The organism is Caldanaerobius polysaccharolyticus DSM 13641 (assembly GCF_000427425.1).
GTDB classification, from domain to species: Bacteria; Bacillota; Thermoanaerobacteria; order Thermoanaerobacterales; family Caldanaerobiaceae; genus Caldanaerobius; species Caldanaerobius polysaccharolyticus.
Window position 1 is genome coordinate 649,886 of the sequence record NZ_KE386494.1, and the last position, 57,671, is coordinate 707,556.

55 protein-coding genes, 2 tRNA genes and 2 riboswitches (1 of these 59 cut by a window edge) are annotated in these 57,671 nt (G+C 42.9%); of the genes, 14 read left to right on the forward strand and 43 right to left on the reverse strand.

The genetic code is table 11. The features are described from left to right. Window positions 1-231: IS3 family transposase (locus CALPO_RS15210; protein WP_407638206.1), on the forward strand; the 231-nt coding region annotated here is incomplete at its 5' end. On the opposite strand, the gene CALPO_RS0104125 is transcribed toward CALPO_RS15210, so the two are convergent. The 9 genes from CALPO_RS0104125 to gltX all read right to left on the reverse strand — a co-directional run bounded on the left by CALPO_RS0104125 (window position 153) and on the right by gltX (window position 8,949). Continuing rightward, window positions 153-1,517 (reverse strand): radical SAM protein, encoded by a 1,365-nt coding sequence (locus CALPO_RS0104125; protein ID WP_245589882.1) that lies wholly within the window; start codon window positions 1,515-1,517, stop codon window positions 153-155. The two genes, CALPO_RS15210 and CALPO_RS0104125, sit on opposite strands and share 79 nt — an antisense overlap. A 27-nt stretch (window positions 1,518-1,544) precedes the next feature. Then, window positions 1,545-1,865, reverse strand: a complete 321-nt coding sequence (locus tag CALPO_RS0104130; RefSeq protein WP_026486200.1) for an ArsR/SmtB family transcription factor — start codon at window positions 1,863-1,865, stop codon at window positions 1,545-1,547. A gap of 72 nt (window positions 1,866-1,937) precedes the next feature. Next, the gene (locus CALPO_RS0104135) at window positions 1,938-2,216 is read right to left on the reverse strand and encodes a hypothetical protein (RefSeq protein WP_026486201.1); all 279 of its coding nucleotides are present in this window, start codon (window positions 2,214-2,216) and stop codon (window positions 1,938-1,940) included. Between the two features lie 157 nt (window positions 2,217-2,373). Beyond that, entirely contained in the window at window positions 2,374-2,772 is a 399-nt protein-coding gene (gene dhaM / locus CALPO_RS0104140; protein WP_026486202.1) for a dihydroxyacetone kinase phosphoryl donor subunit DhaM, read from the reverse strand. A gap of 54 nt (window positions 2,773-2,826) precedes the next feature. Continuing rightward, complete coding sequence (locus CALPO_RS0104145; RefSeq protein ID WP_026486203.1) at window positions 2,827-3,180, reverse strand: DUF1667 domain-containing protein; 354 nt, start codon at window positions 3,178-3,180, stop codon at window positions 2,827-2,829. Continuing rightward, complete coding sequence (locus CALPO_RS0104150; RefSeq protein ID WP_026486204.1) at window positions 3,170-4,426, reverse strand: NAD(P)/FAD-dependent oxidoreductase; 1,257 nt, start codon at window positions 4,424-4,426, stop codon at window positions 3,170-3,172. The genes CALPO_RS0104145 and CALPO_RS0104150 overlap by 11 nt, the downstream gene beginning before the upstream one ends. Then, window positions 4,419-5,876 carry an NAD(P)/FAD-dependent oxidoreductase gene (locus tag CALPO_RS0104155; protein WP_026486205.1) on the reverse strand — a complete coding sequence of 486 codons (1,458 nt, stop codon included), beginning with the start codon at window positions 5,874-5,876 and terminating at the stop codon, window positions 4,419-4,421. The genes CALPO_RS0104150 and CALPO_RS0104155 overlap by 8 nt, the downstream gene beginning before the upstream one ends. Before the next feature lie 20 nt (window positions 5,877-5,896). Beyond that, window positions 5,897-7,366, reverse strand: a complete 1,470-nt coding sequence (glpK, locus tag CALPO_RS0104160; RefSeq protein ID WP_026486206.1) for a glycerol kinase GlpK — start codon at window positions 7,364-7,366, stop codon at window positions 5,897-5,899. Between the two features lie 128 nt (window positions 7,367-7,494). After that, window positions 7,495-8,949 carry a glutamate--tRNA ligase gene (gene gltX / locus CALPO_RS0104165; RefSeq protein ID WP_026486207.1) on the reverse strand — a complete coding sequence of 485 codons (1,455 nt, stop codon included), beginning with the start codon at window positions 8,947-8,949 and terminating at the stop codon, window positions 7,495-7,497. A gap of 180 nt (window positions 8,950-9,129) precedes the next feature. On the opposite strand from gltX, the gene CALPO_RS0104170 reads away from it, so the two are divergent. Continuing rightward, window positions 9,130-9,200: transfer RNA gene (locus CALPO_RS0104170), tRNA-Gln, on the forward strand. A gap of 6 nt (window positions 9,201-9,206) precedes the next feature. Next, window positions 9,207-9,279, forward strand: a tRNA-Glu gene (locus CALPO_RS0104175). A gap of 51 nt (window positions 9,280-9,330) precedes the next feature. On the opposite strand, the gene pdaA is transcribed toward CALPO_RS0104175, so the two are convergent. The 6 genes from pdaA to CALPO_RS0104205 form a co-directional block, all read right to left on the reverse strand. Next, the gene (pdaA, locus tag CALPO_RS0104180) at window positions 9,331-10,284 is read right to left on the reverse strand and encodes a delta-lactam-biosynthetic de-N-acetylase (RefSeq protein WP_026486208.1); all 954 of its coding nucleotides are present in this window, start codon (window positions 10,282-10,284) and stop codon (window positions 9,331-9,333) included. An 85-nt stretch (window positions 10,285-10,369) separates the two neighbouring features. Next, window positions 10,370-11,614, reverse strand: a complete 1,245-nt coding sequence (locus CALPO_RS0104185; protein WP_026486209.1) for a serine hydroxymethyltransferase — start codon at window positions 11,612-11,614, stop codon at window positions 10,370-10,372. A gap of 265 nt (window positions 11,615-11,879) precedes the next feature. After that, a complete protein-coding gene (locus tag CALPO_RS0104190) occupies window positions 11,880-12,776 on the reverse strand; it encodes a dipeptidase (protein WP_026486210.1) in 897 nt (298 codons plus the stop codon). Between the two features lie 13 nt (window positions 12,777-12,789). Further along, the gene (folE, locus tag CALPO_RS0104195) at window positions 12,790-13,341 is read right to left on the reverse strand and encodes a GTP cyclohydrolase I FolE (RefSeq protein ID WP_026486211.1); all 552 of its coding nucleotides are present in this window, start codon (window positions 13,339-13,341) and stop codon (window positions 12,790-12,792) included. 11 nt (window positions 13,342-13,352) lie between these two features. Beyond that, entirely contained in the window at window positions 13,353-14,168 is an 816-nt protein-coding gene (locus CALPO_RS0104200) for a lipid II flippase Amj family protein (protein WP_035172152.1), read from the reverse strand. A gap of 77 nt (window positions 14,169-14,245) precedes the next feature. Further along, window positions 14,246-14,977, reverse strand: a complete 732-nt coding sequence (locus CALPO_RS0104205) for a class I SAM-dependent DNA methyltransferase (protein WP_026486213.1) — start codon at window positions 14,975-14,977, stop codon at window positions 14,246-14,248. A gap of 117 nt (window positions 14,978-15,094) precedes the next feature. Here CALPO_RS0104205 and CALPO_RS0104210 point away from each other — a divergent pair, with 117 nt between their 5' ends. Next, entirely contained in the window at window positions 15,095-15,973 is an 879-nt protein-coding gene (locus tag CALPO_RS0104210) for a DUF2156 domain-containing protein (RefSeq protein WP_245589908.1), read from the forward strand. On the opposite strand, the gene CALPO_RS0104215 is transcribed toward CALPO_RS0104210, so the two are convergent. Beyond that, window positions 15,949-16,452, reverse strand: a complete 504-nt coding sequence (locus CALPO_RS0104215) for a hypothetical protein (protein ID WP_026486215.1) — start codon at window positions 16,450-16,452, stop codon at window positions 15,949-15,951. The two genes, CALPO_RS0104210 and CALPO_RS0104215, sit on opposite strands and share 25 nt — an antisense overlap. A 149-nt stretch (window positions 16,453-16,601) precedes the next feature. Next, a riboswitch (SAM riboswitch) is annotated at window positions 16,602-16,700 on the forward strand. A 53-nt stretch (window positions 16,701-16,753) separates the two neighbouring features. Here CALPO_RS0104215 and CALPO_RS0104220 point away from each other — a divergent pair. From CALPO_RS0104220 to CALPO_RS0104240, 5 genes are all read left to right on the forward strand, one after another. Beyond that, window positions 16,754-17,779, forward strand: a complete 1,026-nt coding sequence (locus CALPO_RS0104220) for a methionine ABC transporter ATP-binding protein (RefSeq protein ID WP_026486216.1) — start codon at window positions 16,754-16,756, stop codon at window positions 17,777-17,779. Further along, the gene (locus CALPO_RS0104225; protein ID WP_035172154.1) at window positions 17,760-18,431 is read left to right on the forward strand and encodes a methionine ABC transporter permease; all 672 of its coding nucleotides are present in this window, start codon (window positions 17,760-17,762) and stop codon (window positions 18,429-18,431) included. Before CALPO_RS0104220 ends, CALPO_RS0104225 begins: the two co-directional genes overlap by 20 nt. A gap of 13 nt (window positions 18,432-18,444) precedes the next feature. Beyond that, window positions 18,445-19,293 (forward strand): MetQ/NlpA family ABC transporter substrate-binding protein, encoded by an 849-nt coding sequence (locus tag CALPO_RS0104230; protein ID WP_026486218.1) that lies wholly within the window; start codon window positions 18,445-18,447, stop codon window positions 19,291-19,293. An 88-nt stretch (window positions 19,294-19,381) separates the two neighbouring features. Next, window positions 19,382-19,633 carry a DUF1540 domain-containing protein gene (locus CALPO_RS0104235; protein ID WP_026486219.1) on the forward strand — a complete coding sequence of 84 codons (252 nt, stop codon included), beginning with the start codon at window positions 19,382-19,384 and terminating at the stop codon, window positions 19,631-19,633. A gap of 140 nt (window positions 19,634-19,773) precedes the next feature. Then, window positions 19,774-20,301: a helix-turn-helix domain-containing protein gene (locus CALPO_RS0104240; protein ID WP_026486220.1), complete on the forward strand. Its 528-nt coding sequence runs from the start codon at window positions 19,774-19,776 to the stop codon at window positions 20,299-20,301. Here CALPO_RS0104240 and CALPO_RS14140 read toward each other — a convergent pair. The 21 genes from CALPO_RS14140 to CALPO_RS0104345 form a co-directional block, all read right to left on the reverse strand. After that, window positions 20,272-21,063 (reverse strand): HD-GYP domain-containing protein, encoded by a 792-nt coding sequence (locus CALPO_RS14140; RefSeq protein WP_051585822.1) that lies wholly within the window; start codon window positions 21,061-21,063, stop codon window positions 20,272-20,274. The two genes, CALPO_RS0104240 and CALPO_RS14140, sit on opposite strands and share 30 nt — an antisense overlap. Before the next feature lie 100 nt (window positions 21,064-21,163). Next, entirely contained in the window at window positions 21,164-21,292 is a 129-nt protein-coding gene (locus CALPO_RS14390) for a cyclic lactone autoinducer peptide (RefSeq protein WP_084295158.1), read from the reverse strand. Beyond that, complete coding sequence (locus tag CALPO_RS0104255; RefSeq protein ID WP_026486221.1) at window positions 21,289-22,176, reverse strand: sensor histidine kinase; 888 nt, start codon at window positions 22,174-22,176, stop codon at window positions 21,289-21,291. The genes CALPO_RS14390 and CALPO_RS0104255 overlap by 4 nt, the downstream gene beginning before the upstream one ends. Window positions 22,177-22,179: 3 nt before the next feature. Next, complete coding sequence (locus CALPO_RS0104260) at window positions 22,180-22,650, reverse strand: hypothetical protein (protein ID WP_026486222.1); 471 nt, start codon at window positions 22,648-22,650, stop codon at window positions 22,180-22,182. A 4-nt stretch (window positions 22,651-22,654) separates the two neighbouring features. Further along, window positions 22,655-23,284, reverse strand: coding sequence for an accessory gene regulator ArgB-like protein (locus tag CALPO_RS0104265; protein WP_026486223.1), 630 nt, complete (start codon window positions 23,282-23,284; stop codon window positions 22,655-22,657). A 95-nt stretch (window positions 23,285-23,379) separates the two neighbouring features. Further along, window positions 23,380-24,642: a phosphoribosylamine--glycine ligase gene (gene purD / locus CALPO_RS0104270; protein WP_026486224.1), complete on the reverse strand. Its 1,263-nt coding sequence runs from the start codon at window positions 24,640-24,642 to the stop codon at window positions 23,380-23,382. Window positions 24,643-24,654: 12 nt separating this feature from the next. Next, complete coding sequence (gene purH / locus CALPO_RS0104275) at window positions 24,655-26,193, reverse strand: bifunctional phosphoribosylaminoimidazolecarboxamide formyltransferase/IMP cyclohydrolase (RefSeq protein ID WP_026486225.1); 1,539 nt, start codon at window positions 26,191-26,193, stop codon at window positions 24,655-24,657. Window positions 26,194-26,216: 23 nt separating this feature from the next. After that, the gene (gene purN / locus CALPO_RS0104280) at window positions 26,217-26,834 is read right to left on the reverse strand and encodes a phosphoribosylglycinamide formyltransferase (RefSeq protein WP_026486226.1); all 618 of its coding nucleotides are present in this window, start codon (window positions 26,832-26,834) and stop codon (window positions 26,217-26,219) included. After that, the gene (gene purM / locus CALPO_RS0104285) at window positions 26,831-27,847 is read right to left on the reverse strand and encodes a phosphoribosylformylglycinamidine cyclo-ligase (protein ID WP_026486227.1); all 1,017 of its coding nucleotides are present in this window, start codon (window positions 27,845-27,847) and stop codon (window positions 26,831-26,833) included. The genes purN and purM overlap by 4 nt, the downstream gene beginning before the upstream one ends. Then, the gene (purF, locus tag CALPO_RS0104290; protein WP_026486228.1) at window positions 27,840-29,264 is read right to left on the reverse strand and encodes an amidophosphoribosyltransferase; all 1,425 of its coding nucleotides are present in this window, start codon (window positions 29,262-29,264) and stop codon (window positions 27,840-27,842) included. The genes purM and purF overlap by 8 nt, the downstream gene beginning before the upstream one ends. Then, the gene (gene purL, locus CALPO_RS0104295) at window positions 29,231-31,429 is read right to left on the reverse strand and encodes a phosphoribosylformylglycinamidine synthase subunit PurL (RefSeq protein ID WP_026486229.1); all 2,199 of its coding nucleotides are present in this window, start codon (window positions 31,427-31,429) and stop codon (window positions 29,231-29,233) included. The genes purF and purL overlap by 34 nt, the downstream gene beginning before the upstream one ends. 16 nt (window positions 31,430-31,445) lie before the next feature. After that, window positions 31,446-32,108 (reverse strand): phosphoribosylformylglycinamidine synthase subunit PurQ, encoded by a 663-nt coding sequence (gene purQ / locus CALPO_RS0104300; protein ID WP_026486230.1) that lies wholly within the window; start codon window positions 32,106-32,108, stop codon window positions 31,446-31,448. Between the two features lie 2 nt (window positions 32,109-32,110). Then, a complete protein-coding gene (gene purS, locus CALPO_RS0104305) occupies window positions 32,111-32,356 on the reverse strand; it encodes a phosphoribosylformylglycinamidine synthase subunit PurS (RefSeq protein ID WP_026486231.1) in 246 nt (81 codons plus the stop codon). Window positions 32,357-32,367: 11 nt separating this feature from the next. After that, entirely contained in the window at window positions 32,368-33,075 is a 708-nt protein-coding gene (purC, locus tag CALPO_RS0104310; protein ID WP_026486232.1) for a phosphoribosylaminoimidazolesuccinocarboxamide synthase, read from the reverse strand. Continuing rightward, a complete protein-coding gene (gene purE, locus CALPO_RS0104315; RefSeq protein ID WP_026486233.1) occupies window positions 33,076-33,567 on the reverse strand; it encodes a 5-(carboxyamino)imidazole ribonucleotide mutase in 492 nt (163 codons plus the stop codon). 66 nt (window positions 33,568-33,633) lie between these two features. Next, window positions 33,634-35,133, reverse strand: coding sequence for an NCS2 family permease (locus tag CALPO_RS0104320; RefSeq protein WP_084295160.1), 1,500 nt, complete (start codon window positions 35,131-35,133; stop codon window positions 33,634-33,636). Between the two features lie 24 nt (window positions 35,134-35,157). Further along, a riboswitch (purine riboswitch) is annotated at window positions 35,158-35,259 on the reverse strand. A gap of 90 nt (window positions 35,260-35,349) precedes the next feature. Then, window positions 35,350-36,879 carry a glutamine-hydrolyzing GMP synthase gene (gene guaA, locus CALPO_RS0104325; protein WP_026486235.1) on the reverse strand — a complete coding sequence of 510 codons (1,530 nt, stop codon included), beginning with the start codon at window positions 36,877-36,879 and terminating at the stop codon, window positions 35,350-35,352. Window positions 36,880-36,888: 9 nt separating this feature from the next. Next, window positions 36,889-38,340, reverse strand: coding sequence for an IMP dehydrogenase (gene guaB, locus CALPO_RS0104330; RefSeq protein WP_407638207.1), 1,452 nt, complete (start codon window positions 38,338-38,340; stop codon window positions 36,889-36,891). Window positions 38,341-38,510: 170 nt separating this feature from the next. Continuing rightward, window positions 38,511-39,992, reverse strand: a complete 1,482-nt coding sequence (locus CALPO_RS0104335) for an L-fucose/L-arabinose isomerase family protein (protein ID WP_026486237.1) — start codon at window positions 39,990-39,992, stop codon at window positions 38,511-38,513. 276 nt (window positions 39,993-40,268) lie between these two features. Beyond that, window positions 40,269-42,500: a formate C-acetyltransferase gene (gene pflB, locus CALPO_RS0104340; protein WP_026486238.1), complete on the reverse strand. Its 2,232-nt coding sequence runs from the start codon at window positions 42,498-42,500 to the stop codon at window positions 40,269-40,271. Between the two features lie 135 nt (window positions 42,501-42,635). Further along, on the reverse strand, window positions 42,636-43,304 hold the full coding sequence (locus CALPO_RS0104345; RefSeq protein WP_245589909.1) for an N-acetylmuramoyl-L-alanine amidase: 669 nt from the start codon (window positions 43,302-43,304) through the stop codon (window positions 42,636-42,638). 128 nt (window positions 43,305-43,432) lie between these two features. Here CALPO_RS0104345 and safA point away from each other — a divergent pair, with 128 nt between their 5' ends. After that, entirely contained in the window at window positions 43,433-44,386 is a 954-nt protein-coding gene (gene safA, locus CALPO_RS0104350) for a SafA/ExsA family spore coat assembly protein (RefSeq protein WP_026486240.1), read from the forward strand. A 49-nt stretch (window positions 44,387-44,435) separates the two neighbouring features. Here safA and argH read toward each other — a convergent pair whose 3' ends face one another. Both argH and CALPO_RS0104360 read right to left on the reverse strand, forming a co-directional pair. After that, complete coding sequence (gene argH, locus CALPO_RS0104355) at window positions 44,436-45,812, reverse strand: argininosuccinate lyase (RefSeq protein WP_026486241.1); 1,377 nt, start codon at window positions 45,810-45,812, stop codon at window positions 44,436-44,438. Next, complete coding sequence (locus tag CALPO_RS0104360) at window positions 45,809-47,020, reverse strand: argininosuccinate synthase (protein ID WP_026486242.1); 1,212 nt, start codon at window positions 47,018-47,020, stop codon at window positions 45,809-45,811. The genes argH and CALPO_RS0104360 overlap by 4 nt, the downstream gene beginning before the upstream one ends. Before the next feature lie 162 nt (window positions 47,021-47,182). On the opposite strand from CALPO_RS0104360, the gene CALPO_RS0104365 reads away from it, so the two are divergent. The 4 genes from CALPO_RS0104365 to CALPO_RS0104380 are packed head-to-tail and all read left to right on the forward strand — an operon-like array spanning window position 47,183 to window position 53,149. Further along, window positions 47,183-48,976 carry an HlyD family efflux transporter periplasmic adaptor subunit gene (locus CALPO_RS0104365; RefSeq protein ID WP_026486243.1) on the forward strand — a complete coding sequence of 598 codons (1,794 nt, stop codon included), beginning with the start codon at window positions 47,183-47,185 and terminating at the stop codon, window positions 48,974-48,976. Further along, window positions 48,976-49,671 carry an ABC transporter ATP-binding protein gene (locus CALPO_RS0104370; protein WP_026486244.1) on the forward strand — a complete coding sequence of 232 codons (696 nt, stop codon included), beginning with the start codon at window positions 48,976-48,978 and terminating at the stop codon, window positions 49,669-49,671. The genes CALPO_RS0104365 and CALPO_RS0104370 overlap by 1 nt, the downstream gene beginning before the upstream one ends. Continuing rightward, window positions 49,664-50,842: an ABC transporter permease gene (locus CALPO_RS0104375; RefSeq protein ID WP_026486245.1), complete on the forward strand. Its 1,179-nt coding sequence runs from the start codon at window positions 49,664-49,666 to the stop codon at window positions 50,840-50,842. Before CALPO_RS0104370 ends, CALPO_RS0104375 begins: the two co-directional genes overlap by 8 nt. 12 nt (window positions 50,843-50,854) lie before the next feature. Beyond that, window positions 50,855-53,149: an S-layer homology domain-containing protein gene (locus CALPO_RS0104380; RefSeq protein WP_026486246.1), complete on the forward strand. Its 2,295-nt coding sequence runs from the start codon at window positions 50,855-50,857 to the stop codon at window positions 53,147-53,149. A gap of 50 nt (window positions 53,150-53,199) precedes the next feature. Here the strand turns inward: CALPO_RS0104380 and CALPO_RS0104385 are convergent, their stop codons facing one another. The 4 genes from CALPO_RS0104385 to CALPO_RS0104400 all read right to left on the reverse strand — a co-directional run. Beyond that, window positions 53,200-54,357: a sugar ABC transporter permease gene (locus CALPO_RS0104385; RefSeq protein WP_035172160.1), complete on the reverse strand. Its 1,158-nt coding sequence runs from the start codon at window positions 54,355-54,357 to the stop codon at window positions 53,200-53,202. After that, window positions 54,357-55,880 carry a xylose ABC transporter ATP-binding protein gene (locus CALPO_RS0104390; RefSeq protein WP_026486248.1) on the reverse strand — a complete coding sequence of 508 codons (1,524 nt, stop codon included), beginning with the start codon at window positions 55,878-55,880 and terminating at the stop codon, window positions 54,357-54,359. Before CALPO_RS0104390 ends, CALPO_RS0104385 begins: the two co-directional genes overlap by 1 nt. A 66-nt stretch (window positions 55,881-55,946) precedes the next feature. Next, window positions 55,947-57,047: a D-xylose ABC transporter substrate-binding protein gene (xylF, locus tag CALPO_RS0104395; protein WP_026486249.1), complete on the reverse strand. Its 1,101-nt coding sequence runs from the start codon at window positions 57,045-57,047 to the stop codon at window positions 55,947-55,949. Window positions 57,048-57,311: 264 nt separating this feature from the next. Further along, a protein-coding gene (locus tag CALPO_RS0104400) for a hypothetical protein (protein ID WP_026486250.1) crosses the window boundary here: on the reverse strand, window positions 57,312-57,671 show its 3' portion. 348 nt of this gene lie beyond the right edge of the window; the window shows 360 of its 708 coding nt (coding positions 349-708); its start codon lies beyond the right edge, outside the window — the gene reads right to left on this strand; the stop codon is at window positions 57,312-57,314.

Below are 57,671 nucleotides of genomic sequence, written 5' to 3' on the forward strand. Positions count from 1 at the left end.
TTAGAGGAATACATAGACTATTACAATAATAAGAGGATTAAGTGTAAACTAAAAGGGACTGAGCCCGGTTCAATACCGGATTCAGTCCCAAGGAGTAGCTTAATTAAACTGTCTAACATTTGGGGTTCAGTTCATTACCGGCTCTTTTGTTTTTATCCTGCCATATCGTTTTTGATCTTTTCCTTTTCACTCCATATTTCTCCCGAAACCTCTCCCCACGCCTCAGAGTAATCTTTTAATTTATCTGCCAAAATGCGGATATCCGTATCGTCGTGCTCCTGCGTATTGTGCGCCCCTGATTCGATGACAATATCCCTCAGCATCTCGGGATTATCTATCAAAGGACACGGCCTCAGCAAATTTGTGTTAAAAGGCTGTCTCTTTTGATAAGACCTAAATATAGGTGTTTTTAGAGCTTCTTTTAAACTCATATCCTTTATATTGTCGTTGGCATAATGGATAAAAGCACATGGTTCAATATCGCCCATGGCATTTATATGGAAATACCGCCTTCCACCTGCTATGCAGCCATTGCTGGCCTCGCCGTCATTCCAGAAGTCCACCACAAACAACGGCTTTGTAGCCCTTATCTGGTTTACTCTTTCGTACATGTACTTTCTCTGCTCAGGGGTTGCCATAAATTCCAGGTCAGATTCAGCGCCCACAGGTATATACGTGAAATACCAACCAAATCTCGCTCCTTTTTCTATCATAAGGTCTATGAACTCATCGCTAGCCACCTCTTCTGTATTAAGCCTCGTATATGTAGTAGAAAATCCAAATACAGCGCCTTTTTCTCTCATTATGTCCATGGCCCTCATGACTTTCTGGAAAACCCCTTTTCCACGCCTGTAATCCGTAGACTCCTCAAGGCCATCTATGCTCACTGCTACCGTGACATTGCCCAATTTCACCATCTTATCTGCAAAATCTTCATCAATCAGCGTGCCATTGGTAAACAGATGGAACACCATGTCATTGTGCTTTTCTGCTAATTTGAATATATCATCCTTTCTGACCGTTGGTTCCCCACCTGATAGCACTATGAAGTATATCCCTAGTTCTTTAGCTTCCGTGCATATTCGATCCATGAGATCAAAGCTCAATTGATGAGCTCTAGTATAATCTCCTGCCCAACACCCTTTGCACCTCAAATTACAGGCCTCTGTGGGATCCATCAAAATCGCCCACGGAACACCTACTCCCAGTTCCTTTTCAGCTTCCTGTTGCTTGGGAACCCCGTAAAGCGTAGCATTAACGAAAAAATTTATGCCCATTCGCTTGATCACATTGGGGTGGATGTCTCTAAAAATACCCATAGTAAAATGATGCCAGTTGCTATTCTTGTCTAGCACATATCGCTCCACGCTCTCAGCCAGCTTTTTATGGTTGGGATTTATCGCCAATCGCCGGCCAAAAGCCATAATGTTGGCCAAATTCTTTTCAGGATTCCTTTCCAGGTAACTTATAAGTCCACTTACAGCAGTTTCCTGCAAGTACTGTTTTAAAGGTTTCACGAAGATCCCTCCTCATTAAATTGTACATCATACAGGTTGGGCTTTAGATTTCTTGTATAAACTCTCCATAAAATTAGCTATCACCATATCAGCGCTCTTCAATATATCCAGTATGCGCTTATCATGGATGTAATAGTAAATATTTCTACCTTCTTGCCTGCTCTCAAGGATGCCCCAATCCTTTAGGCACCTTAGGTGCCCGGAGATATTTGACTGAGTACCACCGATTTCTGCCACCAGCTCAGACACGGTCTTTTCACGCTTTTTCAGAGCCTCAATTATTGAAAGCCTCGTGGAATCAGAAAAACCTTTAAATAACCTGACTTTTAATTCCTTAATATCTGGCATATCCTTTCCTCCATTTATCCTCCTAAACCCTTGTCCAAAAAAACAAATCAAGGGGAGGTGTGCAGTTCTGCATCAAGCCTTTGTGGAACTGGTATTTGAAGATGAGTCCTTGGCTATTAAATCCCAAATAAAATTAAATATTACCGAGCCAATAAGTCCAGCAATGACGTTATATGATGCCAACATCCACCCCCAGTTCCCCAACACCAGGTCTCCTACCCATGCGCCTAAAAGGGCAGCAATGAGTATCGACCAATAGCCACCGTATTTAAACGTCTTCCCTTTAAAGAAAATAGGATTAAATACCAAACTTACTATCACACCCACGACTATCAAGACAATCCAATACATTTGACTATCCCCCTTTGAAAATTATTTGTAACTGCTTCCACCTCTCCTTGCATTTATATTATATTGATAAGTATATGAATATATAACTATATAACGATGTATTTTGATATAAAATCAATTTTATGGTAACATAAAAAAAAGAGAATGTCAACATCCTTCATACGATCTTTTCGTAATCCTTAGCCTGTTGCGCAGCACTTAAAACATCGTCAATACTTCCCTTTATCGATGCTTCCATAACAGCCGCCACCGCACCTTCCAAAAACGGGCAATCAGCTATTTTCACCTTTTCTCTCTTTTTTTCATCTTCTATCATATCTATAGCCATTTGAGCGCTTACAATGGCACTTCCTATATCTGTTATAACTACAACACCATCATCGTTATAGACTTCTTGTATAGCACCGTATATTTTTTTTGCATCAGTGCCCAGGGAGTCATCCTCCAATCCTCCCACAGCAACAACTTTCACCGGATTCTTCACCATATCATTCAGCAAATCCAGTAAACCCTCAGCTATTTTTTTACTATGTGACACGAGAACTACATTTACCATGGCTATCCCTCTCTTAAATATGTTGTAATATATTATACCATATTTTTCTCAAGACTAACAAACATCATCCGTAGCAATCACATCCACACCTGTGCCCAATATGTCGCTCAAAACCACATCTCCTAATTTCAAAGGTGGCTTTACTTTCACTTGGGCCAACTGATCCATTGCTTTAAGTATCAATTCCTTTGGAATAGGCCTTTGAGTCCTAACTGGAAGGGGCCTTGTTCTACCCTCCACCAACACTACCGTGGTAAGCATCCTGACCGGATGTACGGCCTCCTGCCTGGCATAGTCAAACCCTCTCTTGCATTTATAGCCTTTTACTTCAAGGTCATCTCCCTCTCCAGTCACCTTAAGCCTGCAGCCCTGAGGGCATCCAATACATATAAAATTTTTACTGCTCATTATTCTCCACCTCCACAACAAGGGAGCCTTTAAGATCTCTTATATCCGACCTCTTTACTTTTAATATCTGCATTTCCCCCGGCGTCAGATAGCTCCTCTTAAAACGCCTTATGACTTTATCCCCGCTTTTTAGCACGATATACCTGTTTTCAAAAATACCTGTAACCCTCATGCTCAGCGTTATATCCCCTTCCCCATCAGCGGATATTTTCTGGGGAACTACATATCTTATCCCACTGCCTACTCGCACATCAACGTAATCATGGGACCTCGCAAGCTTACCCATGGCATAGAGCGCCGCGCTTTTGCCTGCCACCCTGCTCTCTTTTGTCACATTGTCCACCAAATCGTGAACCTGAAGGACATTTCCGCAGGCAAATATGCCATCAACGGATGTATGCATATACTCATCCACCACGGCACCCCCAGTTATCCTATCCAGTCTTACATTGGCTTTTTTTGAAAGCTCATTCTCCGGAATTAAACCTACTGACAAAAGCAAAGTATCACAACTTATAAATCTCTCAGTGCCTACAATAGGTCTTCTGCTTTCGTCGACGCGGGCTATCGTCACACCTTCTACCCTTTTTTTGCCGTGTACTTCAGTGACAGTATGATTTAAAAGCAGGGGTATGTCAAAGTCATTAAGGCATTGCACGATATTCCTTGTAAGCCCTGTGGAATAAGGCATGATTTCAAGGACGCACTTTACCAGCGCCCCTTCCAGCGTCAATCTCCTGGCCATAATGAGCCCGATATCCCCTGATCCCAATATTACCACTTCTCTGCCAGGCATGTATCCTTCTATGTTTATAAATCTCTGGGCAGTTCCTGCCGTGTAAACGCCAGCAGGCCGGGAACCCGGAATGCCTATCGCTCCTCTGGTCCTTTCCCTGCAACCCATAGCCAGGACCACAGATTTAGCCTTTATACCCAATACACCTTCTGCGCTGTTTACCGCATATACATTTTTCTCTGGAGTTATATCCAACACCATCGTATTTAATTTAACGTCAATAGATCTAGCTCTTACTTGTTCAATAAACCTATGGGCGTACTCAGGCCCTGTAAGCTCTTCTCCGAATTCGTGCAGGCCAAATCCATTGTGAATACATTGCCTGAGAATTCCTCCCAGTTCGCTATCCCTTTCCAGTATCAAAACCCTGGCACCTTCATCATGGGCTTGCACAGCTGCACCAAGGCCGGCCGGCCCTCCGCCAACTATCACCACGTCGTATTCAAGCATTCAATTCACTCCTTTGGACTTTCCTTTGCTTTTTTATCCTGCCCACAAGCATAAAAGACCCATCGCCGCTTTTTGTCACCTCATCCATAGGTATGTTAAGTTCCCGCGATAAAATCTCTATAACCCTTGGGGTGCAAAATCCCCCTTGGCATCTTCCCATACCGGCCCTAGTCCTCCTCTTTACAGCATCTATGCTTCTCGCCCCTCTTTTTATAGAATCTACAATTTCCCCTTCCGTCACGGTTTCGCACCTACATATAACTCTCCCATACCTGGGATCCTTTTTTACCAACTCCGCCCGGTCCTCAAGGCTCAACTCCCTAAATCGAACTACAGATCGCCTTTCAACGAAATCCCTTTTAGGCACCAGCCTAAGCCCTGCTTGACCCAAGATCTTTCGAACCTCAACGGCAATAGCAGGAGCAGCAGTAAGACCAGGCGACTCTATCCCTGCAGCATTTACAAAACCACGGACCTTTAAAGACTCTCTTATTATGAAATCTCCAATTAATGGTACCGCCCTTATTCCCGCAAAATTTGTGATTCTTTCCCTCAAATCAAAAACCGGAATACTCTTTCTGGCACCTGACACCACCGCATCCAGTCCTGCCTGCGTGGTTATATCATTTTCTTTATCCGGAATATCTACAGCATTAGGGCCTATTAGCAGGTTTCCATCTACCGTAGGGCTTACCAATATGCCCTTGCCATACCTGGACGGGGTCTGAAAAACCACGTGGTTCACGATATGTCCTTGAGATTTGTCTAATAAAACGTATTCTCCCCTCCTAGGTATAATATTTAACTCCTCTGCACCGGCCAGTCTGCTTATCTCATCAGCATACATACCCGCCGCATTTATTACATAACGGGCTTTAAAGGCACCTGAAGTTGTCTCTACGATAAAGCAATCTTCTTTTGTTATAGATAAGACCTTGCTTTCAAATGAGAATTCTACGCCGTTATCCCTGGCATTTTCGTAAAATGCTATAGTAGCTTCATAAGGGCATATTATTCCCGCTGAAGGAGCATAAAGAGCCGCAACAGCATCTTCACTTACGTTAGGCTCCATTTCTTTTAATTCGTCCCGTTCCACGATCCTCATTCCTATAACACCATTGCGCTCTCCTCGCGCATACAGCTCCTTCAACACTTCCCGATCATGGTAGTCAAAGGCCAATACCAGTGATCCTATTCTCTTAAAAGGTATGTCGAGTTTCTCCGACAAATCACCATACATGGCGTTACCCATTACATTTAGTCTGGCTTTTAAAGAACCCGGCAGCGGATCATAACCTGCGTGCACTATACCGCTATTGGCTTTACTGGCACCACCTGCAGCCACGTCTTCTTCTTTTTCTATCAGCACCACCGATACATCGTACTTTGATAATTCCCGGGCAATAGCACACCCTGTTATACCGCCGCCGATTATAGCAACGTCGTACATAAAAACACCTCTATTCATAGCTAGATTGCCCATTTTCTGGACCTTTCTACAGCTCTTTTCCACCCATTTATCGCCTTAGCCTTATCGAAATTTACATCGGGCTTAAATACCTTATCCACCTGGTCCAACCCTTTTAACGCGCCAAAATCCCAGATGCCAGCTGTTATCCCCGCTACATATGCGGCTCCCCGCGCTGTGGTTTCCTTATCTTTTGACCTCACCACATCAACTCCCAGTATATCCGATTGGAATTGCATAAGAAAATTGTTAGCGCTGGCACCTCCGTCGACCTTAAGAGATTTTATAGCAAAACCAGTATTTTGCTTTACCTCTTCAAATACATCGTACACCTGGTAAGCCATGGATTCAAGAGCTGCCCTGGCGATGTGCGCTTTTGTAGTACCCCTCGTTATCCCAACGATCAATCCTCTGGCGTGCATATCCCAATAGGGAGCACCCAACCCGGCAAAAGCCGGCACTATATAAAGCCCTCCATTATCATGAATTTGCAAGGCCAGCTCCTCTGACTCCTCTGCACTTCGCAAAATACCCATCTGATCCCTCAACCACTGTATTAAAGCACCGCTTACAAACACACTGCCTTCTATAGCATAGGTGACTTTTCCATCTATGCTCCAAGCAATAGTATTTAAAAGCCCTGAAGGGGCCCTCACATAATCTTTCGTGTTAATCAACATAAAACTACCTGTCCCATAGGTGTTTTTAGCTTCCCCTTTTTCAAAACAACAATGCCCAAACAGCGATGCCTGCTGATCCCCTACGATACCGCCTATCAGCACAAACCCACCTAAAACGTCGGTATAGCCCACTCTGGCTGCCGAATCCGTCACCTCAGGAAGCATACAAGGAGGTATTTTAAAGTAATCAAGCAAACCTTTGTCCCATTTCAAATCCCTTATGTTATACAGCATGGTGCGGGACGCATTGGTATGATCAGTTATATGTACCTTGCCTCCTGTGAGCTTCCAAACCAGATAGGAATCAACAGTACCTGCTAACAACTGTCCTTTTGCAGCCCTATCTGTTACCCCCGGAACATTGTCAAGAATCCACTTTATCTTGGTAGCAGAAAAGTAAGCATCGACTTGAAGACCCGTCTTTTCAAAAATTTCCACTGACATGCCATCAGATTTAACCTTTTCACATATATCCGTTGTCCTGCGACACTGCCACACTATAGCATCGTACACCGGAATGCCTGTGCTTTTGTCCCACACCACAACGGTCTCCCTTTGATTGGCAATTCCGATAGCAGCCACATCAGAAGCGGTGAGCGCCGCCTTATCCGCAAGCTCTCTTAAAGCGTTTACCGCCTGTGCGTATATTTCTTCTGCATCTTGCTGTACCCATCCAGGTCTTGGGGTTTTTATCCTTATCGGCCTGGACGCTGATTCCAAGGCTTTCCCATTTCTATCGTACAGGATAGCGCGCACACTGGTAGTTCCTGCATCAAGAGCTATTACGTACATAAAATCTCCCCCTTAAACGATTGTATGATATTTTATCACGCCAAGTCAAGCCTTTTTGCCTCTACATTGTAATCAAAAAGAGGGTAGAGCTTTTTGCTCTACCCTACTTACCTAAGAGGCTAGATTATCTAAACATTTGACAGTTTCTCTATCCCTATTTTAATCCGCCTTAAAGTCTCCTCTTTACCTAAAAGGCTGCTAAGCTCTATGGCGCCTCCCGGAGTAAACTGTTTCCCTGAAACCGCCGTCCTCACAGGCCATAGCACCTGTCCATTTTTAACACCCAGCTCCGCGATTAACTTAAACAAAGCCTCGTGAATGTGTTCATCATCCCATTTATCTACGCCTTGCAAAGCCTCGTATGCTTTCTTCAGGTACTCCAGTGAATTATTAAGGTCTGTGCGCATCTTCTTATTCGCGTACATATTCACATCATAATCAGGCAATTCTTCTATAAAGTCTATATTGTCAGGTATTTCCCCAAGAACCTCTGTCCTAGTTTGAAGTAATCTGCTCAATTTCATATAGTCAATATCCTGTCTCTTAATTGCTTTTTTATAATACGGCATCGCAAGCTCGTTAAACTCCTCTAGGCTCATACTCCTTATATACTCTCCGTTCATCCATCTCAATTTGTTTATGTCAAAAACAGCAGGCGATTTACTCAACCCTTCTATGGAAAATCTCTGCTTAAGCTCCTCAAGGGTGAAAATCTCTTCATCGGTTCCCGGGCTCCAGCCCAAAAGCGCAATATAGTTTATAATCGCCTCTTTAAGATACCCTTTATTATAGAAATCCTCGAAAGAAGCATCCCCTTCCCTTTTGCTTAATTTACCGCCATGGGGTTTCATTATCAGCGGCAGATGTATATAAGTGGGTATTTCCCACCCAAAAGCCTTATAAAGGAGATTGTACTTAGGCGTAGAGGAAAGGTACTCACTGCCTCTTACCACATGGGTTATCTTCATCAGGTGATCATCTACCACATTGGCAAAATTATAAGTGGGCATCCCGTCTGACTTTATCAATATGTTATCGTCCAGAGAGTCATTGGATACCGTTATAGTTCCAAAGACTTCATCGTGAAAACTAGTGGTCCCGGTAGCGGGAATCTTCTGCCTTATCACATACTGCTCTCCTCTTTTTATCCTCTCTTCAGCCTCTTCCCTGCTGATATTTCTGCAATGTCCATCGTATTTAAAAGGAATTCCCTTTCGCTCGCATTCTTGTCGCAGCGCGTCTAACCGCTCTTTTGAGCAAAAGCAATAATAAGCCCCACCTATATCAATTAATTTTTTTGCATATTGGCTGTATATCTCTCTTCTCTGGCTTTGCACATAAGGCCCGTAAGGACCTCCTATATCTGGCCCCTCGTCGTGTTGCAGTCCAACCAGTTTCAATGTATTGTAAATAACGTCAATAGCCCCTTCTACATATCGCTCCTGATCGGTGTCCTCAATGCGGAGTATAAACTTGCCATTGTTCTTTTTGGCAATCAGATAGGCGTAAAGCGCCGTTCTAAGGTTGCCAATGTGCATATACCCCGTTGGACTTGGTGCAAATCTCGTTCTAACCTCCGTCATTTATAATCCTCCCTAACATTTTTACCTTAAATAGATTATACATTATACAAACAATCAAATGCAACTTTTTCAGCCAGTATTCAAAGGTTTAATCAGGTTTAATTTTGCGAAAGGGTATTGCATTCTACCAAAAACCATGCTATAATATCATCTGTCGGCGGATGAGACGCCATGAGATAGTGCGGGATTGTGTAACGGTAGCACGCATGACTCTGGATCATGCTGTCTAGGTTCGAATCCTAGTCCCGCAGCTTTACGGCCCTATCGTCTAGCGGCCTAGGACGCCGCCCTCTCACGGCGGAAACTGGGGTTCGATTCCCCATAGGGCTAAGATATAAAAGACCTCCTGAGTTAGGAGGTCTTTTTATTAGCTTTTTTATCTTATTGTAATTGATCTAGGCTTTTGAAAACATATCCCTGTTGTTTTATGCTCTTTATAATCTTATCTAAGGCTTCAGTGTCGTCCTTGGAAACAGCATGGAGCAGTATAATAGCGCCAGGGTGCATGTATTTCATTACAGTATTGTAGCTCTCTTCAGGACCACCTGGCAACGGTTGCCAATCAGCAAGGGCCAGGCTCCAAAAGACCGTTTTATAGCCCAGTTCACTGGTATAAGCCAGTGTGCGCTCATTGAACTCTCCTTTAGGCGGCCTCATATATATCATTTTGTAATGGGTCAGATTGTATACAGCTTCCTGAACTCCGTCCAGCTCCTGCTTTATTTTCTCATTGCTTATAGTAGGCATACTGGGATGGTTGACCGTGTGATTACCCACAATATGCCCTTCCTTTACCATGCGAATTACCAGTTCGGGGTTAGTCTTTACAAAGTGCCCTGTGACAAAGAAAGCCGCTTTTACGCCGTTGTCCTTAAGTATATCCAAAATGCGACCTGTATTGCCTGCTTCATAGCCTTCATCAAAAGTAAGGTATACCTCCTTTTTAGCGGTATTACCTATATAATAGCCGTTGTACTTTTTGAGCATTTCAACCCAGCTACTAGGGACTTCAGGAGGTTTCTGATCCGTGTTCTGCTTTAAGCCCCAGCCAATTATTTTATTGTCGTATCCCGGCTGAGCTGCTGCCTCGCCGATTTTAACGGGTTTAGTCTCCTCATTAGTCTTTTCATTTGTTTGTTCAGCCGTTTTTTCAGGCACTTTACTTTCATTGGATATACGGTGACTCTCACTTCTCTGAATACTATCATTTGCTGATTCTTGCTGAGTTTTTTCTTTCTGGGGATAAACTTTTGTCACCTTGGGCTTTGTACTAAAACTACACCCTGCAGCGATGAAAATTATTACAGCTATAGCCAGCGACAAAATCTTTTTCAACGCATCACCCCCTCAGTATAAGGTCACAATACTATTGTAACCATTATACTGAAATATAAAGGCCCTTGTTTCACATGGAACATTTTTACAATAACGGCATATCTTTGTAAAGCGGGTACGCATTGCATAGAGATTTTACCATAGACTTAGCTTTTTCCGCATCAAATTCAGGCCTGAGTACTATATCTATGATATCAGCTATAATCCTCATATCATCTTCTTTCATGCCTCTAGTAGTAACTGCCGGCGTTCCCAATCTAAGTCCACTGGTTATATTCGGTTTTTGTGGATCAAAAGGTATAGCATTTTTATTGACGGTTATACCTACTTCATCTAATCTTTTTTCAGCCTCTTTACCAGTTATGCCCCTGTTTCTCAAATCCACCAACATCAAGTGATTGTCAGTTCCCCCTGAGACCAGGTTAAACCCCCTTTCCATAAGGGCTTGAGATAATGCCTTAGCATTTTTGACAATCTGACGTTGATACGCCTTGAATTCATCGGATAAAGCCTCTTTAAAGCATACAGCTTTTGCAGCGATGACATGCATCAACGGTCCCCCTTGCAGGCCAGGAAAAACCGCCTTATTTATAGCCTTAGCAAATTCCTCTTTTGCTAGAATCGCTCCTCCTCTAGGCCCCCTGAGAGTCTTGTGGGTTGTGGTAGTTACAAATTGAGCGTATTCTACCGGATTTGGATGTAGACCTGCGGCAACCAGACCCGCTATATGCGCCATATCTACCATCAAATACGCACCGCATTCATCAGCTATCTCCCTAAACCTCTTAAAATCAATTATTCTGGGATAGGCGCTGGCACCAGCTACGATAAGCCTGGGCCTATATTTAAGAGCTATCTCCCTTACCTCATCGTAATTTATATAACCGTTCTCGTCTACGCCATAAGCAACAAAGTTGTAATATTGCCCAGATATGTTCACAGGACTTCCATGGGTAAGATGTCCTCCATGGGCCAGGCTCATGCCCATGACCGTATCGCCTGGCTTTAACACCGCAAAATACACCGCCTCATTAGCCTGAGCACCCGAATGAGGCTGTACATTGGCATATTCAGCTCCATATAGCTCTTTAAGTCTTTTTATCGCCAGCTCTTCCACGATGTCCACGTATTCACATCCACCATAATACCTTTTGCCTGGATAGCCTTCTGCATACTTATTGGTCAGCGGAGTTCCCATCGCCTCCATGACAGCACGGCTTACGAAATTTTCTGACGCTATTAATTCGATTTTATTTCTCTGCCTGTCCAGCTCTTTTAAAATCGCATCAGCTATTTCAGGATCGGTATCCCTGATTACGGCTATCTCCATAACCTGTCCCCTTTCTCGTTATAACTGGATTGCATCTATTATACCATATATAAAAAGGATATCGCAATTGTAAGTGCCACACATATGCCCCTTCTTATGAAAACGGTATTGTTAATTTTTTGTGAACAATTGTAGAAGAATGTTGATAAACTGCATAAAATGTTGTATATTATAAATCGGTCAATACATTGACTCCCCCTTTAATATAAACAAATCTAATCTATAATAGGGCTCTGTACTCTACAGAGCCCCGATTTTTTGCCTTTTAACCTATCACTTTTTTTATGACTTCTAGCCAGTTTTGGTACATGATTTTACTCACATCCTCATCAGTATAACCTCTTTTTTTGAGCAAAAACGGAATTTCACCCACATCTTCCATGGTCATTCCATAAGGAAAGTCACAGCCATCGTAATCAGACCCCAATGCCACGTGATCTATACCCATAAGATTTACAGCGTAGTCTATGTGGTTCACTACGTCTTCAAGTGAAGCCTTGCCATCGCTTAAAAACACATCAGCGTAGGTTATGCCCATGACGCCACCGCGCTGAGCCAAAGCCTTCATCTGATCATCGTCTAAATTTCGCCTATGGGAACATAAAGCCTTACAGTTAGAATGAGAAGCGATCACAGGAGCCGAAGATACATTGAGAACATCCCAAAAGCCCTTTACGCTGAGATGGGACACATCCACCAACATGCCAAGCCTATTCATCTCCTTTACAACCTCTTGGCCAAAACGGGTTAACCCACCTCCGGCTTCTTCCCCTATACCATCGGCTATCTCGTTTCTCCCATTCCACGTAAGCGTCATGGATCTGACTCCGAGCCTGTAATAAGCCCTGAGAAGCGAAAGACTGCCTTCAAGGGCTTCTCCACCCTCTATAGACAGCATGCACGCAACCTTATTATCTTTTAAAGCTCTTTCAAAGTCTCTATATGAAACAGCAAAGATCAGCCTTTGGTCAAGTTCCACAGCGCGGTAAAGAATATCTATCATCTCCAGCGCCTTAACCGAAAAGTCCTTTCTATAAGACGGATTCATGAATACAGCAAAAACCTGACCTTTTATCCCCCAGCGCACCATATCATCGCTCTTTATCGACTTCTCACCATCTAAAACCTTGGTCAAGGTATCGCAGTGAAAATCTATAATCATCTAACTCCCCCTTTTATTTCACCAACTCAAAAAACCTCTTTCTCATATTCTCATCGGTGTTAAAAATTCCCCTGGTAGCTACTGTCACAGTCGTAGAACCCGGCCTTTTCACACCCCTCATGCTCATGCAAAGGTGCTCCGCTTCCAGCATGACAATAACGCCTTTGGGCTTTAACCGCTGTTCCAGGGAATCAGCTATCATCTTGGTCATGCGCTCTTGCAGCTGCAATCTCTTGCTGACCACATCGACCAGACGTGCTATCTTGCTCAGGCCTATTATTTTTCCATCGGGAAGATAGCCTACGTGAGCTCTGCCAAAAAAAGGCACCATATGGTGTTCACACATAGAATAAAACCTTATATCTTTTACAATGACCAATTCGTTGTGCTCCTCGCGAAAAACAGCTGTCAGTACCTCTTTAGGATCCGCACCTATGCCTGAGAAAATCTCCTTATACATCCTGTATACCCTATCAGGGGTATCCTTTAAACCTTCTCTATCAGGATCCTCGCCTATCTCTTCTAATATTACCCTTATCGCCTCTTTTATCTTTTCCTCATTCAATCCCAACACCTCTAGACAATCAATTTTGCTATGAACACGATAAATTCGGCAGCAGGCACAAATATGATCTGCCCTAAAATCGTGCCAAGAAGTTTGCCGCCCACCAAGTAGATCACCATGGCATTAACATCTCTTAAGGTCCTCTTGCCGTGTAGGGCCTGATCTGTAACCATAGCTGCTACAGGATCAACCATTACAGCCAGTAATATAGTGGCCATGCCGTTAATAATACCCGAAAGCGAACTGGCCGTCAACCTGAACTGAGGCAACAATGCTCCAGCATATATGGCTGATAACATACCTACCGTGTATATAGCAGTTATAGGTATATTGAGTATCAAAAAGCCCTTGGGAATGTTAGCGTTTTTGGTATTTTGTATCATATCTATCCTCGGCCTGACGATATTTTGCGCGAGGTCTTTTATGCGCCTTATAGACATAGAATTAAGTATAAGCCTGGGCACAGAGCCTGAAGCATCCAGCCTGTCTATCGCTTTAGAGAATATCCTCACAAAGGATGGTATAAATGCAATACCTAAAATCGTGGCAACCGTTGCAGTAGCTATTACAAGCCTGAACACTATGGCCAGCGAAGACACTTTATTCTCTTTTATGGCTATATCCACTATACTGCTTAGAAAAGGCGTCTGAACCATATTAGAAAGCCTCGAAATTAACGCCAGTATATTAAAAAGTGATAAAGCGATAGCTATCTTACCTGTTCTCACTCCCGAAGGCCTTATAGAATACGACAATGTATCGATAAATTGGATTATAAATGTGGCACTACATACCAGCACTAATCTGTTTATGTCTACATTAAGCATTTAACCACCCATTCACTTTTTAAACTTCATATAAACCCCTTCAATTATATTTTATAATCAGGTCATTTGCAATAAATTTATGCTCTACAGGATATAAAAGCTCTGTCAAGGCTATCAGGATCAGCGATTTTGAACCGATTATCCATAATAGTCACATTCCTAAAACCTATTTGTACCAGTGAATCCACCACTTTTTCCAAGGGAAAACTGACTTCCATAATGCTCTCTTCGTATCCCTCAAAAAGTCCGTCGTCCTTTTTAACAAAAGCAGTAAAAGTCACACAAGCCATATCGCCAAAGGATATGCTCTTGGATATGGTGTAGTCACCTCTTGGATGTTTCCTGACTTTTATATTGTTCCAGTTTTCTTTCAGGTCTTTTAACGTGTTCATGTCAAAAATAAAAAGGCCGCAATCTCTTAAATGCCTTTTGACACACCTAAACATGGCGGTCCACTCTTCAAAAGTTCTGAGGTGATTTATAGCATCAAAGGTGCATGTAACAAGATCGTACTTTTTATTCAGGTCAAAATCGCACATGTTGCATCGATAGTACTTTACGCTGACGCCCGCTCTTTCAGAATTTTTTTTTGCTTCTTTTAGCATCTCATCGGATATATCCAATCCTTCTGCAATTATGCCGTCTTTTGACGCGTTAATCGTTAAAACACCGGTACCACAGGCCACATCCAGCATGTTATAAGGTTTAAAATTAATAGTATCCATATACTCTTTAATATGCGGCCACAAGTTTCTCGCGTAATCCCCCCAGCCCAGCCTATCATAAAACCTAGCAAACTGTTCGTACATCATATCACCTCGTGCATTTTATAAACTCATTCTACAATATAAATAATTTTGTTGCAACATCATGTTATGCTATAATGATTATCAGTGGTTGGATACTTTGAACATCATTATCATGGGGTGAGATTATTGAAATTATTACACATAGAAGACAAAAATATCCTGGATTTTTTCTTCAAAAAATACCCTCCGCAGATCTCCGAATACACCTTTACAAACCTTTATATGTGGAATCACCGCTACAACCTTCACTACGAAGTAATTCAAGATTGCCTTTGCCTTGTATCTCAAAAAGACGCCATCACCATACTGCCCCCAGTAGGCGATGAATCCAACACCATAAAAGCCCTTGAAAAATTATGGGAACGATACGCCAAAGAAGGATTAAGCGTATTCTTTGAGCGTTTTCCAGAACATATGGCAAAAAAAATAAAAGAACTTTTTAATGTGAACATGGTCCTAGACGAGGACAACAGCGACTACGTGTACAACACCAGTGACCTCATAAACTTATCCGGGCGAAAATACCATTCGAAGAAAAACCACGTAAACCGCTTTAAAAAGCTGTACAATTACACTGTGGAAAACCTAAGCAAAAATCATGTCGCAGAATGTTTGAGCTTTACAGAAAAGTGGCTTGAGGACAAAGACCTCCAGCAAAACCCTGGCCTATTGGAGGAATTTCACTCTATAAAGACCTTTTTTGAAAATTACGAAATATTCGATGTAAAAGGTATTGTAGTAAAAATACAAGGAGAAATACAAGGTTATACCTTTGGCGAATTGCTCAACCCTGATACAGCCGTAGTGCATATAGAAAAGGCCAACCCGGATATACCTGATCTATATGCCTTTATAAACCAATGCTTCGCAGAGACCGCATGGGCTTCCATACCTTATATCAATAGAGAGCAGGATATGGGTATACCCGGGTTGAGGAGAGCTAAACAATCCTATCATCCCGTAAAGATGGTCTACAAGTACAGGGGACAAATGTAACTTCTGCTTTTTTCTCTGACAACAACATCACGGCCGAACATATGGTAAAGAACAGTTTCAGCAGCTTTTAAATGCCTGTACACCGTATCCGCAGAATTGCAAGAATCTATATGTACACCGCTACGCAGGTATATAGTTTGGCCCTTAAGTCTAGCCATATCCACCTGGCAGTAATTTATATATCCTGTCTTTTCACCTATGCCACGTTCCCCGCGCATTTTAAGGGGAACCATTATTATGTCTCTGCTAAAAGGTATGGGTAGGTATAGCTTTTTTCCCGTTATATTGCTACACTCGACTCTCAGAGCACTCAAATCCCTGGCAAAATACCACGCCATGTATTTGAGAACATAAACAACCCTGCAAGGTACCGTATACCCTGTTCCGTTATTGTCTATAATCTTGACGCAAGCCCTTCCTTTACAGGGTTCTGGCACCACCGCGCATATTTCATCGGCTTTTACAGGAAAGTTTAACACTCCTTACCACCTCAGGTATATTATATATCGAACTTGTGTTCGAGTCAATAAAAACACTATTTTTTAAATAAATTTTATGTTGACATATTAAATAATTTTTAATATACTTGTACCATAAATCTATATAAAATCTATCTAAATAGTGAGAACTCTTATCGAGAGTGGTGGAGGGACTGGCCCTATGAAGCCCGGCAACCGGCTTTAAGCACGGTGCCAAATCCTGCAGGGATCTCCCTGAAAGATGAGAGAGTAAAGCCTCTCTCGAAGAGGTTTTTTTGATGCGGAAAGACGGGTGAACGAAATGATAAAAATCCAGAACTTATCTAAAGTATACGACACCGGTGGTCAAAAAGTTGTAGCATTAGACGACATAAGCCTCACTATCAAAGACGGAAGCATATTCGGTATAATAGGTCTAAGCGGCGCCGGCAAATCGTCATTGGTAAGATGTATAAATCGGCTTGAAGAACCTACAAAAGGCCGTATATATATCGACGATATAGACATCACAGCGCTGGATAAAAAACAACTGAGGGAGATGCGCAAAAAAATAGGGATGATTTTTCAGCACTTTAACCTGTTGTCCAACGCTACCGTCTACGAAAACGTGGCCTTCCCCCTTAGGATAGCCAATTACCCTAAGGACAAGATAAAGGACAGGGTACATGAGCTGTTGCGCCTGGTGGACTTAGAAGAAAAAGCTTATAGTTATCCTTCCCAATTAAGTGGCGGACAAAAGCAAAGAGTAGGTATAGCCAGGGCATTGGCCAATCACCCCCGCTTACTTCTAAGCGACGAAGCCACGTCCGCATTGGATCCCATGACGACCAGGTCTATACTCAAGCTGCTGAAGGAGATCAACAAAAAGTTCGGCATAACAATCATAGTCATCACCCACGAAATGGACGTCATAAAGGAAATCTGCGATGAAGTAGCCGTCATCGAGAACGGAAAGATAATAGAGCAAGCAGATGTAGTAGATCTGTTTACCAATCCTTCAACGCAGACCACCAGGGCATTTATTGAAGATATAACCGCTAATCTGCCCGAAGACATAAAGATTTTAGAAAAACCCGGAGAAAAATTTATAAAAATCAGTTTTACGGGTACTGCTACATCAGAAGCGGTAATATCTAACATGATCAGAAAATACGGCGTGGACGTCAACATAATCAGAGGAACTATTGACAACGTCAAGGACATATCCATAGGTAAGCTTCTTGTAAAGGTATCAGGCGATGCTGAGGGGGTCTCCTCTTCCCTCCAATACTTAAAAGAAAAGGGCCTAAAGGTAGAGGTGTTAACCGATGAACAGCATAATAAATGAGTTCGTAAATCTGTACCAAATCATAGCTCCCTCTTTGATCCAAACCGTATACATGGTGTTTTTCTCAACTCTTTTTGCCGTTCTCTTTGGAGCACCACTGGGGATTATCCTGGTAATAACTCGAAAAGGCAACATATGGGAGAAACCTCGCCTCAACAGTGTGCTGGGAGTTATCATCAATACGGCCAGGTCCGTGCCTTTTATTATACTGATGATAGCTATATTTCCTATATCCCGCTTTATTGTGGGCACTACCATAGGTACCACCGCGGCTATCGTGCCCCTGGCTTTATCTGCAACTCCTTTTGTAGCCAGGGTGATAGAGAGTTCTCTACTAGAAGTAAACTGGGGCGTAATAGAAGCATCTCTCTCCATGGGCGCGTCCATCCCCCAGATCATATTCAAAGTACTGCTACCTGAAGCCAGGTCGTCGCTGGTATTAGGCATAACGTTGACCGTAATAAACATCATAGGTTACTCCGCCATGGCAGGAGCCATCGGTGGAGGAGGGCTAGGAGACCTGGCCATAAGGTACGGGTATATGAGATTCCAAACAGATGTATTGGTCGCTACCATAGTGATACTTATAATAATGGTCCAGGTGATTCAATCCACAGGAAATTATATTGCAGCTATACTCAATAAGAAATAAAGGAGGAATTGATGTGAAAAAAATCCTATCGGTTATATTGTCACTAGCAATCGTCATCGTCCTGGCATCAGGATGTGCAAAAAGCGCTAATAATAATAAAACCTCAGCCAAAACCCAAGATGCTAATGCAAAAGCTAAAAAAGAAACAGTGATAAAGGTAGGAGCTTCTCCTGTGCCCCACGCTCAAATACTCAATTTTGTGAAGCCAATACTGGAAAAACAGAGAGTAAAACTGGAAGTAGTGGAAATGACCGATTACGTTACACCTAACGAGGCGGTATATGACAGGCAGTTGGACGCAAACTTCTTCCAGCACCAGCCTTACCTTGACGAGTTTAACAAAGAAAAGGGAACAAATCTGGTCTCTGTAACTAAAGTACACATAGAACCCATGGGTTTGTACTCTAAAAAAATCAAAAAAATCGATGAACTAAAAGATGGAGCCACTATAGCCATTCCCAACGATCCCACCAATTCAGGTAGAGCATTGCTTTTGTTGCAAAAGTACAATGTCATTAAGTTGAGAAAAGACGCTCCCCTTACGGCTACTCAGAAAGACATAGTAGACAATCCCAAACACATAAAATTCCAGGAACTGGATGCAGCTCAACTTCCGCGTGTGCTACAGGATGTAGACGGTGCAGTGATAAACGGCAATTACGCTTTAGATGCCCATTTAAATCCTTTAAAAGACGCTATAATACTGGAAGATAAAGACTCACCTTACGCTAACATACTGGCAACAAGACCTGACAACAAAGACAATCCCGGCATACAAGCACTGGCTAAAGCATTAAACTCTCCTGAAGTAAAGAAATTTATCCAAGACAAGTACAAAGGCGCTATCGTGCCTGCGTTTTAAATAAAATCCCAGATGGCAGTATATTACCTCCATTGTACGACATAATAAAAAGGGAAGGGAATAAAATAAATTTTAAGGAGGTAATACAATGCCACAGCAACACATACATTGCAGCGTAAGCAATTGTCACTACTGGGGTACAGGCAATGTGTGCCAAGCCAGCGAAATACTGGTCACGTCTGATAAAGTTGGCGACGAAAAAAGCGAGGCTTTCGACGCACCACGAAATGCCGCGACCATGTCTACAACACCTGTCAGGACGTGCATGGAGACATGCTGCAAAACCTTCACTGATAAAAACGCTGGTAATTTTAAAGCCGATGGCGTGTATAGACAATAATGTAAAAGAGTTCCTTAAAGGAACTCTTTTTTATGTAAAAAAACGCAATAGCACTTTACAATACGGTAACGTTGATGTATAATTATGGTATACAATACTATTTATGGTACAGTTTTAGCTAACGCAAGGGGGAAGCAACTATGGAAAACACAGAAATTATGATATCTATAGGAGAAATGGCTCAACGATTTAACACCACCATCCAGACAATTCGATGGTATGAAAAAGAACTAGACCTGAAACTACCCCGTAACGAACTAGGCCAAAGGATTTTCGGCAAAGCAGAAATAGAGCTTTTTGAAAAAATATTCTTTTTAAAAGAGCAAGGGCTCAACCTGAAAGCTATAAAAAAGATCCTGGAAAACGACAGCGTTATAGAGCAATCACCACAAACCGACGTAGCTGTAAAAGATAACTCGAGAGAAATAGCTCTGTACAACAACTTTATCGATTACATGGAAACATTTCGATCCCAGCTACTCGACGAAATACGCCATGAAAGCTACCAAAGCAGAATATCCATTATCGATACTATAAACGAAGTAAAGGAAGAGATTGCCGCTACCAGCCAATCCTTTGAAAGGGTAGACAAATTCATAGAAGAATGGAGGCAAAAACAAAAAATATCCCCCAAAAAATCATTTTTGTCCAGGATATTCAGGAAGTAAGCCTATAATATACCATTCATTAATAAATTTATCCAGCAACGCATTAAAGCTCTGTATATAAAGGTAAGGGACATCCCATTCCAGAAGTTGGTTAAGCCACCTTTCTCCACGTTCGATTATCTGCTTTATAGATTCTGCATTTGCTTTTTTGCCATCAAGAAAGCCGTAATAATCGTATACTATTTTAACTATGGAAGGATCAAACTGCGTTCCACTACAGCGATTTATTTCCTGAATGATAGACACAAAGCTCATGGGATTGCGATAAGGCCTGACGCTATACATAGCGTCAAAGGCATCTGCTATAGAAACGATCTTTGCGCCAAGAGGCACTGCTTTTTGATCAACTTTATAGTATCCATTGCCATCATACCTTTCATGATGGTACTTAATAATAGGGATAACGCCTTCTGTCACTCCATAATCTTCACATACAACCCCTACACCGTACAGGGGGTGTTTTTTTATTTCCATCCACTCCAGATCGTTCAGAGGCTCGCTTTTAACCAATATCTCTTTTTTAATTTTTATTTTTCCCACATCGTGGAGCAAAGCTCCTGTAACATACAGTCCTGTCTCCTCCTTATCCAAGTTCAACGCCTCACAAATCAAGAGCACATAAAAAGCAGTAGAATTCATGTGGTCAAACAATGTATCCAGATAATACCTGACCCCTAAATACCTGCTGCTAAACTTGGTGTAAATTATCGGGGGAGATGGTAATAAATACCCCCCCCCCCATTTTACATTCTTTTCCAGCATTCATAGCATCCTCCATTACCTGATTTCAACTTATATATTGCAGCATAAAAAGGTGAAAAGCACCATAAAAACAAACAAAACAACTAAAATACAAACAAAATTACTTCTTCAGCCTTTCAGGAAGCTCCGGTTGATGGTATGTCCACCACGATGCCACACCAACTCCAGTAGTAGCTACCAATGTCACCAGGGAAACAAACAACGACAGCAATACATTGCGCTTTTTCATTTTCCTTCCCCCTCCTTTGGCATTTTATTATGCTGAACCGGATGATGTTTTTCTACATGTATTCTAAATTCTACACCATCATCCAGGTTAACAGCCTCTATTGAACCATTTCTAGCAGCAAGCAACGACTTGGCAGTATATAAACCTATACCACGGCCTTCTCTCCCTTTTGTGCTAAAGCCATAGTCAAATATGTGCTCTATTATATCATCAGGTATAAATGAGCCCTTGTTGTACACACTAAAATGATAATTAATATCGTCCTCGTAAATGCCAATACACACAACCTTTTCCCCACATGTCTCAACAGCCTCTATAGCATTGTCTATTACATTCCCCAATATTTGGGTTATCTCATGGGGCATCAAATCAAGGTATTCCAAAGCTGTTTTAACGTCAAACCTCATATCTATGTTCTTTATCTTGGCTATAGAATACTTAGAATTTAAAAGAGCATTTACCGCAATACTTTTCGTCCTGAATATGTTCTCAAATTTTTTAAGCTCTTTAAACATCTCCTGTATGTATTTAATGGCCTCATCAGGCATGTTGATATTTAAAAGCCCATATATAACCTGTATGTTGTTTAAAAAATCATGCCTTTGTATCCTGAGGCTTTTATTTATTTCTTCAAGGTTCTTGTAATTTATCTCTCTGATCATGTGCTCTTTTTCAATTTCTATCATCTTAAATATGTTCTTTATCATTATAATACCATAAACGGCAAGTAATAGCAACACTATATCCATAGCTATTAAACCGATGAGTCCGTCGCGAAAATCTAAAACACCCAGAAATATGTAATAATAACCGAAATTTATCAACGCAAGCAACAACAGCAAAGACACTATGTAAAAGATGATAGCCATAAACTTGTCTTTCATAACCTATTCCTCTTTCGAATACGTATTCGTCAAAGTCAAATTAAACCTTCGTAGCAAAAAATAAACTAATATCATAAACAAAAACTGCGGAGAAAAAGCCACAAGTTCCAATAACTGATTCTTCATCACCTCATATAAAGACACATGAAGTATGCTTAAAACCAAAGACGTAAAAATCTGTTCAATAAATCCATACACAACCACCGTGATCACCAGCGACACAAAGACCAACTTAAAATCCACTTTTAAAATGTATACCACTAGCAAAATGCACACTAACAACTGTAGCAGCGAATGTAACAAAGTGTAAACATGTATTTGCCTTATAGCATAGGTAGCAAACCCCTGCAATGTACATACCAGCATTAATTTCCCGAAATTAGGACTTAAACCTAAAAGCTGAAGCGCTACGAGGAGAGTTATCAGCGTCTCAGGTATGGTTATGATGAACACGTCTATAAACCTATACGTCATGCATTCACCTCCCTCTTAAACCTGATCTTACTATTTTATTGTATAAAGCATCAAAAGCTTTTGTGATTTTAAAACCCAAAGGGGCAATAAAAAGGGATTGGTAAACCACGGCAGTAACTATACCGACAGCTATTCTCTTATAATCGAACACATAAAAAAGCCCTGCCAGCGCAAAGATCGCTGTAGCCAACGCCATTGAAATGATTTTATACCTCTTTTTTAACCCGTAAGCAATGGGCTTTGCTGCCACCTGCGCTGGGGCGTAAAAGTAACAGACCAGCAATACTGCAGCAAAAGCAATATACATATAATACGGTTTAACCACATTCCACATAATAATATACCTTAAAATAAGTCCTGCTATGGGATACACAATAAGAGAAAAGGCATAACATGATCCAAAGGTATTGCAATGAGCGCCTCCCGATATGAGCTTAAATCCTCCCGCTACAAGCAGCAAAACAAACGTTTCCTTAAAAATACCTATAACATACGCCACGACCAGGATGGTGATTATTTCTACAAAGCTCTCCAAGATGAGCTGCAGGCCGAAATAAACATAATCCTTCTGCTCATCGGTTAAAGGTATTTTGCTGCATATGTAAATCAGCACTCTACGTGATATCTCTTCCATATTCTCTAACCTGCCTTTACTCTACAGTCAATCATGAGTCTATAATTCTACAAAGTTTTACAAAATCCTTCTTCGCATATAAAAAAAAAACCCATTCACTGGGGCTTGATCTTACCGATATCTCTCCTGTACTGCATTCCTTTAAAATCAATTTTATCTATGTTATTATAGACTTTCTCCCTGGCATCCAAGAGCTTATCGCCCAAAGCAGTAACAGACAGAACCCTACCCCCTGATGTAAGCAGCTTTTCCCCTTCCTTTTTCGTACCGGCGTGAAAAACCATCACATCCTCATCTACATCGTCCAGTCCGCTTATCTCAAACCCCAACTGATATTTGCCAGGATAGCCCGCCGATGCTGCTACCACACACATAGCAACCTTATTTTTCCATTTTATTTGCATTTCACTTAATCTCCCATCTACAACCGCTTCCATTATATCCACAAGATCCGCATCCAGAAGAGGAAGTATAACCTGGGCTTCAGGGTCACCAAAACGAGCGTTAAATTCCAGCACCTTTGGGCCGTCTTTTGTCAGCATAAGCCCTGCATACAACACCCCTTTGTATTTTCTGCCCTCCGCATCCATAGCCCTTACAACGGGTTTTAATATATTTTCCACCGTTTCCCTGTGAATGTCCTCAGTGTAATAGGGATTTGGCGCTATATTGCCCATGCCACCTGTATTTGGACCCATGTCCCCATCGTACACCCTCTTATAATCCATGGCGCTCACCATAGGCACCACTGTCTTCCCATCGGTAAAAGCCAGTACAGACAATTCATGTCCTCGCAGGCACTCTTCAATTATAACCGTATCGCCGGATTTTCCAAAAATCCTTTTGCCCATAATATCTTCTATGGCTTTTTGAGCCTCATCTCTATTCTCCGCTATGACTACTCCTTTACCCTGGGCCAATCCATCGGTTTTAATAACCGTGGGGTACTCAACCTCATTTAAGTAATTCACAGCTTCGTCCAGATTATCAAAGGCCTTAAATTTCGCCGTGGGAATATTATACTTCTGCAACAGGAGCTTTGTGAAATACTTACTTCCTTCTATAACCGCTGCATCCCTGGAAGGGCCAAATATCCTCAATCCCCGCCTGTTAAACACATCCGCGATCCCTTTCATGAGGGGTATCTCGGGTCCTACCACAGTAAGCTCTATGTCGTTTTCCTGAGCAAAGTCCGCCAGTTCATCCACAGCGTCTGCTGCTATATCCACGCAATGGGCTATCTTCGCTATACCGCCATTACCCGGGGCGCAGTAAATCTCGTCAACTTTGGGGCTTTGAGCTAATTTCCACACTATAGCGTGCTCCCGCCCCCCGCCTCCCACGACCAATACCTTCACATCTCTCCCTCCTTAATGCTTAAAGTGCCTTATGCCTGTAAATACCATGGCAATGCCGTATTTATTGGCGGCTTGGATAGACTCCTCATCTCTTATGGATCCACCTGGTTGAATTATAGCCGTAATCCCGGCTTTTGCCGCGGCCTCCACCACATCAGGAAATGGAAAAAAGGCATCTGACGCCAACACAGCACCACGTGACCTTTCCCCTGCCTGTCTTATAGCGTTCTCCGCCGCCCATATCCTGTTGACCTGTCCGGGGCCTATGCCCACAGTCTGCCCGCCTTTTGCCAGCACTATGGCATTGGATTTGACATATTTCACCACTTTCCAGCCAAAGAGAAGATCCATCATCTCCTGATCAGTCGGCTTTCTCTGGGTAACTACCTTCAACTGGTGCACATCAACATCCACTGTATCCATATCCTGCACCAGCAATCCGCCGTTTACCTTTTTCACATCAAACTGCGCGGTTTGAGGCATATCCAGCTGGAGCTTTAATACCCTCAAGTTTTTCTTCTTTTTGAGGACAACCAACGCGTCGTCCTCATAATCTGGAGCCACAATTATCTCCAAGAAGAGCTCGTGCATTTTCTCTGCTGTCTTATAGTCTACTCTGCGATTTAATGCCACAATCCCTCCAAATATAGATACAGGATCACACTCATATGCCTTCATATATGCGTCAAAGATGTTGTCAGCAATACCCACGCCACAGGGATTAGCGTGTTTAACCGCCACCACTGCCGGCTCCTCAAACTCCTTAACCAATTCAATGGCCGCATTGGCATCATTTATGTTATTAAACGAAAGCTCTTTTCCGTGAAGCTGAATTGCACTGACCAGATTTGAAGACCTGTTGCCTATTTCCCTGTAAAAAGCCGCTGTCTGATGGGGATTTTCGCCGTATCTGAGATCCTGCACCTTCTCAAAGGTAAGCGTCAGCATATCAGGATATTTCTCATATCCTGCCTGCCTCTTGAGATAATCGGCTATCAGTGTGTCGTACTGGCTGGTGTGTACGAATACCTTTGCTGCGAGTTTGAAGCGAGTCTCATAGCTGACATCGCCATCGGTTTTAAGCTCTTTTAACACCACTTCATAATCTTTGGGATCTACTATAACTATCACGTACTTATAGTTTTTTGCCGCTGCCCTCAACATACTGGGGCCGCCGATATCTATGTTTTCTATAGCCTCGTCCAGTGCAACCCCTTCCTTCAACACAGTCTCTTTAAAGGGATAGAGGTTTACCACAACCATATCAATGGGCTTTATCCCCAGCTTATCAATTTGAGCCATATGATCAGGGTTATCCCTTACTGCCAAAATCCCTCCGTGTATAGCAGGATGCAGCGTTTTAACGCGGCCATCCATTATCTCAGGAAATCCCGTAACATCCGAGATACTTGTCACACTTATTCCATTATCCTTCAACGCCTTTGCTGTTCCCCCTGTGGATATAATCTCCACGCCCATATTCGCCAGTTCCCTGGCAAAATCCACAATTCCCTCTTTGTTTGAAACGCTTATCAGTGCCCTTTTAACCAATTTTCATCCCTCCACCAAAATGATTAATAGGAAATATATACCCTTCTGCCCTGGACTTTAAGTTTACCGTCAAAATAATATTTTATAGCTTTGGGCAATAGCTTGTGCTCATGCTGCAAAATCCTCGCCCCAAGGGTTTCAGGAGTATCGTCATCTTTAACGGGAACCGCTTCCTGAAATATTATAGGGCCTGTATCAGTACCAGCGTCCACGAAGTGCACCGTGCACCCACTTATCTTTACGCCGTATTCTATTGCCGCTTTGTGTACCTTTTCTCCATAGTATCCCTTCCCGCAGAAGGAAGGAATAAGAGAAGGATGTATGTTGATAATCCTGCCTTGAAATCTATCTACAAATTCACTGCTCAGTATGGTCAAAAAACCCGCCAATACCACCAGGTCGGGTTGATAACCCGCTACTGTATCCAAAAGCTCCTTGTTAAATTTTTCTCTTCCCAGCTCTTTTCGGGACAAGCAAAGGGCCTGTATGCCGTTTAAACGGGCTCTCTCCAGCGCATAAGCCTCGGGTCTGTCAGATATTACTGCTGCTATTTCTACGTTAAGGTAACCGGATTTAACGCTGTCAATAATGGCCTGAAGATTAGTTCCTCCCCCAGAAACCAATACCACCACTCTATTCATATCTCTACACCTTTCCTGTCAGTCACGACGCCGATCATATAAGCATCTTCGCCCTTGGATTTTAACGCCTTTATCAAATCGTCAGCTTTGTCAGGGGCTACTGCCAAAACCATCCCAATACCCATGTTAAAAGTCCTGTACATCTCTTCGTAAGGTATATCTCCTAATTTTTTGACAAATTCGAACACAGGGGGCACAGCGTATGAACTTTTAAAAATCTTCACCCCCAGCCCTTCAGGGATCATCCTGGGGATGTTGTCAATAAAGCCTCCCCCTGTTATGTGAGCCATTCCCTTTATTTCATAGTTCATGGATCTGATCATTTTCAGTATCTTCACGTATATCCTGGTAGGCCTTATAAGCTCTTCTCCTAAAGTAGTACCTAGCTCTGGTATATAGTCGTACACAGAATAGCGGTTGAGATTAAAGAGGACGTGCCTTACTAATGTATACCCATTGCTGTGAAGCCCGCTGGAAGGCAATCCTATAAGGGCATCTCCAATTTTTATATTCGCGCCATCGATTATATTATCTCTTTCCACCGCTCCTACGCAAAAGCCCACCAGATCATAATCTCCTTCCGAGTAAATACCTGGAAGTTCTGCCGTTTCGCCTCCTATTAAGGCGCATTCAGCTTGCCTGCACCCTTCAGCGACGCCTTTTACTATCTCAGCTACCAGCTCAGCCTTTAACCTGCCTATGCCTATATAATCCAGGAAAAAAAGGGGTTGTGCTCCTTGGCAAACCACATCATTGGCACACATAGCTACGCAGTCAATGCCTACGGTATCGTGCTTGTCCAGCATCTGAGCTATTTTGAGCTTTGTCCCAACTCCATCAGTACCCGAAACCATGACAGGGTTCTTGTAGCCTTTCAGCGCAAACAGGCCGCCAAATCCACCTATTTCACCTATAACTCCCTCCACCGACGTGGAGCGAACGTAGTCCTTTATGAGCTCCACTGCCCTATTGCCCTCATCTATGTTAACCCCCGCTTCTTTATAATCAGCCATAACAAACCCCCGCTTCAAACTTAAATTTGCTGCCTTCTTCAGGCACTTTTATGGGGTAGTTGCCGTCAAAACAACCTGTGCAAAAACCCACGTGATCAAAACAGCTCAGCAAGCCATCTATACTGAGGTAGCCAAGGCTATCCGCTCCTATCATCTTTCTTATATCCTCTACAGACGCCTTTGATCCTATAAGCTCTTTTCTAGATGGGGTATCGATGCCAAAGTAACATGGAAATTTTACAGGAGGCGCGCTTATCCTTAAATGCACTTCCTTCGCCCCAGCACTTCTCAACATAGAAACAAGCCTTTTGCTGGTAGTTCCCCTTACAATGGAATCATCTACCAGAACAATCCTCTTGCCTCTTATACTTTCAGCCAGGACGTTTAACTTGAGCCTAACAGCGATCTCCCTGTGGGCTTGATCCGGCTGAATAAACGTCCTTCCCACGTACTTATTCTTTACAAGCCCTTCTCCGTAAGGAATGCCCGATACCTCAGAATAACCCGACGCAGCCGGAATACCCGAATCGGGGACAGGAACGATCAGATCGGCATCTACCGGATACTCCATAGCCAATCTCCTGCCCATCTCGCGCCTTACCGCGTACACGCTGATACCTCTTATGACGCTATCAGGTCTGGAGAAGTATATATACTCAAATATGCAGAAAGCCTCCTTTTTTTGCCCTTCCAACGCATACGATTTAATGCCATCCTCACTTACCTCTACTATTTCTCCAGGGCTTACCTCTCTTATCAACCTGGCACCTATCACGTCAAAGGCACAGCTCTCCGACGCAAAGCAATAAGAATCGTCCAACAATCCGATACACAAAGGCCTCAAGCCATTAGGGTCTTTTACAGCGTAAAGAGCCTTTTCCGTCATGATCACCAGAGAATAAGCCCCTTTGATCTTTTGCATGGCCATTTTTACAGCTTCCACCATGCCCTTCGTTATATACCTAGCTATTAGGTGTACGATGATCTCTGTGTCGGTAGACGTCTGAAAAATGCTACCACTTTCCTCCAGCTCTTTTCTCAACTCATCGGCATTGACGAGATTGCCGTTATGTGCCAATGCTAGGTAGCCATTTCTATACCTCACCACAATGGGCTGGGCATTGTAAATCTGGTTTAACCCCGTAGTGGAATAGCGCACGTGGCCTATCGCTACGCGCCCTCTCAACTCAGAGATATTCTTGTCGTTGAAGACCTCTGTCACCAACCCATTGCCCTTGTGGTAGTCTATAATTTTACCATTGGAAATAGCGATGCCTGCGCTCTCCTGTCCTCTGTGTTGCAGAGCATGAAGGGCGTAATACGTAATCCTAGCTGTATCATGGCCATTGATGTCATATATGCCAAATACGCCGCACTCTTCTTTCAGCCCATTATACTGCTGATTTTTCCTCTCCATTGAGACTCAATCTCCTCTACTTTTATATCCACAAGCCCTTTCCCGTTTACACAGATCTTTAAGCTGCAATCACATACCAAGCCGATGCTCTCTACAGGTACATCGTGCTTCATTGCAATAGCTTTTATCATGTCCACATCGCCTTTATCAGCGCTTATCACAACCCTGGACTGGGATTCCCCAAAGAGCAGTGCGTCAGGTCTTATATCTTCTTTTAACTCTATACACGCGCCTTTTTTACCCGATATACAGCTCTCCGCTATGGTTACCGCCAATCCGCCTTCACTCACATCGTGAGCCGACTTTACCAGCCCAAGTTTTATGACCTCTCGCACAAACGCCTGCATCCTCTTTTCAAAGTTTAAATCTATATAAGGTACGCTTCCCTTCTCCAAGCCCCATATTTCTTTGAGGTATTCTGATCCACCCAGTTCGCAGCGATTTTTACCTACCAGCAAAATAATGTCTCCCGAGTCCCTAAAACCTTGAGTGGCAATCCTGCTCAGATCCTCTACAAGCCCCACCATACCTATTACCGGGGTGGGATATATGGCTTTTCCCATAGACTCATTGTAAAAACTCACATTCCCACTTATAACAGGTATCTCCAAAACCTCACAGGCCTCTTTTATACCCAGTATCGCCTCGCGAAACTGCCAGTAAACCTCCTTTTTCTCAGGATTGCCAAAATTCAGGCCATCCGTTATAGCCATGGGAATGGCGCCACTAACCGAAAGATTCCTCGCCGCCTCTGCTACAGCGATCTTCGCTCCTTCCCTGGGATTGAGATAGCAGTACAATCCATTGCAGTCAATAGTAAGGGCAATGCCTTTGCTTTTACCTTCTATCCTCAATACCGCAGCGTCTGAACCCGGCGTTACTACTGTATCCGTCCTCACCATGTAATCGTATTGTTTATAAACCCATTCCTTGCTGCATATATCCAATGCCTCCATAAGTCGCATTAAAACGCTATTGTAATCCACCGGCAGCGGTATGGCATCTACATCCAAGCTGTTTAGCTCATCCTGATACGCAGGTCTTTGGTACTCCCTCTCATACAAAGGCGCTTCTGCCAGGGATTTCGCAGGCACCCTTGCCACGACCTCACCTTTGTCCTTTACAGTAAGCATACCGTCGTCGGTTACCACGCCGATAACCGCAGCGTGGAGCCCCCATTTATTGAATATATCTATTACCTCCGGCTCTCTACCTTTCTTTACAACCACCAGCATCCTCTCCTGAGACTCAGACAACATGATTTCATAAGGCGTCATCCCTGTCTCCCTTTTAGGCACCTTGTCTATATCTATCTCAATGCCCGTCCCAGCTCTCGCGGCCATTTCACAGCTGGAAGAGGTAATGCCAGCAGCTCCCATATCCTGTATGCCCACAACGGCATCGGATTCAAAAAGCTCAAGACACGCTTCCAGCAACAGCTTCTCCATAAAAGGGTCCCCTACCTGCACAGCAGGTCTTTTTTCTTCTGATTTTTCACTTAATTCCTCAGAAGCAAAGCTGGCGCCTCCTATGCCGTCTCTGCCGGTAGCAGACCCCACCAACATAACAGTATTACCTACTCCACTAGCTACTCCTTTTTTTATCCTGTCTTTTTTCATTATGCCTACGCTCATAGCGTTGACCAGCGGATTGTCCTTATAGCAGTCATTAAAGTAAACTTCACCGGCTACTGTAGGTATTCCCATACAATTGCCATAATCAGCTATACCTGCCACCACACCGCTGAACAGGTACTTCACCCTATCATCGTTTAAATCTCCAAAGCGCAAAGAATTCAAAGACGCTATGGGCCTGGCTCCCATAGTAAATATATCCCTCAGTATACCTCCAACTCCCGTGGCAGCCCCTTGATAAGGCTCTACAGCAGAAGGGTGGTTGTGGCTTTCCACCTTCATGACTATCGCGTCTCCGTCGCCGATATCAATAATACCGGCATTTTCACCCGGCCCTTGCAGCACATATGGCCCCTGAGTAGGCAAAAACTTTAACAACGCCCTAGAATTCTTGTAACCGCAGTGTTCTGACCACATGACGCTGTACATGCCCAGCTCTACTATATTGGGTTCTCTGCCCAATATACTCTTTATCATCTCGTATTCCCTATCAGTAAGGCCCAGCTTTATCCATATCTTCTCTTGTCCCATTTTAAGTCCCCCAATCCTAAAGGAGATATTCCACAATCGATTCAAAAATCGCTCTTCCGTCTTCTCCTCCCAGGATGCCCTCAGATACCCTCTCTGGATGGGGCATCATGCCCAACACGTTTTTGCTTTCATTTAGCACCCCTGCGATGCGCTGTACCGAGCCATTTACGTCCTCCACGTATTGAAATGCTATTAAATTTTTATCCTGAAGCATTTTTACAGTGTCATCATCTGCATAATAATTGCCTTCGCCGTGTGCAATGGGAATACTGAGCACCTGACCTGATTGGAGTTTACTCGTAAAAGGGGAGTCGGCATTTACCACTTTCACCTGAACGGTATCACAGATGAATTTAAGGTTTTTGTTGCGCCTCAACACTCCCGGCAACAAACCCGCTTCAGTAAGGATTTGGAAGCCATTGCATATCCCTAATACAGGAACTCCTTTTCTCGCTGCGGCTATAACGCTGTCCATAACAGGGGAAAATCTTGCAATAGCCCCTGCCCTCAGATAATCTCCATAGGAGAATCCACCGGGAAGCACGATAAGATCCAAATCATCTATGTCGGTCTCTTTGTGCCAAACATACCTGGTATCGACAGATAATACGTCTTTTAACACGTGGTAACAATCTATATCGCAGTTGGACCCTGGAAAAACCACCACACCCGCTCTCATGATCACACCTCCGCTATCTCAAAGGTGTAATCCTCAATGACCGGATTTGAAAGCAGCTTATCGCACATCTCCTTAACTTTTTTGCAAGCCACCTGTGCATCGCTTTCTTTGATCACAACCTCAATGTATTTGCCTACCCTCACATCCTCTACGGTAGTAAAACCCAGCGTCTGGAGGGAACCTTTTATAGCCTGCCCCTGAGGGTCAGATATACCTTTTTTCAACGTCACTTTTATCTTCGCTATCATTTTCTCCCTCCTCACTCACCGGTTACCCTTTTTAAGACCTCATAATACGCTTCTTCCACGCCTCCCATGTCCCTTCTGAACCTGTCTTTATCCAGTTTTTCCATGGTATTCGCATCCCAGAACCTGCACGTATCAGGCGAGATTTCATCAGCCAGGACAACTTTATCCTTATATTTTCCAAACTCCAGCTTAAAGTCCGCTAAAATAATGCCCTTTTTTATCAGATACTCCGAAAGCACATTGTTGATTTTAAGCGAATACTCCTTAACAACCCTTATTTCCTCTTCTGTAGCCAATCCCATAGCTCTTATGTGATCTTCGTTTATAAAGGGGTCCCCCAATTCGTCATTTTTGTAGCAGAATTCCACAACGGTACAGGCCAGCTTAGTCCCCTCTTTTATGCCCAATCTCTTAGAAAGGCTACCTGCCGCATAGTTTCTTATCAGCACTTCAATAGGAAGGATTTTTACGGCTTTGACGAGCATTTCCCTTTCAGATAGCAGTTTTTCAAAATGGGTAGGAATACCGTTGTCCTCAAGAATCTTAAAGAAAAACGCCGACATGTTATTGTTTACTATCCCTTTGTTAATTATGGTACCTTTTTTCTGCCCATTAAAGGCCGTAGCGTCGTCTTTGTAATCCACAACATAAAGATCGGGGTTATCAGTCCTATACACCTTTTTCGCCTTTCCCTCATACAGCATATCCAGCTTTTTCATTTAAAACACCTCTTTCTTAATTTCCTCATCCTTTTTTGCCACATCCTGTGCCATCTTGTCCCTGTAAGCCACAACCTTTTTAGATAATTCAGGATACTTTAAGGCCAATATCTGCACAGCTAAAAGCGCCGCATTTTCAGCACCGTCAATAGCCACTGTGGCTACAGGCACCCCTTTGGGCATCTCGACCATAGAAAGCAGTGAATCAAGGCCGTCTAAAGTTGAGGATTTTACAGGAACGCCTATCACAGGCAATGTGGTCATAGCAGCCAGAACACCGGCCAGATGAGCTGCTTTACCCGCTGCAGCGATTATTACCTCATAGCCCTTACCTACAGCGTTTTTAGCAAAATCACTAGCTATATCCGGAGTCCTATGGGCTGATATTATCCTCACGTCAAACTCAACCCCAAATTCTTTTAAGGTGTTTATGCATTTTTTCATCAAAGGCAAATCCGAATCGCTTCCCATGACAACAGCTACCTTAGGCATAAAAAACCCTCCTCATTTAACATTGAAGTCCGATATTTCTATCGGACTTCGTTTATACATTTACAATTATGCTTTTAAAAATGCATACCTCAAAACAAACAGGATGGCGAAGATGTACATCATAGGATGCACTTCTTTAGCTTTTCCCGTAACTATTTTGACAAGAGTATAGAATATAAATCCAGCGGCAATTCCATTGGTTATATTATAAGTAAAAGGCATAAGTACCGCAGTGGCAAAAGCCGGCAGCGCTTCAGAGAAATCCTCGAAATTGATGTTGGTTATAGCACCTAGCATCAAAACGCCCACAATTATTAAAGCAGGAGCAGTGGCTTGAGAAGGTACAATACCCACGATAGGTGCGAAAAACAGTGCTAAAACAAACATCGCAGACGTAATTACAGAAGTTAAACCAGTTCGACCTCCAGCGCTTATACCCGCTGTGCTCTCCACGTAGGTAGTCACATTGCTTGTACCCAGGAGAGCCCCTATAGATGTAGCTATAGCGTCAGCAAACAACGCCCTGTCCATTTTAGTTGGAAATCTACTTCCCTTTTTAATCTCCCCATTGGCATCGTCAAACACATTGGTCCTTCGAGCTGTGCCTATAAACGTGCCGATGGTATCAAAGGTATCAGCCAAGCTAAATGCTACTATTATAGTTATGACACCTAAAAAGCCTACTTCAGGCCTCAGCAGATGGCTGAAATCCAACTGGAGAAAAGTAGGCGCAAGGCTAGGAGGCAAAGAGACCACGGCCTCGGGAATCTTTGAAATGCCCATAGGTATACCTATGACAGTAGTTATCAATATACCCAGAAGAATGGCGCCTCGCACCCTCAAAACCATAAGCAGCGCAGTGATGATAAGACCTATAAGGGTTAAAAGGGTAGTAGGCTTAGAAAAATCACCTAGTTGCACAAGTGTATCCGGGTTCTTTACCACAAGGCCACCTTCCACAAAGCCTATCAGTGATATGAAAAGCCCGATACCTGCTCCTATAGCGTTTTTTAAGGAGTCAGGAATAGCTTTCACGATCATAATGCGCAACTTGGTCACGGTTATTACTATATTGATTATTCCGCACAAAAATACCATGGCCAGCGCAGACTGCCAGGAGTATTTAAGCTGTCCTACTACATAATAAGTAAAAAACGCATTCATGCCCATGCCTGCCGCCAGCGCGAAAGGCACATTGGCAAATAGGCCCATTATCATAGTGGCCACAATAGCCGATAAAATAGTGGCTACAAAAACAGCCCCTTTGTCCATACCTGTAGTGCCCAAAATGTTAGGGTTTACAAAGATGATGTAAGCCATGGTGATAAACGTGGTTATACCTGCTATGACCTCAGTTCTCACCGTTGTCCCATGCTCTTTAAGCTTAAAATACCTGTCCAGAAAACCTCGACTTTCCACTTCAATCCTCCCCTGATACTTATTTTTAAACCTGAAAATAAAAACACCGGACGGATAGATTTCGCGAGTGAAACCTATCCGTCCGGGCTTTTCTCCCACACCGGTGTGGTATTGGCATACCTGTACCGCTTGGACCAAACACCCCATCGTTACCCCCAATGGGGCTGGAACCCTAGGTACACTTTCACTCATAGTCAGGTAGTTTACGGCAACCTGGTAGAGACTCTCGAGCCATATTCCCGAGATTATATGAGCTAATGTTCGTATTCTGTTGTCTCGCAAGATTATAATAGCAAAAAGTTGTGACAAAGTCAATACGTTTTTTATCAAAATCTCCAATCTTACCGGATTAATGTTCGTATTTTACTCCCATTCAATGGTAGCTGGTGGTTTGGAGGTTATATCGTACACCACCCTGTTTACTCCTTTTACTTCATTGACAATACGCCTTGATATAGAGTCCAACAGTTCCCACGGTAACCTCGCCCAATCGGCTGTCATGCCATCTGACGATGTCACAGCCCTCAGCACCACCGTATAGGCATATGTCCTCTCATCGCCCATAACCCCTACTGTTTTGATATCAGGCAATACGGCAAAAGCCTGCCACACCTTGTTGTAATAGCCGGATTCCTTGAGCTCCCTTATAAAGACGTAATCCACCTGCCTGAGAAGATCCAGTTTTTCTTCAGTAACCTCACCCAGCACCCTCACAGCAAGCCCGGGCCCCGGAAAAGGATGCCTGTACAAAATCTCCTCAGGTATCCCCAGCTCTTTGCCCACAAGGCGCACCTCATCCTTGAACAGGCTCTTTAAAGGCTCTAAAAGCTTAAATTTCATATCCTGTGGCAATCCACCTACGTTGTGGTGGCTCTTTATGGTAGAGGCCACTTTATTGCCACTCTCAATGACATCGGGATAAAGGGTGCCCTGAACCAGGTATTCTGCGCCCTTGAGCTTACTGGCTTCCTCTTCAAATACCCTTATAAACTCATGGCCTATGATCTTCCTCTTCTGCTCAGGGTCCACCACTCCTTTTAACTTAGAGAGGAATCGCTTCCTGGCGTCAATCCTTATGAGGTTTATATCAAATTTATCCCTAAATACCCTCTCCACAGCATCCCCTTCGTTTAGCCTCAAAAGGCCGTTATCCACGAAAATACACACGAGCTGATCGCCTATAGCCCTGTGTACTAAAACTGCCGCCACCGTTGAATCCACACCGCCGCTTATAGCGCAGATGGCTTTTTTGTCCCCTACGGTCTTTCTTATGCTCTTTACGGTCTGCTCTACGAAAGAGTCCATGGTCCAGTCTGCGCTCATGTCGCATATCTCAAAGAGAAAATTCCTTATCATCTCTTTTCCCAAGGGCGTATGCTCTACCTCAGGATGAAATTGCACGGCGTACAGCTTGCGCTTTACATCAGCCATGGCAGCTACCGGCGTATTGGGAGTGGAGGCAATGACCTTGAAATCCTCAGGCAATTGATCTATCAAGTCCACGTGGCTCATCCAGCAGACCGTCTCGCGTTCTATGCCCTTAAACAGAGGTGTGTTGTTGTTGACCAGCAAATCGGTTTTGCCGTATTCCGCCACCTCAGCTCTCTGCACCTCTCCGCCCAAAGACAGTGCCATAAGCTGTGCTCCGTAGCATATCCCCAGCACAGGTATACCTAGTTTAAATATTTCTGGATCGCACTTAGGCGCATCTTCAACGTATACGCTAGCAGGCCCCCCTGACAGCACAATTCCCAAGGGCTTATATTCCTTTACTTTATCTACGGATATGTCATAGGGAACTATCTCGCAATACACATTGGCCTCGCGGATCCTCCTGGCTATCAGCTGGGTATACTGCCCTCCAAAATCCAGGATTAAAACAATCTCTCTCATCTTTTCACCTCATGTCACGCTGTAGTTAGGAGCTTCCTTAGTGATTATTATATCATGGGGATGGCTTTCTCTTAAACCCGCAGAGGTGATCTTTACAAACCGGGCATTCCTCTTAAGCTCTTCCAGGTTCTTTGCACCGCAATATCCCATACCTGCCCGCAACCCCCCTATCAGCTGGAATATGGTATCGCTTAGAGGCCCTTTGAAAGGCACTCTTCCCTCAACGCCCTCAGGCACCAGCTTCTTGGCATCCTCCTGAAAATACCTATCTTTGCTGCCTGAAGACATCGCTCCCAGTGAACCCATACCCCTATAGACCTTAAAGCTCCTTCCCTGGTAAATCTCTATCTCCCCGGGGCTCTCTTCCGTTCCCGCAAAGAGGCTTCCTATCATCACTGCACTGGCACCAGCCGCCAGCGCCTTTACTATATCGCCAGAGTACTTGATGCCTCCGTCAGCTATCACAGGAATACCGTACTTATCAGCGGCCTCAGCGCAGTCCATTATCGCCGTAAGCTGCGGCACTCCCACGCCTGCCACCACCCTGGTAGTGCATATAGAGCCAGGGCCTATGCCCACCTTTACGCAATCGGCACCGGCCTTAATCAAGTCTTCCACAGCTTCCCTGGTGGCCACGTTGCCCGCTATCAATTGAAGGTCAGGGTACCTTTCCTTTATCCTTTCTACGGCCTCAATGACACCTCTGGAGTGACCGTGGGCTGTATCCACTACCACCACGTCAACTCCCGCTTCCACCAGTGCCGCAACCCTTTCCATCATGTCTTTTGTTATACCTACAGCAGCCCCTGCCAGTAACCTGCCTCTTAAGTCCTTAGCCGCATTGGGATATTTTATGCTCTTTTCTATATCCTTTATAGTTATAAGCCCTTTTAAATTAAAATCCTCGTCCACCAGCGGCAGTTTTTCAATTTTATGTTTTTTAAGAATCTTCTGTGCCTCCTCCAGGGTAGTTCCCACAGGAGCTGTCACCAGGCCCTCTTTTGTCATGACATCGCTTATCTTTTTGCTCAAATCGTCTTCAAATCGTATGTCCCTGTTGGTAATTATCCCGACAAGTTTTCCGTTGACAGTGATAGGCACGCCAGAAATGTGATACCGTTCCATGAGTTGCAGTGCATCGTTTATGGTGTGATCAGGTGAGAGGTAAAAAGGATCTACTATTACTCCGTGTTCAGATCTCTTTACTTTATCTACTTCTGATGCCTGTTTCTCAATAGACATATTTTTATGGATAATGCCTATTCCGCCTTCCCTGGCAATAGCAATAGCTAGTCTGGCTTCTGTAACTGTATCCATACTGGCACTCATCAGGGGGATATTGAGCTTTATCCGGTTAGTCAACCTGGTAGATACATCTACGTCTTTAGGTAACACTTCTGATTTCGCTGGTACTAATAGTACGTCATCAAAGGTTAGCGCTTCTTTTATCACCTCTGCCAACAACTTCATCTCCTTTCATATAATTTTATCATACGGGCTTTAAATCTCTGACTGCCGCGTGTTTTGTATTACTATAGCAGATATAAAAAAGCGTGTCAAGAGAAGCAATCCACGGGCACCATGTCCGTGACTTTCTTTCTCATGACACGCATACTGCACCATATCAGGTATTACTTAAAAGGATTTTCCCCCTTGTACAGCATTGTCTCCGGCTGATTGAAAGATACATCTTCAACGCCCAACATCTTCATCGCTGCGAACAGCACTTTTCCTGCATGCTTAAAAGCAACTCCTGCGTGATGAGGATACCTTTTTGCTATAAGCACATGCCTGTAAAACCTGGCCATCTGATTAACCGCAAATACGCCAATACCCCCAAAAGAAGCGGGATCCACATCGATTACTTCGCCCTCTGCCACATAACTCATCAAAACACAATCCGCTGTGCTCTGCAACCTAAAAAGCGTAATATCTCCTGGCCTTATAGCTCCCTCCAGGGTTCCCCTTGTTATATCAGGTTCCTTATCAGGCTCTAACAACCTGTGCATTATAAGCTGGTATTTCATCGCAGCATATTTCATATGACATACGGGAGTATTGCCGCAGTGAAATCCCATAAAAAGATCACTTAAGGCATACCCTTTAAACTTTTCCCTGTTTTTCTCGTACATATCTTTGGGCACTGTATTGTTAATATCTAAAAGCGTAGCAGGCATACCGGTGGCACACGTAATAATGTACTCGCTCAAAGCCCCGTAAATATCCGTCTCGCATGCAATAGGTATTCCCCTCGCCGCAAACCTTGAATTGACATAGCAAGGCACAAATCCAAACTGGGTCTGAAATGCCGGCCAGCACTTATTGGCGAATACAGCGTATTCCGAAGCTCCCAGGTTGTGCTCCATCCAATCTTTTAAAGTCAGTTCATACTGGGCAAGCTTTGGCAATATTCCCGGGTAATTATTGCCTTCGCCCAGCTCCTTTTCCATATCCTCCACGACTTCAGGTATCCTCTTATCGTTTTCATGCTTATTAAATGCCTCAAATAAGTCCAGTTCCGAATTTTCCATAATCTCAATACCTAGATCATATAAAGGCTTTATGGGCGCATTGCACGCCAGAAAATCCTGCGGCCTTGGGCCAAAAGTGATAATCTTCAACTTAGAAAGGCCGATTATAACCCTGGCGATGTCGCGAAAATCCGAAATCATATCCGCAATCTCATCGGCCGTACCTACAGGGTATTCAGGAATATACGGGTTTAGCTTTCTAAGCCCTAAATTATAAGAAGCATTGAGCATACCACAATAGGCATCGCCGCGGCCGTCGATGAGATTGTTCTCACTCTCTTCAGCTGCCGCCACGTACATCGCCGGCCCATCAAACCTTTGCGCCAGCATTGTCTCAGGCCCTTCCGGCCCAAAATTGCCCAGATATATTACCAGAGCGTTTACATTGGCTTGCTTTAACTCATCTAAGGCCTTCAGTACGTCTTTTTCATTCTCTACTGTTGTCTTGGCCTCAAATATGTCTATACTCTTTTGAGAACAGGCTTGGACGACAGCTCTTCTTCTCCTCTCGCTGAGTTCTACAGGAAAACAATCCCTGCTCACTGCCACAATTCCCAGCTTTACTTCAGGAACATTTACCATGTTCATAACCTCCATCCTTATACGCTTGAAAATTAAAAATTAAAGATGTACCTACAATATATAACATTTTATATAATTGACCGTACATCTTTGGCTACAAAATATTTTTTAGCATATCCCTCCTTTAACCTCACCTCACTGCATAGAAAAGGCTTAACTTCATTATACACCATAACAGGCGAAAATCAATAGATGCAACGTAAAGCAAAATACACAAAAATCAGGAGCAAGTGTGTACACTTGCTCCTAAAACGCCCTTACATGGCTATAGATAGTCTATATGGACTTATGAAAAGTCCTATTTATCACCTCTAGCTGTTGTTCTCGCGTGAGTTTTATAAAGTTTACAGCGTAACCTGATACCCTTATGGTAAGCTGAGGATATTTTTCAGGGTGATCCATGGCATCCAGCAACATTTCCCTGTTTAAGACATTTACGTTTATGTGATGCCCTTTTTTAGACATATAGCCATCTAATAGCGCTATGAGGTTGGTTATCCTGGACTCCTCATCTTTCCCCAGCGCCTCAGGAACTATTGTAAACGTGTTGGATATGCCATCAAGGGCATCGTCGTAAGGAAGTTTTGCCACCGAATTCAGTGAAGCGATAGCTCCTTTCTCATCCCTTCCGTGCATGGGATTTGCGCCAGGTGCAAAAGGTTCACCGGCTCTTCTGCCATCTGGAGTAGCGCCGGTTTTCTTTCCGTACACCACATTGGACGTAATAGTCAAAACCGACATGGTGGGTATGGCATTCCTATACGTCTTGTGCTTTCTCAATTTGCTCATAAACCTCTCTACGATATCCACTGCGATAGCATCCACTCTATCGTCATCGTTGCCGTATTTAGGAAAATTCCCCTCTACCTCAAAACCTACAGCAATGCCTCGCTCATCCCTGACTGGCTTTACCTTGGCGTACTTGATGGCGCTCAGCGAATCAGCTGCCACAGATAATCCCGCCATACCGTAGGCCATGGTCCTTATCACATCTTTATCGTGCAATGCCATCTGAGATCTCTCATATGCGTACTTATCGTGCATGTAGTGAATGACATTCATGGTATTCGCATAGGTTTTAGCCAGCCATTCCAGCACGTAATCGTATTTTTGCATCACTTCATCATAGTCTAAATACTCCGACGTTACAGGCTCAAAAGGCGGCGTTACCTGAACGCCCTCTCTTTCATCCTTGCCCCCATTTATGGCGTAGAGCAAAGCTTTCGCCACGTTTACCCTGGCACCAAAAAACTGCATCTGTTTGCCTATAGGCATAGCAGAGACACAGCACGCGATTCCGTAATCGTCACCGTATATAGGCCTCATAATATCGTCGTTCTCATACTGTATAGAACTGGTATTTACCGATACTTTAGCACAGTACTTTTTAAATCCTTCAGGGAGGTTGACCGACCATAAAACCGTGAGATTGGGCTCAGGTGCAGGACCTAAATTCTCGAGGGTATGCAAAATCCTGAAAGAGTTCTTGGTCACAAGGGGCCTGCCGTCTACTCCCATACCCCCTATGGATTCAGTAACCCACACAGGATCGCCGCTGAACAATTCATTGTACTCAGGCGTCCTCAAAAACCTAACTATCCTCAGCTTTATAACAAACTGATCAATTAACTCCTGAGCTTCTTCTTCAGTAAGCGTCCCTTCTCTTAAATCCCTTTCAACGTATATGTCCAGAAATGTAGAGACTCTGCCCAAAGACATGGCTGCACCGTTTTGCTCCTTTACAGCCGCCAGGTACCCAAAATAAGTCCATTGCACAGCTTCCCTGGCGTTGTAAGCAGGCCTTGATATATCAAATCCATAGGATGACGCCATCTCTTTCATCTCTTTTAACGCCTTTATCTGTTCCGCGATTTCTTCCCTTAGCCTTATTACACTTTCATCGAAAACATCCACTTCCAGCTCCTTAAGCTGCTGCTCCTTGTCCTCTATCAATCTATCAATGCCGTACAAAGCTACGCGCCGGTAATCACCGATTATCCTCCCTCTTCCGTAAGCATCGGGAAGGCCTGTTATAATGCCCACATGCCTTGCCAGCCTCATCTCTGGCGTATAAACATCAAAAACGCCATCATTATGAGTCTTTCTGTACTTCGTAAATATCTCATCCACCAGAGGATCCAGCTCAAGGTTATACGCTTTGCAGGAGTTACGAACCATCCTTATACCGCCGAAAGGCATTATAGCTCGTTTCAACGGCTCATCGGTTTGCAGGCCCACTATTATCTCGTTTTCTCTATCGATATACCCGGGACCGTGGGATGTAATCGTAGATATGGTTTTGGTGTCAGCAGACAGCAAACCACCATTTTCTATTTCCTTCTTTAAAAGCTCCTGAACCTTATTCCACACCTTTTGGGTCCTCTGCGTGGCTGACTTTAAAAAACTATCATCGCCGTAATACGGAGTGTAGTTGCTCTGTATAAAATCCCTTACATCTATCTTGTTGCGCCACTTTTCCCCTTTAAAACCTCTCCACGCCTTTTCCACGCCAATCACTCCTCACTTTGTACTTTGTATACCACTTAGCCAATCCCACTATTTCGTCTTCCTATTGTTTATTATACATATTTATATCTTTGTAGTCAATATACTGTATACAGTATATAAAATAATAGCAGAATTCTATTTGCCAAGATATGCTTTAATGCCTCTATAAATAGCTTCAGCCAATTTGGCCTGATATCCATCATCCTGTAAAAGTTGTTCCTCCGTGGGGTTAGACAAAAAACCGCATTCTACTATAACAGCAGGTATTCTGGTATTTCTGAGCACGTACAGGCCATCAATAGGCAACGCCTCGCGAAAATTGGTGCTGTCCAATTTCTTGAGCTCGGCTTGTATCGCCTTAGCAAGCTTCTCCCCTTCTATAGAACCCCTCTGGTAAAAAGTCTGGGCGCCATAGTACTGGGAATCAGGAAAACTATTTAAATGTATACTGACAAATGCCCTAGCCCCTGAGGCATTAGCTATTTCAGCTCTGCCCTTCAGTTTATAGGCGTCAGAGCCGTCTTCCAATTTCTGATTGTTTTTGCGGGTCATGATCGCCTTTATACCATTCTTTTGGAGGATATTATAAAGCTTTGTAGCGATCTTTAAATTTATTACGTCTTCTCTTACACCGCTGGCGCTGACTTTTCCAGGGTCTCCTCCCCCGTGTCCAGCGTCAATGACTACGTCGTAAGAATTTACATTAAAAACTTGCACCACAACGCTATCGTAAAATAAGTCGAGGAACAATATTAGCGCCAGAATCGCGGCTGCAATGGCTAAATGGCAATTTCTAATGTACACCAATTTCTATTCCCCCTGAAAAGCCTGCATTTACTCATTTACTCATACCAATAAAATTTATATGCTTCTGTCACAAAATTAATCCACTAACATAGGATGTTACTAGATAAAAAGAAAGGAGGATAACTATGCTCACCCGCGAAATCAACTATATAGTCCAGCCAGGCGATACAATATATTTAATAGCTAAAAAATTTAACACCAGTGTAGACGCTGCCGTAACCGCCAACAACCTTACATCTCCCGCACTGATATATCCTGGACAGGTACTGCGGATTCCCATTACAGGCGTGGAGCATGTAGTGCAACCCGGCGATACAGTATACGCTATAGCAACAAGATATGGCGTACCTTATTATACAATAATATACGTAAATAACATCATGTACCCGTACACTATTTACCCCGGTCAGACGCTGTTTATACCAACTACAATAGCCGCTTCTGTCAATGAAACCGTTTCTGTTGAAGAACAAAGCTACGTCCCACCATATCATATCCCATGTCAATTTGTCTATACCGTCAGGCCAGGCGATAGCATGTGGTCAATCTCCAGGATGTTCGGAATCCCCCTGGACTGCCTTATCAGGGCTAATCCCCAGATACCTAATCCCAACTTGATCTTCCCCGGACAAGTAATATGCATACCAGCTCACTGCCCACCTGCACCCCCTATGCTTCCGTGCAAAACATACTACACCGTCAAAGCAGGAGATTCCATGTGGTCAATTGCCAGGATGTTTGGCATTCCTCTAGACTGCCTCATAAGGGCCAACCCGCAGATACCTAATCCCAACTTGATCTTCCCCGGACAGGTAATATGCATACCAGCTCACTGCCCACCTTTACACCATATGCCGCATGAGCGCTGTCGGACATATTACACTGTAAAATCGGGGGATTCTATGTGGTCAATTGCCAAGATGTTCGGCGTATCTCTAGATGCACTTATAAAAGCAAATCAGCAAATAACCGATCCCAATAAAATATTCCCAGGACAGGTCCTGTGCATACCCTTTGGCTCCACTACACAACAAGAAGACGAAAGGACAGAAAAAAGCGAAGCGGAAATCAACGAATGATGTGGAAAAAGGAGAGCTCCAGTACAAAGCTCTCCTTCTCTAAATTCATCTAAACGCGCAGCACAGCATTTTTTATCCTCTTTATCGCCATCTGGACCATTTCTTTAGCAGGCCCCCCTATTACCGCCCTGCTGTGCACGCCTTTATCCAGGTCCAGTGCGTCGTAAATATCCTCTTCAAATTTGTCAGAAAAAGACCTTAAAATGTCAATGTCCAGATCTTCTAGTGCACACCTCTGTTCTATGGCCTTTTTTACCACCTTCCCTGCTATCTCGTGGGCTTCCCTGAAAGACATACCCTTTCTGACCAAATAATCAGCCATATCCGTCGCGTTCATGTACCCGTTCTTAGCTGAATTTCTCATATTCTCCTTATTGAACTTTATCGCCTTCATCATACCATCAAATACCTTTACACAGGCCTTGATGGTATCTATCCCATCAAATACAGCTTCTTTATCCTCCTGCATGTCTTTATTGTAAGCCAGGGGTAGACCTTTCATGAGCGTCAAAAGCGTTATCAAATCCCCGTAAACCCTTCCCGTTTTGCCCCTTATGAGTTCCGCTGCATCGGGATTTTTTTTCTGGGGCATCATGCTGGACCCTGTAGCAAAGCTATCGTCTATTTCTACAAAACCGAATTCCTTAGAGTTCCACAGTATCAGTTCTTCACAAAAGCGACTTAAATGCATCATGATTATAGAAGCGGCACTTAAAAACTCTATAGCATGATCTCTGTCGCTGACGGAATCCAAGCTATTCAATGTAACTCCATCAAATCCCAACAGCTGCGCGGTATATCCCCTGTCCAGGTTATACGTGGTACCCGCCAGGGCTCCTGATCCCAATGGCGACACGTTCATTCTTTTAACACAATCCTCTAATCTTCCCATATCCCTCAAAAACATACAGCAATAGGCCACCAGATGATGGGCCAGAGTAACTGGCTGTGCCCTCTGCAGATGGGTATATCCCGGCATCAAGGTATCCACATTGTCTTCTGCTATATTAAGAAGGGTATTCACCAGAGATCTTAAAAGCCTTAATATGTCCTTTATCTCATCCCTCATATAAAGCTTGAGATCAACCGCAACCTGATCGTTTCTGCTCCTGGCGGTATGCAGTTTCTTCCCAGCTTCTCCTATCCTATCGGTCAGTAGCGCCTCTATGTTCATGTGAATGTCCTCATTTTCCCGCGTAAACTCCACTTTACCCTCTTTTATATCGTTCAATATACCGTTGAGGCCCTCAATAATCCTTTTAAGTTCCTCTTCGCTCAGTACACCGGCCTTGTGCAAAGTCATGGCGTGGGCTATGCTTCCTTTTATATCCTGTTCGTACATTCTCCCATCTACATCTATAGAGGCATTGAATTCTTCCAAAAGTTTATCCGTATCCTTTTCAAATCGGCCTCCCCATAGTTTCATTTTGTCTTCCCTTTCTCCATCAAAGCCTTAATTTTCAAAGGCAGGCCAAAGAGGTTTATAAAGCCTTCTGCATCTTTCTGATTATACACCTGGTCTTCGCCAAAGGTAGCAAATTCCTGGCTGTACAGCGAATAAGGTGACTTAACACCAGCCAGAATACAACTTCCTTTATACAGTTTCAGCCTGACGGTACCAGTTACGTTTTTCTGCGTCACGTCTACAAAGGCGTCCAACGCCTCCCTGAGGGTTGTAAACCACATGCCATCGTACACCAATTCCGCGTACTTGTGAGCTACCATATCCTTAAACCTCATAGTCTGCTTATCCAGTGTCAGCCGCTCCAATTCCATGTGAGCTATATATAAAACGGTTCCCGCAGGGGTCTCATATACGCCCCTGGACTTCATACCCACCAGGCGGTTTTCCACGATGTCCGCTATACCTACGCCATTTCTCCCCGCTATTTCATTGAGCACCCTTATGAGCTCCACAGGCCCGTACTCGACTCCGTTGACTTTATAAGGTATTCCCTCTTTAAAATCTATTTCCACGTATTCAGGTTCATCAGGAGCCTGGGTAGGCGGTACTATTATCATATAGAGGTCGTCTTTAGGCTCATTCCACGGGTCTTCAAGGTCTCCCCCTTCATGGCTTAAATGCCATAGATTTCTGTCCATGCTGTAGGGCTTTTCTTTAGTAACAGGCACAGGTATACCTTTCTCCTGTGCATACTCTATCTCATCTTCCCTTGACTTAAACTCCCACTCCCTCCACGGCGCAATAACTTTTAACTCGGGGGCTAATGCTTTTATAGCGAGCTCAAAGCGAACCTGGTCATTGCCTTTGCCCGTGGCGCCGTGACATATGGCTTCCGCTCCTTCTGCCAATGCAATGTCCACCAGCTTTTTGGCGATCAACGGCCTGGCAAAAGACGTCCCCAAAAGGTACTTGCCTTCATATATTGCTCCTGCTCTCAGCGTAGGGAATATGTAATCAGTTACAAACTCCTCTACTACATCTTCCACATATACTTTGGACGCGCCGCTCTTCAGTGCTTTGTCTTCAATTCCCTCCAGCTCGTCTCCCTGACCTACGTTTACACAAACCGCAATCACTTCGTAACCATACTTCTCTTTTAACCACGGAATTATAACAGATGTATCTAATCCTCCAGAATAGGCCAAAACAACCTTTTTATTTCCCTTCATCTCGTTTACTCCCCTCGCATATAAAATCTTTGTATTATTATACATTAATATTTATATTTATGCAATACATCGGATTCACAATTTATTAACAAATAAATCACAAATGCGCCATAATTATAAATTATAATCATCTAACAATACAATTTATAAGGGGAGGGTATCGTGAAAATACTGAAATTTTTCAAAAAGCACATCCCACTGATCCTCATCGCGCTCATCGCCATCGGTGGCTTATCCTATTATTACGCATCCAGCCATAAAAAAGCAACCCAACAGCAGCTTCCTACAGTCATAGCGAGAAAAGGCAACATATCCGTCACAGTAACCGGCAGTGGGCCTGTGCAACCTATTAAGACGGCAAACATTTTATCACAGGTAAGCTCTACGGTGTTAAAGGTCAATTTTAGCGAAGGTGACCGCGTAAAGGCAGGAGACATTTTGTGCGTACTGGATAACTCATCTTTTACAAGCAACATAAAAAACAGCGAGCTACAACTGGAGCAAGCCAAAATGAATCTGGAAGGTGCTGAAAAAAACTCCGATAGCCTAACGATAAGGGCTCCTATATCAGGTTACATTTCCAGCTTGTCAGTACAAAAAGGAAATTCTGTAGCTGCAAATACGGCCATTGCAACTATACAGGATACCAGTAATCTTACCGTCACAGCCCCCTTTAGCGAAATCCTCGCCAGCAAACTAAAAATAAGTGATAAAGCCTATGCCCAGATAACTGATGGATCGTCGCAGGTAAAAGGCTATGTAAACCACATCAGCGCCAGCTATTCGTATAAAAACGGCATAAAAGCCAGAGACGTGAGCATCCAGTTTAAAAACCCAGGTTCACTCCAGTTAAACACCGAGATGTACATATTCGTAAATACCCCTCAAGGTAAATCGTATTCACTGGCCCCAGGCTCTGTACAGGCATCAAATACCTCCAGTGTCTTATCTCAGGTAGCAGGAACTATAGCATCTCTCAGCGTAAACCCGGGCGATTACGTCCAAAAAGGAGACATCATAGCTACCATCTCTAGCGACAACGTAACCAGCAACTTAAAGCAGGCTCAGTTACAATATGAAATAGCATTAAACAACTATAATTCCCAGCTAAGCGCCCTTGACAATTACTCAATAAAAGTACCTTTTAACGGAGTGATAACGTCTTTTCTGGTAAACCCGGGAGATGGGGTAAAAGAAGGGCAGCAAATAGCCACCATAGCCGATACATCTGGTATGAAGTTCACCATCCCCGTGGATGAGCTGGATATCTCAAACATTAAAGTGGGTCAGAATGTAACAGTCACATTAGACGCCATTCCAGGCAAAACGTACAGCGGCAAAGTAAGCAAGGTTGCAGAACAAGGCACGTCGCAAAATGGCGTCACTACCTACAACGTGGACATAACCATAGACAACCCTGCAAACGTTAAGATAGGAATGAACGCCAATGCCGAGATAGAGGTAGCTGTTGCCAAAGACGTGATAGTATTGCCCCAGTCCGCCATAATCAAGTTAGGTGGACGCAATTTCGTCATTCAAAAGAAAAACATACCTGCCGATTTTGACATAACAAGGCTTACTTCGCTTTTGAGGCAGTCCACGAGCTCTACATCCGGCTCTCAACCCTCAGCAAGGACGGGCCAGTTTACCAGTTTCCAATTCGCCAGAGGAAATAATAGCAGAAACAGAAATGCAGGTGGTTACACGCGCTCACGTTCTAACAACTCCTTTAGAAATCTCTTAACCCCTGTGGAATTGGGATTGTCCAACGACAATATGGTAGAGGTAAAAAGCGGTTTGGACGAGGGAGCCGCGGTAATCCTGCCTTATTCTATAAGCAGTAATAACAGCAGTCAAAGCGGTCAGAGCCAATCAAATAGCAGACCCGGAGGAGGTTTTGGCGGAGGCTTCGGAGGAGGTTTCGGTGGTGGTTTTATGGGTGGACGTGGGAGGTAATAGACGTGGCAGTGATATATCTAAAAAATGTATGCAAGTACTATAAGATGGGTGAAGAAATAGTAAAAGCCCTTGACGATGTTTCTCTGGAGATTGAAAAAGGCTCTTTTACTACAGTGATTGGCCCTTCAGGTTCCGGCAAATCCACTCTCATGAATATCCTGGGGTGCCTGGATGTGCCCACATCCGGCACGTATATTTTAGATGGCGTGGATACTAGAAAAATGGATGACGATGAACTCTCCGCCATAAGAAACAAAAAGATAGGGTTCGTCTTTCAATACTATAACCTTCTACCCAAATTGACAGCAATAGAAAACGTGGAGCTGCCCCTCATATATGCAGGCGTCCCTAAAAGCAGGAGGTTAAAAGCCGCCAGACAACTGTTAGAGTCAGTAGGCATGGGCTCAAGGCTATACCATTATCCATCGCAGCTGTCAGGAGGGCAGCAGCAGAGGGTCGCCATCGCAAGGGCGCTGGTAACAAACCCTGAAATCATCCTCGCCGACGAGCCCACGGGTAACCTGGATTCCAGAAGCGGAGAAGAAGTGATGAAGATACTTGCCATGATCAATGAAAAAGAGAAAAAGACAATAGTGCTCATAACTCACGACATGAAAATCGCAAGTTACGGTAAAAGGCTGATCATGATATCCGACGGGAAAATAGTAAGACAGGAGGAAAATCATGCGTAGAATGTATGAAGCTTTTATAATGTCGATAAAGAACATCCTGTCTAATAAAGTGAGGTCCTTTTTAACAATGCTGGGCCTTATAATCGGCGTCTCCTCTGTCATCATTCTCACCTCTTTAGCTCAGGGCGCCACGGCAAAAATCGTGAACAACATAAAAAGCATGGGCACTAACCTCATAGTCGTAAACATAATGAGGGGAGAGAGTTCAAGAGACATTGCGTATAGCGATATACAGAATTTCCAAAAAGAAAACAGCAGCCTTATAAGCGGCATCGCTCCTGTCGTCAATGGCGATGTCACCATAAAATACATGGATAACTTCTACAATACATCGCTTATAGGCACCAATGAACAGTACAGCGGAATTCAAAACATAACCATGGCATCAGGAAGGTTTATAAGCCAGGACGACGTAACGATGAGGCGAAAAGTAGCCGTGATAGGTTCATACGTGGCGAGAGAGCTCTTTGGATTTAGCAACCCCATAGGCCAGAACATAAAAATCAACGGCAATATACTGAACATAGTAGGTGTGATGCAGGAACGGCAAGGATCTACTCAAGGTTCAGAAGACGACCGAATAATCATACCCGTTACCACATGTCAACGGCTTCTTCAAAACGCATTTATAAGGACGTATTACATAGAGGCAAGCAATGAGCAAGCGGTAAATACAGTGTTTAACATTATTCAGGAGTATCTTTTAAACCGCTTTAAATCCTCCAATGCCTTCAGGATATTTAACATGCAAAATATGCTGGACACCCTTTCTAACAGCACCAGGACTCTGACACTGCTCCTTGGCGCCATAGCATCCATATCCCTCATTGTAGGCGGCATAGGCATAATGAACATCATGCTGGTATCAGTAACAGAAAGGACCCGGGAAATAGGTATAAGAAAGGCTATAGGAGCAAGGCGAAAGGACATTGTCATGCAGTTTTTAATAGAGGCTCTGGTATTATCAGGGGTAGGAGGACTTACAGGAATTGTATTAGGAGTCGCTATATCCATGTACCTCAATAAAAGCGGTATAATGGCGGCGATAGTCTCCCCATCGTCGGTAATAGTGGCGTTTCTATTTTCCTTAGGAGTAGGTATTGTATTCGGTTCGTACCCAGCATCTAAGGCATCCAGATTAAATCCCATTGACGCTTTAAGATATGAGTGAGGTGAAAAATCAATGAAATCAAGGTTATTCGTAGCCCTGTGTATTCTGTCGATCCTGATTGCAGGAACTACAGCGACAGCCTATGCCAGCTTTAAAGACATTCCATCGTCAGCAGTCGACGAAAATCTGATGCTTGAGAGCCTTTCACAGCTCGGCATAATAAGCGGCTTTCCCGATGGTACATTTAGGCCCAACAACGCTGTCACGCGGGCTGAATTCGCTAAAATGGTCATTACAGCATTGAGGATTTCCCCGGCAAACTTAAGCAGAGGCCAATTATTTAAGGATGTGCCTTTGCAAATGTGGTACTACAATTATGTCACAGAAGCAGCGTTAAACGGGCTTATAAGCGGATATGCTGACGGCACCTTTAAGCCCAATAACCCTATATCCTACCAGGAGGGGCTTGCTATACTCATACGCGCTCTCGGGTATAGCGACAGTGACTTAAGCGGTATATGGCCCGCTAACTACATTAACAAGGCCAGTGAGCTGGGACTTACAGATGGCATTTCCCTTAATCCGGAAAATAAACTGGACAGAAAAACCACTGCCATACTCATAAACCAATTTTTATTATTGAACAAAAAAGGCTCCCAATCCACCGTGGTAGAAACAACAAACAACATGAGCCTTAAAGATTGCATTATCACCGGCACCAGTCAAATCAATAGCGCTCTTTCTCAAAACGAAGTGGAAACAAATACAGGTATTTACCATATCAAAGCATATCCTGTAGATCAGATTATAGGATATGAGGTTAAGATGCTTGTAGACAACAGCGGAAATGTAAAAGCCATATTCCCTGTAAATGAAAGCAACAGAAAGGTGTACACAGTGGACTCGTATATATCCAACCAAGCTGACGTCCACGAAGTAAATGGGAGTAAATCCACCTTGACTCTGGAAGGTTATTCTAATTACTATTACAAAGGCCAAAGCGTTCAAATGAACACCTTTATTCAATCCATTAAGGTAAACTCTACCTTGATTAAAAACGTAGACAGTCAGGGACACAACTACCTGGTATTATTAGACCCCATCGTAAACGGCCCTTATATTTCACCGTCAGACTATTACGCAGGAATGAGCATCAATGGCGTTAAATTAAATAGCGCCAATGTACAGGTAATAAAGAACGGTAGCAAGGCTACCTTAAACGACATCAAAAAGTACGATATAGTGAAATTTCTCAGTGATTTCCTGAACACGCAAAAAATACTTTACGTAGATGATTACAAAATCACAGGAAATATCACAGCTATAAAGCCTGGAAGCTACGCAGCAACTCAGGTTTTAGTAAATGGGGTTGCGTACAACATTGGCAGCAGCACAGCGCAAAATAAACTAAAAAGTTTATACAATGTAGGAAGCAGTGTCACGCTGCTAATGGACCAAGATAACAACGTCATAGACATCATACCTCCTGTGTACTCGGATGTATCTGATATAGCCGTAGCGCTAAAGGCCGATACAGAAGTAGATTATTCTGCAGGCCCAGCAGGAGGAGCTATTGGCACGGTAACGCTATTTACGCCATCGGGCCAGCAGGTAACATATAAGACATCTCAGGACGCCACGTCCTTTGTAGGCGAGGTCGTCTCTTATAAAGTCGATAGCAACGGTTACGTCACGCTGAATTCCGTATCTGTAAATACGTCTGATGTAACCATCGACCAGTTGAACGATACAATAAACGGCAGAGATATTTCGTCTGATTCCATTTTCATAGACGTATCAGAAAACAACGGCGTGTACACAGCAAAGCTCGTACAGTTCTCCGATTTGCCAGCGGGGACATTTGACAGCGACGTCCTGGCTTACGAAGTAATAGACAGCAACTTTGGCGATGTACGCCTCGCCATTTTTAACGATATTATGAGCTTAAAGCCGGATTTCGGAGTGGTTATAGAAGCAACGCCTATATTTGCCAATGGAGTGCAGACGGGCTCAAATATCACTCTGCTTTCTACTCAAGGTACAGAGCGAATAAGTACCAATATCTTAAACCTCCAAGTAGGGGATATAGTATCTATAAGCAATCAAGCAATTCAATCCCGCCTCAAGCCTATTCAAAAAGGTGGTTCCGCAACAGCCGTGGACAACAGCAGGATAAAAGTAGATGACAAGATATATAACTTATCTTCAGGTGTATTGGTTGTAAAATGCGATAGCCCTAACAACGAGTACAGCATTTCATCGCTGGCAGAACTCAATACATTGATCCAGCAGGGCAAAGCAGACGACGTATACCTGTACAGCACAGACGGCAATTACGTCAACGTGATAATAGTATACAGAGATTAACAAAAAAGCCGCAGAAGAATTTTTGATTCTTTTGCGGCTTTTTAAAGATATTAGTTTTTATTCTTTGACGTTATATCAAACCATACAGCTATCAAAAGTATTAACCCTTTAACAACATATTGCCAAAATGGCGATGCATTAAGCATACTCATTCCATTATCGATACTTGCCATAATTAAAGCGCCTATTAACGCCCCTGTTACAGAACCACTACCGCCCATAAGACTGGCACCACCAATTACACATGCCGCTATTGCATCTAATTCCGCATTTTGACCGGCAGAAACAGATGCTGCATTTAACCTTGACGTCAGTAAGATTCCTGCCACGGCTGCTAATAATCCATTTATGGCAAATAGCGTCACAATCATCTTTTTGATGTTTATACCAGATAATTTGGCAGCTTCCATATTTCCTCCTATTGCATACACTCTTCTTCCAAATACGGTTTTATTGGATACGTAAGAAAAAATCAAAGCCAAAACTATCATTATAAGTACAGGCAAAGGGATACCTTGATAAGAATTAAGTATTATTATAGATATACCTACTAAAACTATTAATACCACTATCTTAAAAATATCAATATTAAGTGGAGCAACTTCTATCCCATACTTCACCTTAGATTTCCTGCTATTGAAAATGCCATATATTATAGCTATTGCTGCCAAAATACCTAAAAAATACCCGCTTGCATCTGTCAGATACGCCTGTCCTACAAATTGAAAATCTGAACTCAGCGGTGCTATTGTTAAGCCTTTACTAACTCCAATAAGAATTCCTCTAAATAGTAACATACCCGCTAATGTTACGATAAAAGCCGGCACATTTCCATAAGCAACCCACCAACCGTTCCATAACCCTAGTATCAAGCCTAGTAGCAAAGTAATAAGCATGGATAGTATTCCATTTACTTTTAACCATACGTTTAAAATCGCCGCAATTCCGCCTAATAATCCTAATAAAGAACCAACCGATAAATCTATTTGCCCTGCTATAATTACGAATACCATTCCTACCGCTAAAACACCTGTTGATGTCATTTGACTAAAAAGGTTAGAAATATTCCTAGATGATAAAAATTGCCCATTAGTAGTTAAATAAAAAATAATCCATATCATTATAAGTGCCAGCGCTATTGTATATGTTCTTATATTAAAGTTAAATCTTTTTTTGGTTTCTTGCACACCATTTTTAACCTCAAGCATCAGACGTTACCTCCTATCGCTTTGCTCATTATCATTTCTTGCGTAACATTTTGGTTAATAAATTCTCCTCTAATTTCTCCCTCGTGCATAACTAATATTCTATCGCTCATTCCAATTACTTCCGGCAACTCTGAAGATACCATGATTATTGAGATGCCTTCTTTAACTAATCGATTCATTAATTTATAAATTTCATATTTAGCACCCACATCTATTCCACGAGTCGGTTCATCTAAAATTAACACTTTAGGCTTTATAAGAAGATTTTTTGCCAAAACCACTTTTTGCTGATTTCCCCCACTCAGACTTTTTACAGGCATTTCAAAATGAGCAACTTTTATTCGCAGTTCATTTATAAATTTTTTTACATCTAATATTTCTCTGTATAAATTAACATAGTCAAACTTTTCGCGATAGCTTTCAATATTTGATAACGTGACATTCTTTCTGACAGACATTGAACCAATAAGTCCTAATCCTTTCCTATCCTCTGGTACCATAGCTATACCATAATGCAAAGCATCCCCAGGATTTTTAATAATTATTTTCTTACCCTCTAAATAAACCTCGCCCGTGAAAGTTCCGGGGTATGATCCAAAAATACTAGACATCAACTCCGTTCTCCCCGCACCTATCAGTCCAAATACGCCAAGAATTTCCCCTTTCTTCAAGCTAAAACTAGCATTTTTTACAACTTTTTTATTTGAATTATTTATATCAAATACATTAAAATCCTTTACTTCAAAACAAATATCCCCTATTTGATGTTCTTCTTTTGGAAACAAATTAGACAATTCTCTACCTACCATCATTCTTATAATTTGGCTTTGAGTCAAATTTTGCATGCTCTCCGTATTAATAGTCTTTCCATCTCTAATTACTGTAACTGTATCTACTATATTAGCCACCTCATTTAACTTATGAGATATATATATACAAGTTACACCTTTGCTCTTAAGTTTTCTTAGTATATTCATGAGTACTTCAACTTCAGAATCTGTCAAAGAAGCTGTAGGCTCATCTAATATAAGCAAATTTGCATTTTTTGATAAAGCTTTCGCTATTTCTATCAATTGTTTTTGACCTATACCTAAATTTCTTACCTTTGTGTAAGGATTTATCTCAAGATGTAATTCATTTAAAAGCTCCTTTGTTTTTTTATACATTAAATTAAAATCTACTCTTCCGTGAATATTTAGTTCATTTCCCATAAATATGTTTTCGCAAACCGAAAGCTCATCGACTAGTGCTAATTCTTGGTGAATTATGGATATTCCAACCCTTTCAGCATCTTTGATATTGCGCAATATTAATTTTTCTCCATTGTAAAGAATTTCTCCAGTATATGTACCATAAGGATATACACCGCTCAATATTTTCATCAATGTTGACTTTCCCGCACCGTTTTCACCGCAAAGGCCATGTATTTCACCTCTTCTAACTTTTAAATTTACATTATCTAGTGCTTTAACTCCCGAAAATTCCTTGGTTATATTCCTCATCTCAAGAATAAACTCATTCATAAGAAATCACTTCCTCGCCAATAGTCTTGCAAAGGGAGAACGTCTGCCATTCTCCCTTCTAAATTATTATTTAGGCCATTGATCTTTAGGAACATTCCTATAAACATCTTCTAATTTGTGAAAACCATCTTTAATAATCGTATCGTACATATTGCCTTTATCTACCGCAATAGGTGTAAGCAAAATCGATGGCACATCAATTTTCCCATTATTCACTTTTCCATTCGTAGCCACCTTTTCACCTTTAGCTAATGCTACCGCTATTTCAGCTCCTTTTGTGGCTTCTTGAGCTATGGGTTTATACACTGTCATAGTTTGTTTGCCTTCAACAATTAATTGGCAGTTAGCTAAATCCGCATCTTGACCTGAAATAGGAACCTTACCTGCCAAACCTTGTTCTTCCAATGCCCTAACAGCCCCCAGCGCCGTACTATCATTAGCGGCGACAACCGCGTCAATTTTATTATTATTAGCCGTTAATGCATTTTGCATAATATTATATGCTTCCTGAGTCGACCAATCCTTTGCCCACTGTTCTCCCACAATCTTTATATCACCTTTGTCTATTAAAGGTTGTAGTACTTTCTTTTGTCCTTTCTCAAAAAGTTTTGCATTGTTGTCAGTTGGAGAACCTTCAAGCAAAAAATATCTTCCTTTTGGCTTTAATTTCGTAATAGCTTGGGCCTGTAATTCTCCCACGCGTACATTATCAAATGATACATAGTAATCCACATCAGCATTATTTATTAACCTGTCGTATGCTAAAACTTTTATCCCCGCCTTATGAGCTTGATCTACAATAGGAGCTATTGCCTGTCCATCATGAGGAATTATTACCAACACATCTACACCTTGAGCAATTAAATTTTGACTCTGTGAGTACTGGGTTTGTGAATCTCCGTTTGCAGATTGAACAAGCACATCGGCTCCCAATTGTTTAGCCCTTTGCACAAATATGTCCCTATCATGTTGCCATCTTTCAAGCCTTAAATCATCTATGCTGAGGCCTATTTTTATTTTGCCAGTTGTCTTTGTAGCAACTTTATCTGCTTGGCTTTCATTATTTGATTGCTGATTATTTGCAGTTTTTATACACCCTGAAAAAGTAATCAATATAAAAGTAAAAAGCAGAAATATTGAAGTAAGTTTCAAAATAATTTTTTGCATTCTGCAATTTCCTCCTCTAATCATTTTACAAAACTTTTTAAAATAAAATACTTATTATGAGAAAAACAGCTACCACCTCCCTATTACAACAAAGACCTTTGTCTATCTTTTTAAACAAAGTTTACTAAGTTGCTACTATTATGTTACATCTCAGTAAAAACATTTTCAAAGCCCAAATTTGGCCAATTTCACCGAATATTCGCCGTTTTTTTTTTTTTCAGAATTTTGCTCACGATTTCTTACTTTCTCTCCATTTTTCTCTTCTCACACAAAGTTAAGATAAAAAATCTGGTCCGAAAGTGAGAGTTTTCTGATATCCCAGTCTCTCCTATAAAGATCAATCACCTTATAAGGCTGATTGAGATTCTTTATAAACCTCTCAAATTTATTGTCAAGCCATGGCGGCGTCCATGCTCCTGATCTACAAATGTGCACAGCTACTGTGTATATGCCTTCAGGTAAGAATCCTATATCCCTGTAGTATCGGATTGAAAACAGCTTATTAAAGTCTCTAAAGTCCTCCGGCTTTTCAAAGGTATAAGGACTGTATATTATGTGGGCCTTCTTTATTTTACCTTCATTTAACAGCTTTCCCAGCCAGTTAGCACAGTTCAACTCGAAATC

Coding starts and splice junctions, on each gene's coding strand:
- CALPO_RS0104130 (WP_026486200.1), bottom strand. CDS start 1,865: ATGCCAGATATTAAGGAATTAAAAGTCAGGTTATTTAAAGGTTTTTCT.
- CALPO_RS0104135 (WP_026486201.1), bottom strand. CDS start 2,216: ATGTATTGGATTGTCTTGATAGTCGTGGGTGTGATAGTAAGTTTGGTA.
- dhaM (WP_026486202.1), bottom strand. CDS start 2,772: ATGGTAAATGTAGTTCTCGTGTCACATAGTAAAAAAATAGCTGAGGGT.
- CALPO_RS0104145 (WP_026486203.1), bottom strand. CDS start 3,180: ATGAGCAGTAAAAATTTTATATGTATTGGATGCCCTCAGGGCTGCAGG.
- CALPO_RS0104150 (WP_026486204.1), bottom strand. CDS start 4,426: ATGCTTGAATACGACGTGGTGATAGTTGGCGGAGGGCCGGCCGGCCTT.
- CALPO_RS0104155 (WP_026486205.1), bottom strand. CDS start 5,876: ATGTACGACGTTGCTATAATCGGCGGCGGTATAACAGGGTGTGCTATT.
- glpK (WP_026486206.1), bottom strand. CDS start 7,366: ATGTACGTAATAGCTCTTGATGCAGGAACTACCAGTGTGCGCGCTATC.
- gltX (WP_026486207.1), bottom strand. CDS start 8,949: ATGACGGAGGTTAGAACGAGATTTGCACCAAGTCCAACGGGGTATATG.
- CALPO_RS0104185 (WP_026486209.1), bottom strand. CDS start 11,614: ATGGAGATAGCCGTAATCAGGGATACCGATCCTGAAATAGCTGATGCG.
- CALPO_RS0104190 (WP_026486210.1), bottom strand. CDS start 12,776: ATGATTATAGATTTTCACTGCGATACCTTGACCAAGGTTTTAGATGGT.
- CALPO_RS0104200 (WP_035172152.1), bottom strand. CDS start 14,168: ATGCTTAATGTAGACATAAACAGATTAGTGCTGGTATGTAGTGCCACA.
- CALPO_RS0104205 (WP_026486213.1), bottom strand. CDS start 14,977: ATGTACGAACAGTTTGCTAGGTTTTATGATAGGCTGGGCTGGGGGGAT.
- CALPO_RS0104220 (WP_026486216.1), top strand. CDS start 16,754: ATGATAAAAATCCAGAACTTATCTAAAGTATACGACACCGGTGGTCAA.
- CALPO_RS0104225 (WP_035172154.1), top strand. CDS start 17,760: ATGAACAGCATAATAAATGAGTTCGTAAATCTGTACCAAATCATAGCT.
- CALPO_RS0104235 (WP_026486219.1), top strand. CDS start 19,382: ATGCCACAGCAACACATACATTGCAGCGTAAGCAATTGTCACTACTGG.
- CALPO_RS0104240 (WP_026486220.1), top strand. CDS start 19,774: ATGGAAAACACAGAAATTATGATATCTATAGGAGAAATGGCTCAACGA.
- CALPO_RS14140 (WP_051585822.1), bottom strand. CDS start 21,063: ATGCTGGAAAAGAATGTAAAATGGGGGGGGGGGTATTTATTACCATCT.
- CALPO_RS14390 (WP_084295158.1), bottom strand. CDS start 21,292: ATGAAAAAGCGCAATGTATTGCTGTCGTTGTTTGTTTCCCTGGTGACA.
- CALPO_RS0104255 (WP_026486221.1), bottom strand. CDS start 22,176: ATGAAAGACAAGTTTATGGCTATCATCTTTTACATAGTGTCTTTGCTG.
- CALPO_RS0104260 (WP_026486222.1), bottom strand. CDS start 22,650: ATGACGTATAGGTTTATAGACGTGTTCATCATAACCATACCTGAGACG.
- CALPO_RS0104265 (WP_026486223.1), bottom strand. CDS start 23,284: ATGGAAGAGATATCACGTAGAGTGCTGATTTACATATGCAGCAAAATA.
- purN (WP_026486226.1), bottom strand. CDS start 26,834: ATGAATAGAGTGGTGGTATTGGTTTCTGGGGGAGGAACTAATCTTCAG.
- purM (WP_026486227.1), bottom strand. CDS start 27,847: ATGGCTGATTATAAAGAAGCGGGGGTTAACATAGATGAGGGCAATAGG.
- purF (WP_026486228.1), bottom strand. CDS start 29,264: ATGGAGAGGAAAAATCAGCAGTATAATGGGCTGAAAGAAGAGTGCGGC.
- purL (WP_026486229.1), bottom strand. CDS start 31,429: ATGGGACAAGAGAAGATATGGATAAAGCTGGGCCTTACTGATAGGGAA.
- purQ (WP_026486230.1), bottom strand. CDS start 32,108: ATGAGAGCGGGTGTGGTGGTTTTTCCAGGGTCCAACTGCGATATAGAT.
- purS (WP_026486231.1), bottom strand. CDS start 32,356: ATGATAGCGAAGATAAAAGTGACGTTGAAAAAAGGTATATCTGACCCT.
- purC (WP_026486232.1), bottom strand. CDS start 33,075: ATGAAAAAGCTGGATATGCTGTATGAGGGAAAGGCGAAAAAGGTGTAT.
- purE (WP_026486233.1), bottom strand. CDS start 33,567: ATGCCTAAGGTAGCTGTTGTCATGGGAAGCGATTCGGATTTGCCTTTG.
- CALPO_RS0104320 (WP_084295160.1), bottom strand. CDS start 35,133: ATGGGGTGTTTGGTCCAAGCGGTACAGGTATGCCAATACCACACCGGT.
- guaA (WP_026486235.1), bottom strand. CDS start 36,879: ATGAGAGAGATTGTTTTAATCCTGGATTTTGGAGGGCAGTATACCCAG.
- CALPO_RS0104335 (WP_026486237.1), bottom strand. CDS start 39,992: ATGGTAAATGTTCCTGAAGTAAAGCTGGGAATTGTGGCAGTGAGCAGG.
- safA (WP_026486240.1), top strand. CDS start 43,433: ATGCTCACCCGCGAAATCAACTATATAGTCCAGCCAGGCGATACAATA.
- argH (WP_026486241.1), bottom strand. CDS start 45,812: ATGAAACTATGGGGAGGCCGATTTGAAAAGGATACGGATAAACTTTTG.
- CALPO_RS0104360 (WP_026486242.1), bottom strand. CDS start 47,020: ATGAAGGGAAATAAAAAGGTTGTTTTGGCCTATTCTGGAGGATTAGAT.
- CALPO_RS0104375 (WP_026486245.1), top strand. CDS start 49,664: ATGCGTAGAATGTATGAAGCTTTTATAATGTCGATAAAGAACATCCTG.
- CALPO_RS0104380 (WP_026486246.1), top strand. CDS start 50,855: ATGAAATCAAGGTTATTCGTAGCCCTGTGTATTCTGTCGATCCTGATT.
- CALPO_RS0104385 (WP_035172160.1), bottom strand. CDS start 54,357: ATGCTTGAGGTTAAAAATGGTGTGCAAGAAACCAAAAAAAGATTTAAC.
- CALPO_RS0104390 (WP_026486248.1), bottom strand. CDS start 55,880: ATGAATGAGTTTATTCTTGAGATGAGGAATATAACCAAGGAATTTTCG.
- xylF (WP_026486249.1), bottom strand. CDS start 57,047: ATGCAAAAAATTATTTTGAAACTTACTTCAATATTTCTGCTTTTTACT.